The following is a 57,671-nucleotide window of genomic DNA, read 5'->3' on the forward strand; positions in this document are numbered from 1 at the left end:
AGTTCATCCAGCCCGGCCGCCCACGACTGGAGATCCTCAGACGTCACCACATCCGACACGAACGCGACTATAGATCACAAAACATGACTGTAGTACTAGTGCTACAGCCAGGCTTTGTGATCTATAGTCTGGCGGCATGTCGGACGAGTTAACCGCTGACGACCTCCGCGCGTGGTCGTCCGGGCTGGACGCGCTGTTCGGGCGGATGGCAGGCCGGTTCGGGCGGGTGGAGCCCCGAAAGCAGGCGCGGGCGTATGTGACGGGGCTGCTTGCTCCGGTCGAGCGTAAGAACGGCTGGCAGCTCGCGGAGGCGGCCCCGAGTGCCGCCGCGCACGCCTCGGCGGCGTACCCTTGCCCCCAGGCCTTCGGCAGGAACAGGTAACCGAGATCGGCCTTCCCCACAGCAGCCGGGCGACGGTGCCCGGCTGCTCTCCTGAGCAGGATCTGGCCGATCATCGCCCCGTCGAGCTCGACGACGAAACTCCCGGGCCATCGCTCGGGCACCTCGGGCATCTCACGCTCAAGCTCGTCACGCGGGCGGGGACCGCCGAGGTAGGTGTGCACCTCTGGCGAGGCGAGCAGCTCGATGAATGTCGCACGGTCCCACGCCTCCGGCTCACGGAGCACGAGCCGCTCGGTCCTGATCAGCTCAGGCGGCCAAGCCACATGTCCTAGATCTGACATGCGCGCAGGCTGACAACCCTGGAGGACGACGTTCAACGTGGGCATGAACGCGCGCCTGATACTCAATGCCGCATCGACGCAGTGGGTTCGTCGAAGACCATGGTGTGCCCGAGTGGCCAGCCGGGGTCGCCGGTGCGGGCGAAGCGCACCCAGGCGGCGTGCATCGCGTCGGCCACGGCCTGCGGCGCGCCTGGCCCTGCGGTGCGTTCGACGCCGGGCGCGTCGAGCACGTCGAAGACGAAGGGCAGGTCGAGGTTGTGCACCGCGCCCACCCGTCCTCCGCCGACCGGGCTCTCGACGGGCGACTCCCACCGGAACTCGTAGGCGTAGGCGGGCCTGGCCTCCCGGATCCAGCGCGTCTCGCGGGTGAACAGGTGCTGGGTGAAGGCGCGTCCGACGCGCTCGGCGGGTGTGAGGCCGGGTTCGTCGATCTGGACGCCGAGGTGGTCGAGCGCGGCCTGCGCGGCGGCCTCGTCGAGGTCGGCGGCGAGGCGGCGGACGAACACGTCGGCCTCCTGGGAGGTGCAGCCGACCAGCAGTGGAAGGTGCCCGCTCGCGCCCGCGCGCAGGGCGGCCAGCGGGACGGCCGGGATCAGGTCGCCGTCGACGACCGGCTTGACCGGCACCGACTCGTTCAGCCCGCCGGAGTCGCCGGTCAGCGGCGGCGGCTGTTCGGCGACGAGCGCCTCGGGGGACAGCCCGGCGAAGGAGGATCTGGTCGGGTCGATCCGCAGCCGGGCGGCGAGCGTCCTGGCGTAGTCGCGCGCCTCCTGCTCGGTGGCGACCAGGTTGGCCGAGCCGCTCATCACGATCGCGCGCCGGAACAGCCCTTCGGCGCGGGGCATCGTCAGCAGGGTGGCGACGGCGGCGGCGCCCGCCGACTGCCCGGCGATCGTCACGTTGCCGGGGTCGCCGCCGAAGGCCGCGATGTTGTCGCGTACCCATTCCAGCGCGGCCAGCCAGTCGAGGACACCCCGGTTGAGCGGGGCGTCCTCCAGGGCCAGGAAGCCCTCGAAGCCGAGCCGGTAGTTGATGGCCACGCAGACCACGCCGTCGCGGGCGAAGCGGGGGCCCTGGTGCCAGGCCGCCCCGTTGCCGCCGATGGAGAACCCGCCGCCGTGGATCCAGACCAGGACGGGCAGCCCGGCCCGGCCGGTCTCAGGGGTGCGCACGTCGAGGTTGAGGCAGTCCTCGCCCACCTCGAAGACGTCGGGCGCGTACAGGCCGATGTCCTCGCCGGCGGCCTGCGGGGCGGCAGGGCCCCGCGTGACGGCGGGCCGTACGCCGTCCCACGCGGGTGGCGGGACGGGCGCGCCGAAGCGGTGCTCGCCGAAGGGCGGGGCGGCGTACGGCACGCCGAGGAAGGCGAGCACGCCCTCCTCGGCCCTGCCCTCGACCAGCCCGCAAGTGGTTCGCACGATCATGCGCGGCGCCATCCGGCCGTCCCTTCGACGATTCTGATCGCCGCCCGGGTGAGCGGCTCGAGGCTGGCCTCGTGCACCTTGTCGAGGGTGTCGGCCGAGTCGAACAGGTACATGGGAGCCGACAGGAAGTGCACGAGCGGCACCTCTTCGGGGTGGAAGAAGGCCCCGTCGGTGGGCGGCATCGGGGAGAACACGTCCGGCGGCAGCACGAACGAGCGTCTCAGGTCCTCCGCGACGAGGGCCGCCGCCACCAGGCTCTCCAGCTCCGGCTTCCTGGTGGTGAACCACCAGCCGGGTTCGGGGTCGCCGGTGGGCACCAGTTCGCCGTCCACGACCACGCACCGCCGGGCGGCGTGCTCCAGGTGGAGCTGGAGTACCACGTCGCCCAGCAGCCCGCGGTTCTCCTCGATGAAGGCCCGGGTGCCCGCGGCGTGCGCCATGTGACCTGCGGTCAGCAGGAAGATCAGGTTGTGCGGCCGGTCCCGTTCGGGCACGCCCGCCCAGTACTGGGCGGCGGCCAGCACCAGCGCGATCCCCGAGGCGTCCTCGACGGCCGAGGCCCAGGGCGCGTCGTGGTGCGAACCGATGATCACCCACTGGCCGGAGCGGCCGGGGAGCGTGCCGATCACGTTGTGCGAGACGGCCGGGCCCGTCTCCGACTCGACGGTGAGCGTGCCCGTGCAGGGTCCCTCGTCGACCAGGTCGAGCACCCGCCGCGAGTCGCCGCCCGACAGCCAGACGGCCGGCAGGTCGCGGTGCACGGCGTCGTAAGGCACGTAGTAGTCGCGTGTCTCCCACGGCACCCCGGTCAGCGCCCCCGCGAAGGCGGCGGCGCCGCCGTCCATGACGCCCTGGATGACGTCGAGGTAGTCGAGCTGGAACGGCAGCGTCTGGACCAGCTCGTCGAAGACGCCCTCGGGGTCGTGCACGGCCGTCGCCTGGTCCCTGAGGTAGGACTGCGGCAGCTCGGTGAAGGTGTACTCGGGCACGACGATCGCGCCCGGCACGACCTCGCGGCTGACCGGCGCGCTCACGGTCGCCTTCGGCGTGGTGTACGGCAGGGCGGACGCCGCCACCCGCACGGCTCTCGACGGGTCGGCGTCCAGGCGCACCACCAGGTCCGCCGTCACCGGCCGCCAGACGGGCAGCTCGACCGGCGCCAGCCGTACGTCGCGGAGCCCGAACCCGGTGAAGAGCTCGGCGGCCCACGCGGCGGTCCAGTCGTCGGCCGGGTAGCCGGGACGCCTGATGCCCCGCGAGGTGACCGTCTCGATCCACTCCATCATCCGTGCGGTGTCCGGGATCATCGTTTCAGCCCTCCGAAGGTGAGCCCCGCCACGTAGTAACGCTGCAGCGCCACCATCAGGATGAACGGGGGCACGGCGGTGACCAGTGCCGCGGTGGTGGTCAGGTGATAGTTGAAGCCGGCCTCGCTCTGGAAGTTGGCCAGCCCCACCGGCAGCGGCCACAGCTCCTGCTCGTTGGCCACGATCAGCGGCCACAGCAGGTTGTCCCACTGCGCCAGGAAATGCACGAGGAACAGGGTGATGAGCGCGGGCTTGAGCAGCGGCACGGCGACGCGCGCGAAGATGCGGAACTCCCCCGCGCCGTCGACCCGCGCGGCCAGCAGCAGCTCCTTCGGGATGCCGAGGGCGAACTGCCGCACCAGGAAGACGCCGAACGCGCTGATCATGCCGGGCACCATCATGCCCTGGAAGGTGTTGACCCAGCCGAGCTCCTTCACGATGAGGAAGACGGGGATGACCAGGACCATCGGGGTGAGCGCCAGCGTGCCGACCACCAGCGCGAACAGGACGCGGCGGCCGGGGAAGGACAGCTGGGCCATCGCGTAGCCCGCGGCGGCCGAGAAGATCACGTCCAGGACGCCGGTGCCGACGCACAGGATGAGGCTGTTGCGCAGGTAGGTGGGCAGGTTGCCCTCGCCGAACAGCAGCCTGATGTTCTCGGGCAGGTGGAAGCCGTTGAAGACCAGCCCGCGCAGGTCGGTGTCGTCGGGCGCCGAGGCGACGACGAGCATGGCGTAGACCGGCAGCAGCATGAACCCGACCGCGGCGATCAGCCAGACGGTGCGCAGGATGGTTCCCGCTCTCATTCGTCGCCTCCCTTCAGGAACCCGAACTGCAGCGCCGAGACGATCACCATGGCGACGAGCAGCACCATGCCCATGGCGGCGGCGTAGCCCATGTGCTCGTAGGGGAAGGCGTTGGCCCAGATGTAGTACGGCAGCACCTGGGTGGCGTCGGCGGGCCCGCCGCCGGTGAGCAGGAAGGCGGGCACGAACGCCTGCATCGATCCGGCCACCGAGATGACCAGGACGAACAGCAGGGTCCTGCGCAGCAGCGGGAGCGTGATCCGGGTGAACGTGGTCACCGCCCCTGAGCCGTCGATGGCGGCGGCCTCGTACACCTCGCCGGGCAGCGCCTGCAGCCCGGCGGTCAGGATGATCACGAACAGCCCCATGCTCTTCCAGACGACCATCACGACCAGGGCCCAGATGGCCAGGCCGGAGCCGGTCAGCCAGGACTGCGGATCGATCCCGACCAGGCCGAGGAGGGTGTTGGCCAGGCCGCGGTCGGAGTAGATGATCACCCAGACCATGGACGTGGCGGCGAGCGGCATCACGGCCGGAATCATGACGAGCGCTCTGAGCCGGCGGTTGAGCCGTCCCGGCTTGCTCAGCGGCACGGCCACCAGCAGGGCCAGCACGATCGTCGGGACCACCGTGCAGACCGTGTAGACGACGGTGATCCACGCCGAGTTGAGGAAGCCGGGGTCGGCGAACATGCGCTCGTAGTTGGCGAGGCCGATCCAGTTGGGCGTCCCTGCCATCTCGTAGTCGGTGAAGCTGAGATAGATGGCGGCCAGGAACGGGACGAGCCAGAACACGACGAAGAAGACGGCCACCGGGAGGGTCAGCGCCACGCCCGCCGTGGCCTGGGGCCGGGCGCTGACCCTGCCGAGCACGCTCACAGGACCAGCCGCACGGTGGAGTCGAAGGTCGCCGCGGCCTGGGCGGGGGTCGACTTGCCGTGGGCGACGGAGTCGACGGCGCCGGCCGCGGCCTTCGCCAGTTCGAGGGTGCCGGGGATGATCGGGCCGAAGTCCACATGCGGGAGGCCGTCGGCGACGATCTTCATGATCTCGGACCTGCCGCGCGGCCCGGCGTCGCGCCAGCCCTTGGCCGGGATGATGATGCCGTTGTCGAGGTTGGCGGCCACCGACGGGGCGCCCTGCAGGTAGTTGATGAGGTGCCAGGCGGTGAACTGGTTGGGCGAGTCCTTGGCCACGCCCCAGCCCCAGGTGTAGGCGGGAACGACGGGCGGGCCGCCGGCCCAGGTGGGCATGGGCGCGACGCCGTACTGCTTGCCGAAGGTGAGCTTGTCCTTGCCCAGCTTCTCCAGCGCGGGGCCGAGGAAGGCGCCGCTGACGACCATGGCGGCCTCGCCGGAGTAGAACAGGCCGAGCGCGCCCAGCGGGTTGGAGAGCTTGGGGTTGCCGATCCCCGACATGTACGTCAGGGCGTTGAGGCCCTGCTCGGTGGACAGCGACGCCTTCGTGCCGCCCGCCGTGACGAGCTCGCCGCCCTTGCCCCTGACGAGGGCGGTCAGCGTCATGAGGGCCCACTGGGGGTCGCCGTAGAGCCACTGCAGGCCGACTCGCCTGCGGTCCTCGGAGGTGAGCTTGGCGCTGTACTCGGCGACCTCCTCCCAGGTCGCCGGGGGCCTGCCGGGGTCGAGTCCGGCCTCCTCGAACCGGTCCTTGCGGTAGTAGAGCATGCAGGGGTTGAAGTCGATGGGCACGCCGTAGGGCACGTCCTGGTAGGTGAGCGGGGTGGTCGTGCCCGGCTCGTAGTTCTGTAGCGAGAGCGCCCTGGTGTCGACGGGCGCGAGCCGCTTCTTCCTGGCGTGCGCGGGGAAGCTCCAGTGGCCGATCTTGAAGACGTCGGGCGGGGCGCCGCCGCTGAAGGCGGTCAGCAGTTTGGCGTCGAGCTGGCCCACGGGCAGGTGGAGCAGCTTCACGTCGACCTTGAACTCGGCGATGTAGCGGTGCACGAGCTCCTGGAACTGCCGGCCGGTGTCCTGCGAGCCGTGCAGCCAGACGGTGACCTCGCCGTGCGGCCTGCCGTCCGCGGCCTGCTGCCGAGGCTGGTCCTTGCCGCATCCGGCGAGCAGGGTGAGCGTGCCGGCGGCGAGTAGCCCACGCCGCGTCGGATCCGCCATGGTGGTTCTCCTAGGTGAGGTTCTTGAGGGCCTGGTTCTGCCAGGCGGTGTTGGTGGGGAGCTCGGCGGTGCCGCCGGCGAACGCCCCGCGGGCCTGGGTGTCGGCCTGGAGGCGGTACCTCAGCCAGGCGGTCACGTAGCCGAGGAAGGCGCCGCCGGTGTTCTGGATGTCGTTGTGCCCTGCGCCCTTGAGCAGCGCCCTGCCCGCTCCGGCGGTGGCCTGGTCGTAGTAGCCCTGCACGGTCGCGGCCGAGGAGATCAGCCAGTCGTTCGCGCCGCTGAGGAAGAGCACCGGGCAGGTCAGGTCGGCGACGGAGAACTCGTCTCCTGGGCCGGCCATCCACTGCGCGGGCACGGCGATCGGCACGACGGTCTTGATCAGCCCTGCGGAGTCGTTGGCCGCGTTGATGGATCCCCCCGCGCCCTGGGAGTGGCCGGCGGCGGCGACCTGGGCGGTGTTCAGCTTGCCGTGGAAGACGCTGGCGGGGTCGGTGTCGAGGCTGATGAGGTGCTGGGCGGCGGCGAGGATCTCGGCGCCGGTGCCCGTGGTCGTGTCGGTGGAGGCGACCACCGCGAAGCCCCACGAGGCGAGGTGGTTGAGCAGTCCCGGATAGTCGTCGGGGGTGGCCCACGAGCCGTTGCCCCATGTGACGATCGGGTGCGTGACGCCGCCCGAGCCCAGGGTGGAGGGGTAGTAGAGCCGGTGGCCGCCCGAGGTGCCGGTGGCGACCGGCCACGGACCCGCTGCCTTGTAGATCGTCTCGATGGTGGAGGCGGCGTTGGCCTCGGTGGTCCACGACAGGAATCCGGCCGGCATGAGGCCGAGTGCCCCTGCCCGTAACGCCTGCCGGCGGGTGAAGTTCTCCATGGTCACCTCGTAGGCTATTTGGAGACGTGAACGTCTCCTAAGAGAGGGAAGTACGATCGGGGAGCGATGTCAAGACACGAACAGAAGGAAGTTCCGGCGGGCCGGCCACTCCCCAGGGGGCGGCACGGACTGTCCCCCGACACGGTGCGCGACTCCCAGCGAAACCGCCTCGTGGAGGCCATGCTGAGGCTCGTCGCGAGGCGTGGATACGCCGCCACGAGCGTGCCGGACGTGATCGCCGCCGCGCGGGTCTCGCGCAACGCCTTCTACGCCCAGTTCGCCGACAAGGAGGCGTGCTTCCTCGCCGGATGCGAGCGCGACCTGCCCGATATGATCGACTCGATCTACACGGCCGCGTCGGGGGCGGGCGACCGCTGGCGCGAGGCGCTCCGGCTGGGGATGACCGCCTACCTGCGGTGGTGGCAGGAACGCCCGGAGTACGCGCAGGCGTACTTCGTGGAGTTGCCGAGGGCGGGTGAGCGGGCCGTCGAGCAGCGTGACGCCGCCTACCGGCCCTTCCTCGACATGCTCGGGGCGCTGGCCGCGCGGGCCAGGCTGGAGGATCCCTCGCTGCCGCCGCTGCGTGCCGCGGTGCCCCGCCTGATCGTCTACGGGACCACCGAGTTCATCGCCTCGGAGGTACGTGAGGGCCGTGTCGCCACTCTGACGTCGTCGGCCGGCGACCTCTACCACTACACGCTCACCCTGCTCGCTGGCCCCGATCACGGCATCGCGACCACTCCTTCCGCCTGAACCAGCCAGCCTTCGGGGAAGCACTCCTCCGCCGCCATGTGGGCCACGGCGGCCAGCAGGCCACCGTTGCCCGGCAGGTAGAGGGGCAGCAGTCCGGGCCACTGGTGGTTGTGGCCGCTGGCCAGGTAGGTGTTCTTCGGGGCGTCCATCAGCAGCGCGTCCACGGCGGTGTCAGGCTCGCCGAGCCTGGCCGCGCACATGGCGAGCATCGGGAAGTCCCAGCCCCAGGCGCTCTCCAGATCCCAGTCGGCGAGCACGTCGTGCAGGGTGGCCCGCATGGTCTCGGGGTCGATCAGCGGGGTGGGCGGCACGAACCCGAGCGCGCCGGTCATCGAGGGGTGGTCGGTCCTGATCGTGTACGGCTCCACGCCGATGGCCGCGTAGACGCCGTCGCGCACCAGTGGCCGGGCCAGGCCGTGCAGGACCCGCGCCCACTCCGGGTCGGGGGCGAGGCCGAGCAGGCCCCGCCACTGCTGGGCCGTCTCCAGCCCCCACCACCAGTAGGCCAGCTCGAACGCGGGATCGCGCACCAACCGCCTGGACTCGTAGTAGGACTCCTGCGCCGGGACCAGCGGCGGCCCCAGATGCCCGCCGCCCGCGAAGGAGGCCATGAACTCGGCCGTCTCGAACACCAGGTCCCGGTAGTCCTCCAGCGCCCCAGGGCGGATCCGGCGGAGCAGCTCGGCGAAGTAGATCAGGTGCGGCTGCTGCCAGATGATGAAGGCGCCGATCTCGCTCGGGCTCTCCCTGCCCTCCGGCCCCACCTGCTTGGGCCAGCGGGCGCCGCGGAAACCCTGCCGTCCGGCCGTGGCCCTGGCCCGCGGCAGGATCGAGCGGTACCACGGCAGGCTCCGCTCCAGCAGCTCGGGCCTGCCCCACAGGGCGAAGTGGGCGGCGTGCCACCAGTGCATCTCCAGGTGGAACTTGCCGCTCCAGGAGTTGACGGCCAGCCCGGTCTCCTGCGGCGGGGTGGAGCCCGCGCAGTTGACCGCGGTGAGGTACTGCGAGAGCACGACCCGGCGTTCGAGCTCGGGCGCTCGCGGGTCGGTGCTGCCGTCGAAGCTCACCGCTCCCCCGCTCGTCCAGAACCTCTCCCAGTGGTCGGCGGCAGCCGTACGGACCTGGGAGAAGGACGGGAGCGCGGCGCCGACGGGGTGGCGCGCGAACTCGACGACGAGCTCGAGCTCGTCGCCCTGGATCAGGTACACGTGACCGCCGGGCGACGTGAGCCGCGCCGACCCCGCCCACTCGGCGGCCACGTGGTACCGGTCCGCGTCCAGGACGCGGGTGAAGTCGCAGCGCGAGCCGTACGGCGTGTGCGTGAGCGCGTGCGTGGTGGTGTGCCTCTCGGGTTGGTCCCAGTCGGCGGTGGTGTGCCAGCCATCGCTGGCGTAGGGGAAGGCGATCCTGATCCCCGCGCCGCCCACGACGCGGACGGCCAGCAGGTCCCGCTCGGGGTGACAGACCGTCTCCACCTCGTACGGCAGGCCGCCCAGCTCGAAGGAGCTGGACAGCGTGCCGGTCCACAGGTCGAGGGTCTGCGCCGAGCGGCCGAGCAGGGCGGCCTCGTCGACGTCGAGGCCGATCCGGCCGAGATGCAGGCGGTGCGGGTTCACGTGCAGCCAGCCGCCCGCCTCGGTGGCCGGATACAGGTCCGGATAGCCGACGCCGTCGTAGTCGGTGAGCGCGTCCTCCAGCACGTGGCCCTCGGGGTTGGGCATCGTGTGCCAGCCCCACTGCGCCTGCGTGCCCAGCGGCGCGAAGGTCTGCAGCCCGGTGGCGTCGGCGGTGAAGGCGAACTCGCCGTTGCCGACGGTGAGCGGACACCCGGCGTCGGCGACGGTGTGCCGGCGCACGAGCCCTTTCCTGTCTATGCTCACGCGCACCCCGGCGTGCCGGAGGCGCGCTGCTGGCGCATGGCGGTCACGTCGCCCGCGACGGCCGACTGGGCCATCGGGCCGAGGTCGAGCACGACGTCGGTGAAGGCGAGGGCCGCCTTGCGCATCGCCGGCAGGTCGATCGCCTCGGTGCCGAACTGCGGCGAGAACAGCGTCTTGGGCGCGGCGATGGGCGCGATGACGGGCAGCAGGTGCTGGTTGTACGGCGTGCCCTCGCCACCGAAGCCGCAGTGGTGCGGCACCGTGGCGAGGTCGGCCGCCGACAGGCCCTTGAGGATCGCGGTGCGCCTCACGTCCCAGTACTCGATGTGGCCCTTGACCAGTTCGCGCAGCGGCGTGCTCTCGCTGACGGGGACCATCAGCAGTTCGGTGAGGGCGGGGTTGGCGACGAGCTGCTTGCCCGGCAGGCCGTTCGGCCTGGCGACCGCGTCGTAGCGCTTGGCGCCGAGGTGCTCGAGCACGACGACGGAGGAGACCCCGCCCTGGTCGTACTCGGCGTCGAGCTGGGCGGCGAGCTGACCCGCGCCGCCCTCGCGGACGTCGGGGCCGGTCAGGTGCTGGTAGAGGTGGCCGGTCACGAACGCGAACTGCACGGTGCGCGGACGGCACTCCACCGGTAGCGACGACAGGTAGCGGGCCATCTCGATCATGGCGAGCGGGCCGTTGTCCCACACCGGGCTCATGCCGTCGGTGTGGCTCTCCACGACGATCTTCTGGGCGCTCCCGCCGGGAAGCGTCGCGAGCAGGGTGCGGGTCGTCGTCGGCGTCCAGGCGGCGTTCACGGTCAGCGCGGCCTGGACCGGCTGCCCGGCGGCCAGCGCGTCCTTGATCTGCTTGCCCTGGTCGGCGCCGACGTACGCGCCTGGCACGCCGTACGGCAGGCCCTCGTAGGGCGCGTACTGGCCCTGGATCTGGGCATGCGGGAGCTGGCTGACCTCGATCACGCCCACCGCGCCCGCGGCGGCGGCCGCCTTGAGGTCGGCGTCGGCCGCGGCCGGGGCCTCCATCGACTCCGAGCCGAGCAGGTTGATCGTGAGGGCCGGGTCATACATGGAGTAGCCGAGGGCGGGCGGATAGAACAGCAGGTTGGGCATGTTGGTCCACGGCAGGTCCCGGACGACGATCTTCCCGGCGGCGTTGGCCGCGGTGATGTTCGTCCCTGCGGCCAGGTGGACGAGTGGCGCCGAGACGCCGCCCGCGCCGGTGGAGGAGGAGAACGGTACGGGGGCCGCGACCTGCACGGCCGTACCGCCGACGGTCAGGCCGGTGCCGAGGCTGTCCCAGCGGTCGATGGCGTAGGGCAGGGAGGAGAGCTGGAGGCCGGGGATGGCCGCCATCTCGTCCTCCAGCCAGTCGACGTAGTCGGCGTGCGCGGTGGAGCCGGTCGGCCTGGGGCCGAACGCCTCCTGCTGCTCGGCCAGGCTGCTCAGGCGGGCCTCGGCGGCGAACGCGGCGGGGTCGACCCTGACCGGGCAGGCCGGAGCGGCCGTCTGGGCGGAGGCCGATGGCGCGGGCGCGACCAGCGGGAGGAGAAGGGCGAGGAGAGCGAGTCGTCTCACGTGGGGGGTCCTTCCATCGAATCGTTTTAATTTTTGGTCCGCGACAGTCCCCCGACAGGCGGCCGGTGTTCAGCGGCGAGGCGGTCCTGTGGTTCCGCGGACGATCAGCGTGGGTGACACCGACGACGTCACCGATCGTGAGCGTCCCTCGATGCGTTCGACGAGCAGGCGCGCGGCGGTCGCCCCGATCACGTGCCCGTCCTGGTCGACGCTGGTGAGCGAGATGCGCTTGAGCGAGGCGATGCCGATGTTGTCGTATCCGGCGACGGAGAGGTCCTCCGGCACCGACAGGCCCGCCTCGTCGGCGGCGCGCAGCACGCCGAGCGCCGCGATGTCGGCCCCGGCGAAGATCGCGGTGGGCCGGTCGTCGCGCGCGAGCAGTTCCCGCGCGCCCTCGAAGCCGCCCTCCTCGGTGAAGGAGGTGGCCAGCACGTCGTCGGCGAGTCCGTGGGCGCGCATCGCCTGGCGGTAGCCTTCGGCGCGCACCGTGTGCGGCAGTCCCTGGGCGCGGGCCCGCTCCAGGTGGGTGATGTGCGCGATCCGGGTGTGCCCGAGCCCGACCAAGTGGTCGACCACGAGCCCCGCCCCCATCACGTCGTCGTCGACGACCGCGTCGTAGGCCGCGGCGCCGCCGTGCCTGCCCACCACGACGATCGGGATGGCCGTCGCGATGGCGGCGAGTTCGGCGTCCGACATGACCGGCGAGATCAGGATGAGCCCGTCCATGCTCCGGTCGATCATGGCGTCGGTCATCCTGGCCTGCGTCTTGGGCTCGATCCCGCCAGGTCCGAGCAGCACTTGGTACTCGGTGTCGCCCAGCCGTCCGGTGACGCCCTCGATGATGTCGGGGAAGAACGGGTTGCGGGTGTCCGAGAGCATGACGCCGAGGGTGTAGGTGCGTCCGCGCAGGGCGCGGGCCGCGGCGTGCGGGCGGTAGCCCAGCTCGTCGATGGCCTGCGTCACCTTGGCCTGCATCTCCGCGCTCACGCCGTAGGCCCCGCGCACCACCTTGGACACGGCGGCCGTGGAAACCCCGGCTCGCCTGGCCACATCGGCGATCGTCACCCGTCCGCTCGTCACACGCCGTCCTTCATAGAGCTTTCGTAGAACGCACTACACACTTTTCCGAAAGGTGAGGCTAGCCCGCCACCGGCACTCAGGTCTACCTCTTGACGGGCGATTCTCTCGTGCCCTAACAATGGAGAACGTTCTACACAGCTATCCCCAAAGTGAACAGGAGCACGGGCGTGAGAGCACCATCCCGTCTGCTCGGCGCGGCGATCGGCGCCGCCCTCGCCCTGTCCCTCTCCGGCTGCGGGTCGTCCGCCCCGGAGGGGACCGGTCAGGTGAAGCTGACCCTCTGGCACAACAGCGCGGACCCGGCGCCGCTGCTGGAGATGTACAGGAAGTTCGAGAAGCAGTCCGGCCACAAGATCGAGCTCGTGTCGATCCCGTCCGACGGCTTCGAGGAGACCACCCAGACCAAGTGGGCCACCGGCGACCGCCCGGACATCCTGGAGTACCACGCGACGGTGAGCGGCCTGCTCGCCCTCAACCCGGCCGAGAACCTGCGCGACCTGACAGGCGAGGCGTACATCGCCAGGTCCGGCGACCTCTACGAGGCCGCCGGGTCCGTCAACGGCAAGGTCTACGCCGCCATCACCGGCTTCCCCCAGGTCTTCGGCCTCTACTACAACAAGAAGGTCTTCACCGCGGCCGGGCTGACCCCGCCCTCGAACTTCGCCGAGCTCGCCGCCGCCTGCCCCAAGCTCAAGGCCGCCGGCGTCACGCCGGTCTTCGAGTCGGGCGGGTCGATCTGGCCGGTGCAGATCCTGCCCATCCTCTACCTGGCAGGCGCCAACCAGTCCAACGCGTACGGCAAGGCCATCGCGAGCCACAGCAGCACGCTGGCCGACGCGGGCTCGCCCTTCGTCGCCGGCCTGACCGCCTACGCCAAGCTGAAGGCCGACGGCTGCTTCAACAAGGACATCGTCACCGCCAAGTTCGAGGACTCCATGAAGGCCCTCGTGACCGGCAAGGCCGCCATGGTCGCCCAGCACTCCGACATGCTCCCGGCCCTCCTCGCAGCCGCGGACGGCGACCAGAAGACCGTCGACGAGTCCGTCGGCTTCGTCGGCCTGTCGAGCGCCAAGCCGCTCGCGACCTACGCGCCCGGCCCGATCGGCACGTTCTACCTGCCCAAGACCGGTGACGCGGCGCGGGAGAAGGCATCGCTCGACTTCGTGCGCTTCATGACCGGCCCTGCCTACGCCGAGTACATCACCGCGTCCAAGACCTTCCCCGTGTTCAAGGACGTGCCCGACCCGCAGGGCGTCTCGTCCGTGCTGCAGGACGTCAAGAAGGCGTACGACACCGGCGCGGTCATCTCCTTCAACTCCGACATCCCCGGCATGGGCGGGCTGGCCCAGCTCATGTCCGAGCTGATCGCCGGGCAGAAGGATCCGCAGAAGGCGGCGACCCAGCTACAGGGCCAGGTCGAGCAGGCGGCCAAGGCGGCAGGGCTGCCCGGATGGTGATGCGGAACAGGGTGGCCTGGCTGCCCTGGGCGCTGCCCGCGATCGTGCTGGTCACGGTCTTCTTCGTCGCCCCGTTCCTGCTCAACGTCCGGTTCGCGTTCTCCTCCTGGACGAGCTTCCGGGCCGAGATCACCTGGAACGGGCTGGAGAACGTCCGCACGCTGATCGAGCAGGACCTGCTGGCCAACGCGGTCACCGTGACCGTGCTGTACGCGATCCTGTGCATGGCGATCCAGAACACGGTCAGCCTCTCGCTGGCCCTGGCCCTCCAGCGGACCAGCCGGATCAACACCGTCTTCCGCTCGGCCTTCTTCCTGCCGACGCTCATCTCGCCGCTGGCCGCCGGATACATCTGGCGCGGGCTGCTCGCCCCCGACGGGGCGGTCAACTCCTTCCTCGGCATCGAATGGGCATGGCTGGGCGAACCGTCCACCGCGCTGGTGGTGGTCGCGTTCATCGACGCGTGGAAGTGGAGCGGGCTGATCACCCTCGTCTACATCGCGGGCCTCAACTCCATCCCGAAGTCGCTGCTGGAGTCGGCGACGGTCGACGGGGCCGGGTCGTGGACCCGGTTCCGGAGGGTGGTGTTCCCCATGCTCGCCCCGGCGCTGACCTTCAACGTGGCGGTCACGCTGGTGGGCGCGCTCAGCGCGTACGACGTGATCGCCGCCACCACCGGCGGCGGGCCCGGCGACCACACGCGGGCCCTGAACGTGGTGATGCGCCAGCAGTGGGGGCAGGGCTTCTTCGGCTCCGCCAGCGCGCTGGGGTTCACCGTGACGCTGCTGGTGATCGCCACCGCCGTGCCCCTCGTGTGGTGGCTGCGGCGCAGGGAGGTGACGGGATGAGAGCGGTCCTCAAGTACACGGCGCTGACGCTCTTCGCGATCCCGTGGGTCCTCGTGCCCGTCTGGCTCGTGGTCGTCAACTCGTTCAAACCCGCCGGCGAGGCCGCCGAGCTGGGCCTCGGCCTGCCCAGGACGTGGGCGATCGCCGAGAACTACGGCATCGTGCTCGACCGGGGCGGCTACCTGACGGGGCTGGTCAACAGCCTCAAGGTGACCGTGCCGATCGTGGTGGCCGTGGTGTTCCTCGGCGCGGCGGCGGCGTGGGCGTTCGGGCGCAGCCGGTCGCGGTGGCTTCAGGCGGCCTACTTCGTGATGGGGCTGTCGATCCTGCTGCCGCCGTCGATCATCCCGACCGTCTACCTGCTGCGTGCCCTGTCGCTGGACGACGGCTCGCTCGGCTATGTGCTGACCATGACCGGCTGCCGCCTGGGCATCGTGATCTTCCTGGCGACCGGATTCGTCCGGGCGTTCCCCCGCGACCTGGAGGACGCCGCCGCCATCGACGGCGCCTCCCGCCCGCAGGTCTTCGTCCGCATCCTGCTGCCCCTGCTGCGGCCGGTGCTGTTCGTCGGCAGCGTGATCCTGATCATCAACGTCTGGAACGACTTCTTCTTCGCCCTCTTCCTGCTGCAGGGCAGCGCGAACGCCACGCTGCCGCTGAGCCTGTTCCAGTTCGCCTCCGGCACCCTGCAGAGCCTGAACTGGAACCTCGTCTTCGCCCACGTCCTGCTCACCACACTGCCCCTCGTGGCGGTGTACGTCGTCGCGCAGAAGCGCGTCCTGGCCGGTCTTACGGAAGGTGCACTCAAGGGATGACCACTCACGACATCGCGCTCGACTGGGTCAGGCGCGAGATCAAGGAGGGGCGGCTGCCGTGCGCGGTGTTCGGCGCCGCCACCTCCGACGGGATCCAGGTGCTGGAGGCATTCGGCGCGCACGACGGCCGCGAGACCAGGACCGAGGACCACTTCGCGCTGTTCTCGGTGACCAAGCCGCTGATGGGGCTGGTCGCCCTGCGCCAGGTCGAGCGCGGGCTGCTGTCGCTGCGCCGCCCCCTGCGGGACGTACTGCCCAACTTCGCCCGGCCCGACGTGACACTCTGGCACCTGCTCACCCACACCAGCGGCATCGCCGAGCAGACGCTCACGCCTGACGACCTGCTGGAGCACCTCGTCACCGCGCCGTCGATGTTCGAGGCAGGCACGCTCAGCCAGTATTCCAACCTGGCCTTCGCCGGGATCGCGGAGATGGTCCGCGACGTCACAGGCCGCGACGTGGCCGACGTGATCGACTCCGACCTGAACACGCTGGTGCCGGGCGGCGGGCGGATCACGTTCGACCCGGCGTGCGACGCGGCCGAGGTCCACGGCATCGAGCTGCTCGGGCCTGGCTTCGACTTCGACACGTTCGTACGGCTCCGCCACCCGGCAGGGGCGCTGTTCTCCCGCGCCGAGGACCTCCTGGCGCTGGGCGGGGCGCTGCTGCGCGGCGACCGCGGGCTGATCCACCCGACCACCCTGGCCGCCATGACGACCCCGCAGACGACCGGCCTGGTCAAGCTGCAGCCCGACCCGGTCAACGCCGGGCAGGACTGGGGCCTCACCTGGAACCTGCGCCACTCGGCTCCCGGACTGCTCGACCGGCGGCTGTACGGGCACGGCGGCGCCTCGGGGTGCCAGTGGTGGATGTACCCGGAGCAGGACGCGTGCTTCGTGCTGCTGATCAACGTGATGGCGCCGAGCCTGTCCGGCGTCGACGTCGACGGTCTGCACAACGCCTTCACCACCGGGCTCGATGCGTGAACCGGGATTCGGGGGTGCTCGGAGTGCAGGTCTCCGGCGCGCAGGCGCCGTTCATCCGTTCGGCCCCGCCCGGTCCACGGGTGGGCCTGACGTGCGGTCTGGCGGATCCGGTGGGCGTGGACGAGCCGTCGCCCCGGCTGTCGTGGGACGCCCGGCTGATCCAGGAGGCCACCGTGGTGGTGTCCTCGGACGGGCGCGAGGTGTGGCGGTCGTCCGTGCCTGCCGGATCGTACGGCGTGGACGTGCCGGATGAGTGGCTGGCGCCGCTGACGCCGTACACGTGGAGTGTGGAAGGGCACGCGACCGGCGCGTTCACCACGGGCCTGCGGGCGCGCGGTGGGTGGGACGCCCCCTGGCTGGCGGGCGACCCCCGGGCGGCGGTGAGCCTGCGCGGGTCGTTCACCTGGCGTCACGCTCCCGGGCGCGCCTGGCTGGCCGCCACCGCGCTGGGCGTCTACCGGGCGCTGCTCAACGGGGTGCGGCTGGGCGAGGAGGAGCTGGCCCCCGGATGGACCGACTACGGTCGCCGGACGCGCTATCGGCTGCTGGAGCTCACGGAGTTGCTCGTACCCGGCGAGAACGAGCTGGAGCTGTGGCTCGCTCCCGGCTGGTACGCCGGTCACGTCGCCGGCGGCGGCCCGCGCCGCTACGGCGACCGGCCCGCTGCCAGCGCCCAGGTGCTCGTGCGGGACGACGACGGGGTCCGCCGCGTGTTCGCCACGGACGCGGCCTGGACCCGGCGGGATCTCGGCCGCCCGCGCGCCGACCTGGTGATGGGCGAGACCGTCCAGGCCCCATCCCGGCAGGTCGGACCCGCCGAGACGACGGCCGCCCCGGAGATCCTGGTGGAGGCCGACCCCGCTCCCCCGGTGCGGGTGACCGGCACGGTGCCCGCCGTGTCCGTGACCGAACCCGCGCCGGGCGTCCAGGTGGCCGACTTCGGGCGGAACGTCGTCGGGCGCGTACGGCTGCGCGTCGACGCGCCGGACCCCGTACGGATCGTGGTGCGGCACGGGGAGGAGCTGACCGCGACCGGGCGGCTCTACACCGACAACCTGCGCACCGCGGACCAGCGTGACGAGTTCGTCCTCGGCCCCGGCGCGCACGTCGTGGAGCCCGCCTTCACCCTGCACGGGTTCCGCTACGCGGAGGTCACCGGCTGGCCGGGCGCGCTGACGCCGGACGACCTGGAAGCGGTGCTGCTGTCCTCCGCGCTCGCCGTCACCGGCTCGCTGACCGTGAGCGATCCCGCCGTACGGCAGCTCGTCGCCAACATCGGCGCGTCGGCGGACGGCAACCTGGTGAGCGTGCCGACCGACTGCCCGCAGCGCGACGAGCGGACCGGCTGGACGGCCGACATCTCGGTGTTCGGCTCGACGCTCAGCTTCCTGCGGCACACGCAGGCGTTCCTGTCCGGCTGGGTGACGACGCTGATCGACGGGCAGCGGGCCGACGGCGCGGTCCCGCATGTCGCGCCGGTCCTGCCCGAGTACGGATACGACTCCCCCGTATGGTCCGACGCGCTGGTCGAGGTGCCGTGGCTGCTGTGGCGGCGCTACGGCGACGACCGCACGCTGCGCCGCGCCTACGACCCGATGCGGCGGTGGGCCGACTACTGCCTGGCCCAGGCAGAGGACGGCATCAGACCGGGCAGGGCCCTGGGCGACTGGCTGGCCCCCGGCACGGTCGAGACGCCCAAGAGCCTCATCGCCACCGCCGCCCTCGCCCGCAGCCTCCGCCTGGTCGCGCACGTGGCCGACGTGCTCGGCGAGCCGCACGCGCCGGAGTACGGCGAGGCGTTCACCCGCGTGTCGGGCGCCTTCCAGCGGGCCTTCCTCAGCGGGCCGAAGCTGCACACCGAGACGCAGACCGGCTACGCCGTCGCCCTCGCCTGGGACCTGGTCCCGCCCGAGGACCGGGCCGCGTCGGCGCAGGCGCTGGCCGAGCTGGTCCGCGCCGACGGGCACCGGCTCATGACGGGCTTCGTCGGCACCCCCCTGCTGCTGCCCGTGCTGTCCGAGACCGGCCACCACGACCTGGCGTGCCGGATCTTCAACCAGGAGGGCTATCCGTCCTGGCGCTACCAGCTCCGCGCCGGGGCGACGACCATGTGGGAGCGCTGGGACGCCTGGCACCACCGGCACGGCCTGCAGACGCCGGCCATGAACTCCTTCAACCACTACGCCTACGGCTGCGTGGGCGACTGGCTGTTCCGGCACGTGGCGGGCCTGGGCGACGACCCGCGCGGGACAGGTGGCGGCTTCGGCGAGCTGCTGCTGCGTCCCGGCCCCGTCCCGCTGCTGCGCCAGGCGCACGCCCGCTACGAGAGCGCGTCGGGGACGGTCGAGTCGGGCTGGCGGGCCGGGCCCGACGGGGTGCAGTTCACGTTCGCCGTCCCGGAGGGCGTGACCGCCCGCGCGGTGCTGCCCGTGCGCGGCGCATGGGACGGGATGAGCGTCAACGGCACCTTCCTCATGGGCCTCAGCGAGCAGCTGCCGACCACCAGGCTGGCCGACGGGGGCTGCGCCCTGAACCTGCCGCCGGGCCGCTGGTCGTTCACGGCCCCTGCGGCGGCCACGGCCCACCTGCTCCAGGAGTGGGACGACCTGGGCCGGTGAGCTGGTTGTGAGGCTTGCGGTCACCACTCGTGTCGCTTGTCGTCACTGAGTGGTGACGCCGCCTGACGGGTGAGGCGCCGCTCGGCCGTACAGGCAACTACAGTCAGCTGACGGAAGCCGGGCCCCACCGCGCGTCCGTAGCGTCGGCGGCATGCACGTTCCCACCTACTCTCTCGCCGAGCGAGACCGCCGCTGGGCGCTCGCCCGGCAGATCATGGAAGCCGAGGGCGTCCAAGCTCTCATCGCCTACGGCGAGCATGAATGCGCCGACCTGGCGCCCTTCGCGCCGGATGTGTACTTCACCAACGACCGTCCCGGTGCGATCGTCATCTTCTGCCGCGACGCCGACCCGATCCAGCTGACCTGGTCCACGCTTCCCGTCGCCGACCACATCCAGGCACGCAGACGCGGCGAGGAACTGTGGATCGCCCCGCGCGACATCCGCGTCGCCAAGCACGCGGCAGGCGTGGTCGAGGTCCTGCGCGAACACCGCCTGGAATCCGCGGCGGTCGGCGTGCTCGGACTGGACCCCTACCCGCCCTTCCACATCAACCCGATCATGCCGCACGGCTTGTGGAGCCAGGTACTCGCCGAGCTGCCCGAGGTGACCTTCACGCCGGTCGGGCTGAGCCACCTGTTCGCCACCATCTGCCAGTCGGAGGAGGAACTGGCGGTCGTCCGGCACTCAGCCGCCGCCGGTGACGCGATGGCCCGGGCCATGCTGAACGCGGCCAGGCCCGGCGTCAGCGAGGCCGAGGTGTACGCCGCGGGTATGGCGGCGGCCTTCCAGCGCGGCGTGGCCGCCCCCGACATGCTGCTGTCCTCCGGTCCCGGGTTCATCTCCTGGGGCCCGCCCGCCTGGTCCTACCGCCCGCAGGCGCCACGCGTCATCGACGACGGTGACGTCATCATGGCCGAGGTGTTCTGCCGGTTCGGCATGAGGGAGACCCAGCACCAGGTCGCCATTGCCGTCGGCGAGCCGCACCCCGACATCGAGCTGGGCGCCGAGGTCGCCCGCGCCAGCTACGAGGCCGGGCTGGCCGCGGCCCGGCCAGGCAACACCTTCGGCGACCTCGTCGAGGCCATGCAGGCCCCGTTGAAGATCGCCGATGCCTGGAACATCCACCCGCTCGTGCACACCCTCAACCCGATGGGGCCCGTCTGCGGCTTCGGCGCGGGACTGCGCCGCGTGCCCGAGGCCCAGGAGTACGGCCGGCTGTTCGAGGTGCCCACCATGGGCGGCGAACTCCCGCTGGCCCCCGGGATGACCTTCGCCTTCGAACCCAACGCCGTCATCGGCGACCACCTGGTCAATCTCGGCGGCACCGTCGTCATCGGCGAGGACGAACCCCACGAGCTCAACCCGTTCACCGCCCAACTGCTGAGGAGCAACTCATGATCACCGTCGACCACGTCGCCCGCTATCCCCAGCCGGTGGAGGCCGTCTTCGCCGTGCTGGCCGACCTGGGTGGATACCCGGCATGGCAGTCAGACGTGCTGGAAGCACACCTCGACGGTCCACTGCGGGAGGGCGCCGCCCTCAACCAGGTGCGCAAGGTGATGGGCCGCCGTACCGAGATCGCCCTCACCGTGACCGAATGCCTGCCCGGCGCGCGCATCTCGCTGCGGACCGCGCCGGGCACCCGACCCGGCGTCTCTCAGACGTACGGCGTGCTGCCTGCCGAGGGTGGGTGCGCGGTGGAGTTCCGTCTGGAGCTCGACGGCGTGCCGAAGATGGCAGAGCATCTCGTCAAAGCCCAGCTCGGCAAGCAGGTGCCGCTGATGTTCGAGCGTCTGGAGGCCCAGCTGTGACCACCCGCATCCCCGACCGTGAGATCGCCGAACGGCCCGCCGGATACGCCGGACCCAACCTCTCACCCGCAGGTTTGCGACTGCTCCCCCGCGAGTTGGCGCCCGGCGTCCACGCGCTGATGGCGAACCTGCCGCCGAAGGACAACAACGGGCTCGTCGTCGGCCACGACACCGCCCTGATCGTCGACGCGGGAATCACCCCCGAGGTGTCTCGGCAGATCCAGGACCTGGCCGCCGAGCTGACCGACCGGCCGGTGCGCTACCTCGCCAACACGACCTACCACGGCGACCACACCTTCGGAAACCTGGCCTTCCCCGAGGACACCGTCATCGTGTCGTCACGCCTCAACAAGGAGAACATGGCCGATCTGGACTACGAGAAGCAGGTCAGGTCGGGCAACATGTACGGCGACGAGGCGTCGCTCACCGCCGTGACCCGCTGGCGGCTCCCGGACATCACCTTCGACTCCTTCGCCGAGATCGACCTCGGCCGCCGAACAGTCCAGCTCTGGCACTTCGGCCCCGGCAACGGCCCCGGCGACACCGTCGTCTACGTCCCCGACACGCGCACCGCCTGGACCGGCAATTTCCTGGCGCACGCGGGCATCGCGCACATGCTGCTCCAGGGCGGTCCGCTGCCGTACCTGGAGTCACTGCGCCGGATGAGGCAGGCGCTGCCCGACCTGGAGACGATCGTGCCCGGCCACGGCCCGATGGGCGGCGGGCACGCCGCCATCGACACGCTCATCGCCTATCTGGAACGGCTGCACGAGGAGGTCCTCGCCGCTGTGCGGGCCGGCCGTCCCTTGGATGAGACGATGGCCGCCTGCACCAACCCGTGGGCCGAGCGACTCGATCCGGCGCTGTCAGCCGCGCTCGCCACCTACCAGGTCCCGCCGGACCTCGCCCGGCACGCCATGCTCGACCTGTGCAGGAACCTGCATCGGCTCAATATCCTGGCGACCTACCGGCTCTATGTGGGACGTTGAATCACATGCTGAAGGAAGTGGTCGCCCGTCCCATCGGTCACGTGATCGGCGGGCGGGAGGTGGTCTTCGACGACGATTGGGGGACGGTCTCCGCCGTCATCAGGTTGGACGCGGCGCAGTTCGGCCCTGACGCGCTGGCCGGCCTGGACGGTTTCTCGCACCTGGAGGTCATCTACTTCTTCGACCGGGTGCCGGCCGAGAAGATCGAGACCGGCGCCCGCCACCCCCGCGGCAACACCGACTGGCCGTTGGTCGGGATCTTCGCCCAGCGCGGCAAGAACCGCCCCAACCGGCTCGGGCTCTCTCGCTGCCGCCTGACCAAGGTCGATGGGCTGGAGGCGCACGTGCGGGGCCTGGACGCGGTGGACGGCACTCCCGTGCTGGACATCAAGCCGTACATGAGCGAGTTCGGCCCCGTCGGACCCACGACCCAGCCCCCGTGGGCCACCGAGATCATGCGCCACTACTACTGACGTACCGCGCCCGACCTGCCTCGTCACACCGGTCGGTAGGGTGGCGGGCGTGTTGAGGGGGCGGGCAGCCGAGGTCGCCGCGCTTGAGCGTGCCCTGTCGCGGGCGCGGGAAGGCCGTGGCGGTGCCGTGGTGATCCGCGGCGAGGCGGGCGCGGGCAAGACGACTCTGTTGGAGTCCGTGTCTTCCTCGGCCGGGGAGTCCAGGCTGCTGTGGGCCTGGGGCGTGGAGTCGGAAGCCGAGCTCCCCTACGCGGGATTGCAGGTGCTGTTCCGTGAGGTGCGTCATCTGGCCGATCGGCTGCCGGAGCAGCAGGCCCGCGCCCTGCGCGGGCTGATCGATCCGCCGTACGGCGCGGCGGGCGATCGTTTCCTGGTCGGTGCCGCCGCGCTGACCCTGCTCGGCGAGCTGGCCGAGGAGCAGCCGGTGGTGGTGTTGATCGACGACGCGCACTGGCTGGACCTGGAGTCGGCCGAGGCGCTGCTGTTCGCCGCCCGCAGGCTGGGCGCCGAGCGCGTGGCCATGATCTTCGCCGTGCGCGACGGCTCGCCGGTGTTCGACCGTCCGGGCGTGCCGGTCGTGGAGTTGGGGCCGCTCTCCGACGAGGCCGGGGCGGCCCTGCTCGCTGATCATGCGCCCGACCTGCATGTCTCGGCACGTCAGGGATTGCTGTCCCAGGCGCAGGGCAATCCCCTGGCGCTGGTGGAGCTGGTCGGCGCGCTCAGCCCTGCCCAGCGGGACGGCATTGAGCCGGTGGACGAGCACGAGATCGGTGTCATGCCGGTCTCCTGGCGGATCCAGCGGATCTTCGATGCGCGGATCGGTGCGCTACCCGCGCCTGCGCGCACGCTGCTGACGATCGCGGCGGCGGACGACACGGGCGACCCGGCCCTGATCGTACGCGCGGGGCAGCGGATGGGCGCATCGGTGGCCGATCTGGGGCCTGCGGCCGACGCCGGGCTGATCCGCGTCGCCGAGGGCCGCTTGAGGTTCCGCCATCCGCTGGCACGCGCCGCCGCCTATCAGAGCGCACCGCTGTCGCAGCGGATGGCCGCGCACCACGCACTTGCCGAGACGGTCGGGGATGGCGGACGCCGGGCCTGGCACCTGGCCGCGGCCACGGTGGGCCATGACGAGCAGGCGGCGACCGAACTGGAGCGCAACGCCGAGCTGTTCAGGTCGCGTGGCGGCCTCGCCGCGGTCGCCGCTGCCTACCGCCGCGCGGCGCAACTGACCGAAGATCGGGACACCCGGGGGCGCCGCCTTGCCGCAGCGGCCATGGCGGCGAGCGAAGCGGGGCAGATCGAGCACGCCGCCGCGCTGGCGGGCGAGGCGCTGCCGTACGTGCGCGACCCGGCGTGGATCGCCCGCCTGGCCTTGACGAGGGCCCGGTTGGAACATGCCAGGGGCCGGCCGGAGTCAGCGCGCACACTCCTGCTCGACGCGGCCACGAATGTTGCGCCGCTCGACCGCCAGGCGGGTGCCTTGATGACGTTCGAGGCGATGGCGGCGGCCTGGGACTCGCCCGCCCCTGAGGCAGCAGCCGGGGACACCGCTGCCCGGCTGTCCGGCCTGGACGTGCCCGATGCCTTTCTCCTCCGGGGCGCCGACGGGCTGCGCCTGCTCGCCACGGGCGACATCGCGTCCGGCGCTGCCGCGCTGCGGGATTTCGCGGCGCACGTCACCGCTACCCGTCACGATCGCGGCCTGTCCGAACAGTCGCGGCTGCAGGGCTGGGAGATGCTGCTCGGCGACCACCAGACCGTTCACGATGACGCGGTCGCCCTGGACCGGGAGTGCCGTGAGCAGGGCGCGCTCGGCGCGCTGCCCAGAGTGCTGCTGCGACTGGCGCACTGCCGGCTGTTCCTGGGCAGGCACCACGACGCGCACGCCACCGCGATCGAGGGGCTGGAGATCGCGCGTGACACGGGGCAGCGCCACTACGTGACGATGCTCGTCGGGGTGCTGGCCATACTGTCCGCGATCGACGGCGACAAGACGGGCTGCCGGCGGTCGGCCGGCGAGGACCTGCCGAGCCCCGCCTGGCACGCCTACGCGCTGGGCCTGCTCGATCTCGGCTTCGGACGGTATGAGGCGGCGGCGCACCGGCTCGCCGGCGTCACCGCGGGCCCCAACCGGCATGTCGTCGTCGCCGTGCTCAGCCTGCCCGAGCAGGTGGAGGCGGTAGCCAGGCTGGGCGGGGACGCGAGTGAGGCGTGCGAGCAGTTCGAACGATGGGCGACCGGGACGGGCACACCGTGGGCGCGGGCCATCGCGCTGCGCTGCCGGGCCCTGCTCACGCCGGACGAGCAGGCGGGCCCTGCCTTCGAGGCCGCGCTGGCCGCGCATGCCGGGGACGGGCGACCGTTCGAGCTGGCGCGTACACACCTGCTGTATGGCGAATGGCTACGGCGTGCCAAACGGCGTGGAGCCGCACGCCGGCACCTGGGATCGGCGCTGGAATCGTTCGAGCGGATGCGCGCCGCACCCTGGGCCGAGCGGGCCAGGAGCGAGCTGCGGGCAACCGGCGCCGATCCGCTGCCCACAGCGGGTGCGGGGGACCTCGTCGCGCGGCTGACCGCGCAGGAGTTGCAGGTGGTACGGCTCGCCGCGGCCGGCATGAGCAATCGCGAGATCGGCGCTCGGCTGTTCATCAGCCCACGCACCGCCGGCTATCACCTGTCCAACGCCTACCCCAAGCTGGGCGTGACCTCCCGCATCGGGCTGGCCAGGCTCGACCTGGCCGACAACCCGGTCATCTGACAGATCCGGGACTCCCCGCCCCACCAGTAGCGTCGCTCAACGACGCGAAAAGAAGGGTTCCCATGAGGGCTCTCGTGCTGGGCGCTGCTCCTCGACCGCGTCGTCGCCAACAGGACGAGCATGCGATCACGTTCGCCGACACCGCACCTGACGTGCATCGCTGGACCGGGCAGGGCCAGGCACTCACGGCCGCGGTGCGCGCCGCCGAGCTGATCGGCGGCCAGGTGGATCTGGCAGACATGGCCTTTGCGAAAGGAGGTCCGGCAATGGACAGGTTCAAGGCACGGTTCGAGGTGCTGGACGAGCGGTTCGGATTTGACGGCGGCGACGATTACGTGGAGGTGTTGCATCGCGGCAGCCGCAAGACCGAGGGGCCGGTCTACTTCCCGGCCGGGCGCTACCTGGTATGGAGCGACATCCCCAACGACCGGCTGCTGCGCTGGGATGAGACGACCGGTGCCGTCGGCGTGTTCAGGAGCCCGTCCGGTAACGCCAACGGCAACACGGTCGACCGCCAGGGCAGGCTGATCACCTGCGAGCAGGGGACTCGCCGGGTGACCAGGACCGAGCACGACGGCTCGATCACCGTGCTTGCCGACAGCTACCGGGGCAGGAGGCTCAACAGTCCGAACGACGTCGTCGTCCGCTCTGACGGCTCGATCTGGTTCACCGATCCACGCTACGGCATCACCGGCTACTACGAGGGCAGCCCGGCCGACAGCGAGATCGGCGCAGACCACGTGTACCGGCTCGATCCGGAGACCGGCGAACTGACGATCGTCGCCGACGACTTCGTCCGCCCCAACGGGCTGGCCTTCTCTCCGGACGAGAGCCAGGTGTACATCGTTGACACCCGCAAGCGGCACATGCGCGTCTTCGAGGTCCGCGACGACGGCACGCTGTCCGGTGGCAAGGTCTTCGCCGAGGCCTGGTTCGACGGTATCCGGCTCGACTGCTACGGCCGTGTCTGGGCCGCCGCCCTCGACGGCCTGCACTGTTATCACCCCGATGGCACCCTGCTGTGCAAGCTCCTGCTGCCCGAGTCGGCCTCGAACCTCACCTTCGGCGGCGCCAAGCGCAACAACCTGTTCATCACCAACTCGGCCGGTGACCTGTACTCGATCCGGCTCACCTTCGCCGGGATCGCGGCATAGAGACCGATGTTGTACGGGCGCGAGAACGAGCAGATGATCATCGACCGCCTGCTCCGCGACGCTCGCGACGGCCGGGCCGGAGCGCTGGTCGTGCGGGGCGAGGCGGGCATCGGCAAGTCGGCGTTGCTCGACCACGCCGCCACCACATCGCAGGCCCGCGTGCTGCGGGTGAGCGGGGTGGAGTCGGAGGCTACCCTGCCGTTCGCCGCCCTGCAGCTGTTGTTGCGCTCTGTCCTCGACCGCATCAAGGCGTTGCCGCGCAATCAGGCCGATGCGTTGCTGGGCGCGCTGGGTGCGGTCACAGCCGCGCCCGCGGAACGGTACCTGATCGGGCTGGCCACGTTGGGCCTGCTCACCGAGTTGTCGGCCGACGGGCCGCTGCTGTGCCTGGTGGACGACGCCCACTGGCTCGACCGGGAGTCGGCCGACGCCCTGCTGTTCGCCGCCCGCCGTCTGCACGCCGAGCCGGTCGCGGTCATCTTCGCGGCCAGGGACGAGGTGGGCGCGTTTCCGGCATCGGTGGTGCCGGAGCTGAGACTGGGCGGGCTGACCCTCGACGCGGCCAGGCAGTTGCTGGCCGGCAGTGATCGCGAGTTGGCGCTGGCCGTCCGTGAGCAGGTTGTCGCCGAAGCGCAGGGAAACCCGCTCGCGCTGCTGGAACTGCCCCGCACGGAGGTGTTCGCGCCGTTGGCGCTCTCCCTTGGCGGCGAGCCGGTCACTGGCCGCGTGGTGGCCGGATTCCGCGCGCGGCTCGGGGAGCTGCCCGCCGCGGCCCGGACGTCCGTGCTGGTGGCGGCGCTGGAAGACACCGGCGCTCTGGACACACTGACGCGGGCGCTGCGAGAGCTGGGCGGCAGTCTGACCGATTTCGCGCCGGCCGAGCGGGCCGGACTGATCACAGTGACGGAAGCGGGCCTGCGCTTCCGTCACCCACTGGTTCGTACGGCGGCGCGACTGTCCGCTGACGTCGCCCAGCGCATGGCAGCGCACCAGGCCTTGGCGAAGACCGTCGACGACGACCGCCGCGCCTGGCATCTGGCGGCGGTCACCACCGAACCCGACGAACAGGTGGCCGCGGCTCTGGAGACATCTGCCACTCGGGCCAGGCATCGTGGCGGCCAGGCGACCGCCGCCGCGGCGTACACGCGCGCCGCCGAGCTGTCGGCCGATCCCGCAGCCAAGGTACGCAGGTTGACGGCCGGCGCGACGGCGGCGTTGGACGCGGGGCTGTGGCAGCAGGCAGAGGGCTTGGCTCGCCGCGCCGACCGGCCGCAGGACGAGGAGGCGGCAGCGGAGCTGGCGCGGGTGCGGGCGACGCTCGCCTTCCAGGCGGGCCGGCCGCTGGAGGCGACCCGGCTGCTGCAGGAGGGCGCCGAGCTCATCGCCGCCGCCGACCCGGTGTCTGCGCTGAGCATGCTCGGCCTGGCGAGCGTGTACGTCTGGAGCAGCAGGACACATCCCGACCAGGTGCCGCTCGCCCGCCGGACCGAGGAGCTGACCCCCCGCCTGGACGGGCCGCTCGGCGCGGTGCACGCGCTCAACCACGGGATGCGCCGCCTGCTGGAGGGCGACCTCATGGCCGCGATCACGGGCCCAGGCCTTCGCAGTGAGGAATCGGTGCCGGTCGACCTGCGGTTGCTGGCCGCATACAGGGGATTCATGCGCGGCGACCAGCACGCCATGCTGCAAGACGCCACCCGGCTCGTCGCCGAGTGCCGTACCGCGGGGCGAGCCGGTCGCCTGCCGCAGGCCATGATGCTGCTGGCCCTGGCCCAGCTCACCAATGGACGACATCACGCCGCGCGCGAGAGCGCGGCCGACGGAATACACATCGCCGAGGACGTCGGCCAGCCGTACTGGCACGACTATCTCACCGGCCTGGCCGCCTGGCTCGCCGGCGTCGCCGGTGAGGAGGAGCGCTGCCGCGAACTGGCCGCCAGGGCGGACGACGTGGACGGGGCGTGGATGACCGGCCTGGGCTGGGGAACGTACGCGCTGATCGCCCTCGATCTCGCCGCTGGACGACACACCGCGGTGCTCGAGCGCATGGACCAGGCCCTGGCCGGACCGGCTCGACATGCCTTCCTGTGGTGGTACGCCTGCCCCGACTACGTCGAGTCCGCCGCCCGTGCCGGAACACCCGAGCGGGCCCGGCCGGCCTTCACCCGTTTCCGCGACTGGGCGAACGTCATCGACCAGCCCTGGGCGCATGCCGTACTCAAGCGGTGCGAAGCGCTGCTGAGCGGCGACGGCGACGGCTACGCGCGAGCACTCGCCCTCCACCGGCAGGCCGATCAGCCCTTCGAGCAAGCCCGCACCGAACTGCTGTACGGCGAGTGGCTGCGCCGCCACCAGCGGCGCGCCGAGGCCCGCACACACCTGCGCGCGGCGATGGAGGGCTTCGAACGGCTCGGCGCCGCTCCCTGGGCGAAACGCGCGGCGACCGAACTGCGGGCCGCCGGCGCCTCCCTGTCCGACCGCCGCCACGCCGAGGATCCGCTGGCCGCCCTCACCCCACAAGAGCTCCAGGTGGTACGGCTGGCAGCGACGGGCGCCTCGAACCGTGAGATCGGCGCCCACCTGTTCCTCAGCCCGCGCACGGTCGCCTACCACCTGTACAAGGCGTTCCCGAAACTGGGCATCACCTCGCGCGGCGAACTGGCCCAGTACGTCACCGTCATCTGACGGAGCCGCCCCATGAGCGCGCGCAGCTGCGTGCGCTCGGGGTCCCAGGCGTGGACATCAAGCGGGGCGACAAGGCCCTCAAGGGCACCGATCAGGTCGCCGGACCACCACCCACACGATCACGAACACCCGGCGCTGGTCAGACTGGTGCCGCCGTCACCAACGGACAGCCCTACACTGCCACTACCAGGGCAGACCTCACGTCCGCACGCCTGAGCGTCCCTGTGTCCGGGAAGCGGTGGGGCTGGGTTACGTCCAGAACGCCCACAGGGCCTTGCTTGCGTCAAGCAAGATGGCGGCTGTGGCCCCGAGGACGACGCCGTAGAGCATGTACCGCCGCTGGGTGCCTTGGCCGCGTTTCTCCACACGCTCTGCCACATCGTCGATCTTGCTCTGGAGTAGGAGGTCGAACGCCTTGGCCTCTTCCTGGCGCCGCTCCGCTACTTCACGACTCGTCTCGGCCTCACGCCTATTGGATTCTGCTTCGGCCGCGAGCCTGCGGGCCATGGCGGCGCGCGCCCGCATCGCATTCTCAAGCTCTTCCAGTTCTTGGAAAGTGTCCTCCAGCCGCTCGGCCAGATAGTGGAAGCGCTGATCGAGGTCGTCGTCTTCGGACGTGACCGACCTGCGGCGCAGCGTGGGGGATGCCTCTTTGATCAGGTTTTCGAGTTGTTCGAACCGCCAGGATAAGTGGGCCCGATCGCGAAGGACCGTGGTCCCCACAAGGGCCATGACGAGCAACGTGGCGCTCTCAGTGAGTCCAGGTGGCAGTTTATCGACGGTTGTGCCCAGCACGGCTACGATCACAGCAAGGGCAAGGGCGATCATGCCGTCGGCGTTCATGGCCGCCCAAGCGGCGAATCTCCGGATGATGTCAAGGCGCATCTGTCAGCTTTCCATCCCTCAGGCTCCGACGCGGTGGGGGCACGGTGCGGACAGTCTCGCAGGGAATGACAAGGGTCGAAATGGATCTCCTCTGACGACCTCACGGATGACTCGTCAGAATGTCAATTCTGTGAAGTAATTTCAGCACACGCTCCGCGAGGGCCTTGCCTCAGCCGCACGGGCTGCCCCGCTGAGAACTCGGGCGTTCCGCCCGGGGGCTGGACACCTGAGACCCTGAACCCTACTGGTTCGGGGAGATCGGGAGAGTGTCCCGTTGGGGATGATGAACTGTCCACCGCAGTTCAAGAAGGACGCGGGAGTCCAGGCCAGGAGCAACGAGCGCAGGGATCGCCACCGACTTGGGGGTCGGCCCCGAGACGTTCCGGAACTGGATCCGGTCCGCGCGCACGGAGCGGGTTGAGGCGAGCCGGCCGGGACGCAGGCCGAAGAGCGCCGGCACCGGGGCGAGGCGTCGCCGGAGGCGGTGGAGGCCGAGAACGCCGAGCTGCGCCGGCGGGTGCGTGAACTGGCCGGCGGGTGCGTGAACTGAAGGAGGAGCGGGACACCCTGTGCAAGACGGCTCGGTATTTCGCCGGGGAGACGGCGCGATCCCCGCCGTCGTCGGAGCTGTCGACCACCTGTACTGATGGGACTGCTCCGTGGGTGGTGACACACCAAGCTGCCCTCGATCGAGAACCTCGGCATCCCGCCTGTAGAGGGCCGGGAGTTACCCAATGTCGCCCCCGGAATTCCGGCCTTGTGAAATATCGGGCAAAATTCCGGCTCCGTGAATTCTCGACCATTGACCGCACCCGGTGACCCTCCAACGATCGAGCTACAGCCTTTCGTAGGTCGGGGAGTGGCGATGAGAGCCGTACGGCTTCACGAGTACAACAAGCGCCCGGTGGTCGAGGACGTCCCCGACCCCGAGATCAGCGGGCCGCTGGACGTGCTGGTCGAGATCGGCGGGACCGGGTTGTGCCGTACGGACCTGCACATCGTAGAAGGTCAGTGGGCGGAGAAGTCCGGCGTGGCCTTGCCGTACACGATCGGGCACGAGAACGCCGGCTGGGTGCGGGATGTCGGCTCGGCCGTGACGGGCGTGCAGCCCGGCGACGCGGTCATCCTGCACCCGCTCGTCACCTGCGGGCTGTGCCGCGCGTGCCGCGCCGGCGACGACGTGCACTGCGCCAACGCGAAGTTCCCCGGTATCGACACCGATGGCGGCATGGCCGAGTTCCTCCTCACCAACGCCAGGTCCGTGGTCAAGCTGGATCCTTCGATGGAGCCCGCGGACGTCGCCGCGCTGGCCGACGCGGGACTGACCGCCTACCACGCGGTACGAAAGGCGCTGCCGCTGCTCTACCCGGGCACGCAGATCGTGGTGATCGGCGCCGGCGGGCTGGGCCACATCGGCGTGCAGTGCCTGACCGCCATGGCGTCGGCCGAGATCATCGTCGTCGACCGGTCGCAGGCGGCACTCGAGCTCGCCAAGGGGTTGGGCGCCACGCACACCGTGCCGGCCGACGGCAGCCAGCTCAACGCGGTCACCGACCTCACCGGCGGGCGCGGCGCGCACGTCGTGCTCGACTTCGTCGGCGAGGGAGGCACCGAAGCCGAAGGCGTGGCGATGCTGCGCCGCGCGGGCTCCTACTTCGTGATCGGCTACGGGGGCCGTGTCGAGATCCCCACCATCGACATCATCTCCAACGAGATCAACGTGATCGGCAACCTCGTCGGTTCGTACAACGATCTGGACGAGCTGATGGCCCTGACCGCGCAGGGAAAAGTACATCTGCACACCAGGAAATATCCCCTCGAAGCCGTCAACGAGGCCATGGACGACCTGGACAGCGGCCGTCTGCAAGGCCGGGGAATTCTCGTACCCGCGAGGAGCTGAGATGTACGAAAAGGATGGCCGGCAGTATTTCGTCGTCGACGGGCACATCCATTTCTGGGACGCCAAGCCGTCGAATCAGGCGAACCGCTATGGCGAGGGTTTCATCAACTGCTTCTACGACTACCACCGCAACCTCTCGCCGGCGTCAGAGGTCTGGCCGCTGGAGGAGTTCTGGCAGCAGAGCGAGGAACGGATCCTGCACGACGTCTTCGAGGCCGGCTACGTGGACAAGGCCATCTTCCAGCCGACCTACCTCAACGACTTCTTCGTGGACGGCTTCAACACCACCGAGCAGGACGGGGTGCTCGCGGAGAAGTACCCGGACAAGTTCATCGTGAACGGGTCGTGGGATCCGCGCGACGGTGAGGCGGGGCTCGAAAGGCTCGAGGCGCTGGCGGAGCGCTGGAATCTCAAAGGGGTCAAGCTCTACACCGCCGAATGGAAGGGCGCTTCGAAGGGCTGGAAACTGACCGACCCGTGGTCCTACCGATACCTCGAGAAAAGCCAGGAACTCGGGATCCGCAACATTCACGTCCACAAGGGGCCGACGATCTACCCGCTCAACCGGGACGCGTTCGACGTGGCCGACGTGGACGAGGTCGCGAGCATGTTCCCTGAGCTGACGTTCATCGTCGAGCATTGTGGGCTACCCAGGCTGGAGGATTTCTGCTGGATCGCCACGCAGGAGCCGAACGTCTACGGCGGGCTCGCCGTCGTGATGCCGTTCATTCACACCAGGCCGCGCTACTTCGCCCAGGTGATCGGCGAACTGCTGTACTGGCTCGACGAGAACCGGATCACCTTCGCCAGCGACTACGCGATCTGGACGCCCAAGTGGCTCATCGAACGCTTCGTGGACTTCCAGATCCCCGAAGACATGCGCGGAGAGTACGGCGAGCTCACCCCTGAGGTGAAGAAGAAGATCCTGGGCCTCAACGCCGCCCGGCTCTACGACATCCCGGTACCGCCGGAGCTGGACATCGTGGAAGCCCACGCGGGCAGCGACGAGCCCGTCGGGTCCGGGCCGAAAGTGCCGGCATGAGCGTGCCGTCCCTCGACCGCGACGTTTGGGACGCGCTGGCGACCGTACGGGATCCCGAGCTGGACGAGCCGATCACCGAGCTCGGGTTCGTCAGCGAGGCCGAGGTCCACGAGGGGCGCGTTTCGGTACGGCTCCGCCTGCCGACGTACTTCTGCGCGCCGAACTTCGCCTACCTGATGGTTGCCGACGCCTGCCAAGCGGTACGAGCGGTACCCGGCGTGGTCGCGGTGGACGTCCGGCTGGAGGACCATTTCGCGGCCCACGAGATCAACGCGGCTGTCTCGGAAGGCGCGGGGTTCACCGGGTCCTTCCCCGGCGAGGCGTGCGGAGAGCCTGACGAGCTGCGCCTGACGTTCCGGCGCAAGGCCTACCTGGCGAGCCTCGACCGGTTGGGCACCCGGTTGACCGCCGAGGGCCTGCCGCCTGCGCGGCTGCGGCTGGGTGAGGTCCCGCCGTCCCCAGAGCTGGCGCGGCTGCTTCACCGCAGGGCCGAACTCGGGCTGGACTGCTCGCCGCAGTCGCCGCTGCTTCTCGACGAGCGCGGCGAGCCGATCCCCGACGAGGAGGCCGCGCTGCGGCTGCGTTTCGCCCGTGCCGTGCGAGTCAGCATCGAGGGCAACGCCGACTTCTGCCGCGGACTCCTCCACACGCGTTACCCCGAAGCGGCGGGGCGGGACTCCCCATCCTGTCCGCCCTGACCGCCGGCCGACACCACCTCCTGGCCTCCCGACCGCGGTATCGGACGCCGCCGTTCGTAGTGGCTGCGCACCCGCTGCGACGGCGTTCCACAGGCCGGGCAGGCGGCCTCCACGGTGCCGGTCCTGGCCCGGATCCTTACCGTGGTCCCCGGCCGGAAGACCTGATCAACGCACACGCCGACCAGATGAGGGAACAGGACGGCGACAAACTCCTTGATCAACACGCTGCGGATGCTCGTGATCAGGCTGGGCGACCGGCCGGAACACCCGAACCGTGATCTACTCAACGGGGCCTATCACGGAAAGTCAGAATTCGGCCGTCGTTGACAATATGTCCGTTCCTCTTCAACGGCACTGATCGGTGTCGTCGTGATCTGTAGCTGTTTGAGCCGCACGAATAGACCGCTTGGAACTACTTCCCGATTCTGAGCGTCTACTGGAGCATAACGAGGAAGGCAACAGCATGGACGCGACCCCCCCACGCAACCGGCGCAAGTCTCTCGCTTCTCTCTCACTCGACCGCATCGAAGACCGCATCATCACTGTCGTCTGCGTGATCGTTGTCGGCGCAAGCGTTCTGGGCGCCGTCTTCGACTGGCCGCCTGCCGCGTTCCTACCATTGATCTTCGTAGCGCTCTACGCGATTCTACGGTGTCTCCTCCCTCTACGCGGCATGGACCGGACCCTGGAGAAGCTCGCCAACCACCAGTGCACAGAATTCCGCCGCTACAAGAACAACGCCGAGTTCTACAGCGCTCTCCGCACAGCGATCCTCCGGGGCGCGGAGAACCAGCTCGACGTCTGGTACGTACGGCAAGCGCCGCCGAGCACCCTGGCCCAGAAGGAGGCCAAGCAGTACTTCGACGCCGTGCTTGACTGGGCCGGAGGCAACTCCTCTCGTTCCGTCCGCCGCCTGATCTGCGTGAACTCTGACGCGATGCGGAAGTGGGCAATGACCCATTTCGACCAGACTTGCGAAGTTCAGAATTATGAGGCCCACGTGGTGGAGTGGGACATCAAGGCGGACCTGCTGAACATGGCAATCGTCGACGAGCGCGTCGTCTTCCTGGCCTTCTCCGGTGGAACGGAGCAGGTAATCAGGGGAATGAGCATGGAAGACCCCGAGGCGGCCAAGTACTTCACCGACTACTTCAATCAGCACTGGCACAAGTCGGAAACCCTTCGCACATGGGTTGCGCGAACGACGAGTCAGGCGGCCACACCCACTCCCTGAGCGGGCTCTCAGCCGGGGTCTCGGCCGTGACGGTCTTCAAGCACTTCCCGCGCGAGGATGACCTCCGCCTGGACCGCGAGGTCGACGCCGTCGATCCTGCGCTCAGCGGTACGCGACCGCGCCCCGGACGCCGGAGTGCTCCAGTCCCTGCGCGACACGGCGTTCCGTCTCCTCAAGGAGCGGCACGCCCTGTCCGGCCACACGGACGGGTCCGTCCCCTTCTTCCGGACCGTAGCGGCCTCGCCCGCGCTGGTCGCCCGCGCCAGAGAGATCGCCTCCGACCTCCAACGGGCTCTCGCCGGCGAGCTCGAACACGACCCGGCCTTCGACGGCCCCTGCTCGCCGCCTTCTTCACCGCCGCGCTGGTGGAGAACGCCCGGCGCCTGATCGCCGGAGAAGCGGCCGGCACCATCGCAGACGACCACCGTGCCCGCCTGGAGCGTCTGTTCGACGCCCTCAGCAGCGGAGTCGTGCCCGGCCGTGAGGATCACCGCCGCACTGCGCGCAGTGGCGGGCGAGGCCGTCGCCGGCCTCGCCCGCATCTGCCAGGAAGTCGTGTGGAGGTTCGGTGAGGAGATCGCCTACGAGATCCGGCTGACCGGTACGAACCAGGCACCGATCGGCAGTCCGACCTGGGGCCACTCCCTTGGGCCAGTACCGCGGACCCCGGCCGCCTGCCGTCCCCGCACTAGCGGTCCGTGCAACACGCCCGACCTGTCAGCGGTCACGTGATGCGGTTCGCCTTTTCCGCCGCCCTGCGGAACTGCGTGCCGTCCCATCTGTAGGTTTGGCTGACGATCAGGTCAGGGCAGCATCTGGGGGCCTGGTCGCTGAGCGCCTCGCCGTGCAGGTGCACACGCCCGCCCCGGATCGCGACCTTCAGGGACTTGAAGTAGCGGTTCTTGCCGAGTTTTCCGAGCAAGCGCGGAGCCGAGGGCTTGGAGGCTCCGTCGTAGACAAAGGCGATCAAGGGATTGCTCGACGTCGTGCTCGGGCACGACGACACGACGACGGTCTCACGCCTGCCGTCACGGGTAAGGTCGCCGACGGCCGCCACGCGGGCGCGCACGACGTACCAGGTGGCGTGCGGCCCCGGTCTGGGGCAGTTCAGAGCCGGCTCCACTACGGACGCCCAGTCGACCCGGTCCAGCCGGCCGGCGGCATCCGCCGCGATGGCGGCGCCGGCCTGCGCCGCCGCGCCGTCCACGGGGGCCGCGTTGGCGGTACCTCCGCCGAGGACGACCGTCAGGCAGACGGCCAGGGCGGCGGCGTTGGTCCAGGCTTCGTATCGGCGGGCTCTTGGGTGGCTCGTGCGCTCGGTAAGTGAGGTCATAGTCAGTCGGACGCGGGAAACCTCGAAGATGTTGTGGGCTGTTTGTGCATGCCGGGAGACCAATGGCCGCTCCCATCGTGATGCTCGACCTCATCGGCCCTGCTTGGGGCGGGGTTCCGCGGGCTGAGCCGGGCTCGATGTCGCATCGCGGACAGGGGTGACGATCTCACCGGCGTCACGGCGAGGTCGCAACATGCTGCGACAGGCGGCCACCATGCCACACGTGAAAGAAGAGAGGCGCTGCCGGTTTCGGCGGCCAGGTGGTCGGCGGAGTCGGCACGTCCGAGCACGGGGTCGATCTCACCGATGATCTGGGCCAGCTTGACCATCCCGACGCGCGGCAGCGCGTGGAACGGAGCTTGGTCGTCACCGCCCGATCGGCCCGCTGGATGAAGGCGGACGGCACCGGTCCGGACGGCGCGACCAGCGGATGTCACCGGCATTTCGCCACCCCTACGGCCTGCCGCCATCAAGTCCGTAACCGCAGTTAATAGTCGACCGATTTGATCCGACTCGCCCATGCCCCATCACTGGTCCGCTCCTCAGGAGAAAATGTGCGACGTCGCCCTCTCATCCTTTTGGCCACCGCGGCGCTCATGCTGGTCGGTACCCCCGCCTTCGCCGCCGGCAAGGTTGCCTCGCCTCCGGGTGACCCCGCTCGCGCGACCCTGCTCGCCCGCGCCACACTGCCCGCCTACGCCCCGGCCCCCGGCCCACCCACCGGCGCCTTCAGCGACCCCAACAACGGCATGACGCCTCCTTACCCCAGCCAGTTGGTGCTCGGCATCTCGTCCATGCTTCCCGACGGCAAGGGCTCGTTCTGGGCCATGCCCGACAACGGTTTCGGGACCAAGGGCAACTCGGTGGACTTCCTGCTGCGGCTTTACCACTTCACGCCACAGTGGGAGACGGCCGGCGGCGGAGCCGGGACCATCGACGTGGGCCGGTTCCTCTCGCTCGCCGACCCGGACCACAAGATCCCCTTCCAGATCGTCAACGAGAACACCGCGGACCGGCTGCTCACCGGCGGCGACTTCGACCCGGAGTCGGTGACCCGGACCCCCGACGGGTCAATGTGGGTCGGCGACGAGTTCGGGCCGTTCCTTCTGCACTTCGACAGCACCGGCAAGCTGCTGCAGGCCCCGATCGCCCACCCCTCACTCAAATCCCCGAACAACCCGACGCCGGCGAACGGCGAGCCCACGACGGTACAGGGCAGCCGCGGCTTCGAAGCCCTCGCTTCCTCCCCCGACGGACGCTTCCTCTACCCCGCGGTGGAAGGCCGGCTGACCAACGACGCCAACCCGTTCCGGCGCTACATCTACGAGTTCGACACCCAGCAGAACCAATACACCGGTCGTTCCTGGCAGTACCGGACGGACGGCGAGGACTACCGCATCGCCGACATGCAAGCCCTCGACGCCAACCGGGCCATCCTGATCGAGCGTGAGGACGACGAGGGGCCCAAGGCCACCTTCAAGCGCGTCTACTTGATCGACCGGCGCAAGACCGACGCCGACGGCTACCTCGTCAAGACCGAGGTCGCCGACCTGCTGAACCTGCGCAACCCTGCCCACATCGGCTCGGACGACCCCGCCGGAGGTTACGGTCTCGGCGACCCCTTCAAGTTCCCCCTGCAGTCCGTGGAGGCCCTGCTCCCTCTGCCGGGCAACAGGATCGCCGTCATGCAGGACAACAACTTCCCGGACAGCGCCGGCCGCGTCCCGGGCAAGACGGACGCCACCGAGATGATCGTGATCGGATTCCCGAAGCGGTAGTAATGAGAGGCGCCGGAAGGGTCTGTCCCGAGCCCCGTCCGGCGCCGCCTCACGCCTTGGGCACCACGAAATCGGTGGCGCCCAGGCCGCCGCCGTTGATCTGCTGGGTCAGGTTGCCGGCCGGGTCGTACTCGGCCGGCTCCACCACGTCCGCCGGCGTGGCCGAGCCGTTCAGCTTGGCGCCGTCGGCGATCCTCTGCCGGAGCCGGTTGTCCATCCAGTAGGCGTAGGCGGTCTTGCGGCCCATCGCATCCACGGTGGAGGTAGCCGCGGGATCGAGCACCACGTCAGCGGCGGGCTGCGGGTCGGCCGGACCGCCGTCCACCCCTTCAGCGTGCGGGCGATGGGTTCGCCGCGCTTGCTGTCGCCCTGCTCGATGAAGGTGCCGCGCGGATCGGTCTGCCGCGCGTTTGCCAACGGTCGGACCGTTGCCTCACGAGGCCGTTCGGTTCTCCAGCTCGTCCAGGAATCGCGCCACGATGCCGGTATGCCGCACGTCCTCCTCCAATGGCTCGCCAATGATGCGGCCCGCCAGGTCGGTCGACAGACGGCCGATCTCCGTACGGAGTTGGGCGAACGCCGCCTGTCTGTCGGCCTCGATCTGGGCGTGCGCCGTCCCAATGAGGTGGCGAGCCTCGGCCTGCGCCTGCGCGCGGAGCTCAGCCCTGATCTGCGCGCCCTGCTCGCGGGCCTCCTCCCGCAGCAGCGCCGCGTCGCGCCGGGCCTCTTCCAGCTGCTTGCGGTATTGCCGCTCGAGCTTCCGGGCCTCGGCTTGGGCCTCCTCTGCCCGCATGATTCCGCCGTCGATCGCGTCAGCCCGCTCGGCCAGCGTCTTCTGTAAGCGCGGTACAAGCAGTTTACCGAGGACGAACAGAGTAACGAGGAACATGACGAGTCCGATAACGGGCTCGTAGAAGTTGTCCGGAGAGAGGGGGTTCACGAATGGACCTTTCGTCAGCGTGGTTGTCAGAGGACCCATAGGCAGCGAACTGCCGACGTACATCGACATCACGAACTAAACAAATATCCCGAAGGCGGTGAAGACAGCGTTACGATCACGCCGATTACATCCGTGCTGGAGCCGACAGGTATCCACACTGCTCGCTTCGAACAGCACACCCCCGGAGAAGTTCGGGCGAAGAGACAACGAGTGAAGGGGTTGGCCCACAGCCGCTCAATATTTGGCAGTAACGCGTCAGAGGTTGGCGGGTACCGGTTCCGTAACCCCGGACCCCGGTACAGGACGGGTGGAAGGACTCGCGGCCAAGTCGAGTGCCACTGGAGTACTAGACGTCCCAGACATTCTCGATCAAGATCAAGAGGTGCGGCTGGGTCGCGAACAAGACGAGCCTACAAGCGCTCATACACGTAGTAAACATGATAGATCTACCAGCGCGTACGTGGTACTGCGCCGCTGATCGTGGTACCGCCGCCCGGCGTGCCATTGATGCCGAAGGATCCGCCAACCGATTTCATCGCGGCCCGCATCACAGCGATCCCCGGACCAGGACGAAGCTTCTCGAACCCATACCCGTCGTCGCTGATCGTCAGCCTCAAGCCGGATGGACTGACCGTGATGACGACAGAGACGGTGCGAGACTGACTGTGCTTTTCGATATTGGACAAGGCCTCGGCGATGCAGGCGGAGATCGCCGCCATTACACGGATCGGTACGATCTCATCCGGGAGCGCCCATATCTCTACGTTGACTCCACTATCCCTGGACCATTGCGCCAAGTACCGAGAAAGAGACTCCCGGGAGAGTATTTCATCAGCCGGCCTCACCTTGGCCCGCTCGGCCATCAACCATCTCCATAGAGAACTCGACAGGCGTATCGGGTCGCACCTGCGGACCGACGCTCAAGCCCACGTGATCCGGCGTCCTTCTGACCAAGACATGCACATGATCCGGGCCGCGCTTACCGCTGTGCGCCGGCGCTGCTGCTGTTGCCCGCCATGCAGGTGGAACGCACAGGCGGCACCGCCGTCAGCGAGACGCCGGCCTCCAAGCTGGGCTCCAACACCTTCGGCCGGCGTACTGAGCAGATCGACGCCGAAGGCCGTACCACCACGACGACCTACGACCGGGCCGGGCGCCTCGCCAAGCAGACCTTCCCGACCTAGAGAGCCCCCGCTATCCCTCGTACAGGGAGGCGGCGGGGGCTCCATTGCACAAGCACCAAGATCCCGATTCGATCACGCGGCACGACCGTCCCAGACGAACGCGATGCAATGACATCATGAAGACCCGTAGCAGGTCAGCCAAGACCGCCCGCAAGTACCGGTATGCAATAGCCGTCGTCGCTTTCGTTGCACTTGTGATCGCCGTCGCAGAGCCTATGCCCGCGCTATGGCCCCGCAACTTCGGCGAGCTTCTCAGCACCGCCTTACGCTACGCAACCATGATCGCAGTCCTACTCGTGTTTTGGTGGGTCAACTGGGTCGATGAGCGGAAAACCAAGGAAGCTGCAGAGGACCCCGGAGAACGGCTGCGCCGCCGCATCGAGGCCGTCAACTCGGCCTTCGCAGAAGCGGCCGCACTGATGGAAGACCTCCAGCGCGATCTCGACGTCCAGCAAGCGATCCGCGACACACTCCTCGCTGACGCCGAGCACCAGCGGAAGCTCCTCGAACTCAACAAGGAGGAAGCCGAGAAGATTCGCCACATTCTCGTTGGCGAGACCGAAGCCACCATCCGCGCTGAACGACGCCAACAATGGATCTACATCGGCATCGGCGCCCTCGTCTCCATCCCCATCGGCGTCGCTATCAACCTGCTCGTCCCATGACGCAAAAACCAGCGGCAGCGGCGAGAAACGCAGATCGGCGAACGCCTCGTAGGAGTACTGGACAACCGTCTCGCTACTGGGCTCTTACTGTGCGGGTAGAGACGGCGGACTCCCACGAATCACAACTCTCAGTAATGAGCGGTGGAGCCCCCACGCCCACCCACGCCTTCCTGGTCGGCGCCCTCGTCGCCATCACCGCACCCAACGCCACGCCGGCATCCGCCGCACCTCAGACGCCGACCTACGCCCGCCCGCTCCTGGCCGATGCCGTCGCCACTCTCCCCAGGGGCACCGAATCGCGCGCGGGCTACCAGCGCAGCAGCTTCAGGCACTGGATCGACGCCGATCGTGACGGTTGCTCTACCAGGGTGGAGGTCCTCATCGAGGAAGCCTCGATGCCTCTCTCCAGATCGGCGATGGCTGCAGAACTGTCAGGCGGCCGCTGGTACTCCTACTACGACGATCAAGTCGTCACCGATCCCAGCGGGCTCGACGTCGACCACCTCGTATCTGCGCCTGCCACAGGAGGGCCGTTGACGAGGGTGCATCCTCCGTCGACGGCCGTGTTTTCGTTCGCAGCAGCGACATCAACACGAGATCGACTGGCTTGCGCGGGATCATGCAAGATCGAGCCATGGAGACCGACGCCCATAGACGCTTCGATGCCGGGGCGACAGCCGTGCGCCGCCACATCTGGAAGGGGAAGGTCTGGACAGCGGTCCCGTACCGTGTTCTCCAAGACACCGAGAAGTATCTGATGGTGGCCGGATGGCCAGGGCTTCGCGGCCTGGCGTCCACCACGTGGATCGACTCCACCCTGAACGGCGGCAGCCAGCGGGAACGAACGATCCGCGAGCTCGCCTCGGGCAGGTGGGAACTGGGATGGTGGACCTGGCAAGGCACCGCGGTGCGCAGCTGGTATGGCATCGACACCTATTTCACCGTCCGCCAGTTCTTCGACTCCGATCATCAACCGCTCGCCTGGTATGTCGACTTCGACATGCCGAAACAACGCACTCACCTGGGCGTAGACACCTTCGACCTCATGCTGGACCTCATTGTCGAACCTGATCTTTCTCAGTACAGATGGAAGGATGAAGACGAATATGAGCACGGCAGGCGGCTGGGGCTGATAGACGATCAAGTTCACCGTCGCGTTGCCGAAGCCCGTCTGGAGGTCATGGGGCTGATCGAGACTCGGCAAGGACCGTTCGCACACGAGTGGGCGCCACTTCGATATGAGGCGTGGCCGGCACCGACATTGCCCGAGGACGTCCAGGAGATCGTCACGAAATCCACTGCCCGCTAAGCGATCCCCAGGTGCCCATGGCACCCCTACTCGGCTTGCCGAAGGCCACGAGGGCGATCATGTCGGCTCGTATCGGTCGAGGCGTCGCCGCAGCTCAAGGTTTTCGCCCTGGGCCACGTCCAACGCTCTGCGCAACTCCGCCACCTCGTTCCGTCGAGCGCGCCGCTCCTCTTCAAGCTTGCGCGTGAGAACCCGCACGGCAGATGAGGCCGAGGAGCCGGGCTCGTCATCCGTGGCCGCATGGCGCGGTGAGCTGCGGAGTTTGCGGTGCCAGGCCAGCAGGGTGGCTGGGAATGTCGGGAAGCTCATTGGCTGCGGGATGCCACTCCCACAGCAGGTCTTTATTGCACAGTCTGTAAATATTCACCTTGGAGACCTTGCGGCGTAGCGGCGACGCCGGGATGATCCCGGTAGAGGCCCTTCACTGGGGACAACTTCCTCTGGAGTCTGTCAATAATGTGCTGCCACGTGCCGACCACCTGTGACGACACGCAGAGGTCACGTCACCTGAGCCTGCCCGGCGCCGTCTCCCACCCTGTGCGAGGTACAACCGGAATACCGTGTCCGAGCAGACGCGCAGCGTGCGCTCGTTATCGGGCCGTTGAACATGCCCTGAGGGCGAGACCACGAACTCTTCTTCGAAGCTGACCCAGGAGCGGCGAGCCGCACGCTTCGGTCGCCGTCGGCCGGCGCCCCCACACTGCCGCCCCGGCCCTGACTCGTGCCTTGCCGCCGCCGCGGCCTCTCACCTGGCAGCACTTCTCGTACACCCGCGACCGACCCCCTTGATCCCCAAGAAATCTCGCAGAAGGAATGCCCATGCGCTTCTTAGTCCCTCCGCTCGCCGTCGCCGTGGCCTTGACCGGACTGCTCGCCGCCACGAACACCACCGCGGCCTCCGCCGACCGCGGAAGCAAGCCGAGCTACCGGTTGGACTGCGACGGCAACGGCCCCGGCAGCACCTGCACAGTGGTCGCCACCGGCAAGGCCCGACCTCACCGCGTCGAGGAGTTCGTCACCACCGTCAGGAGCGGCGACCAGGTATGGGCGCGAGACACCTTGTACACGCGTGACGGGCAGGTGCGCAGCCGCCCCTTCGTGCTCCCCGACAAGGATGTGACGGTCGACGTCTCCCTCACCTCCCTGCCGGAGAAGCACGTGGGAACACCGCTCCGGCTGATGTCATGGAACCTCTTCGTCGGCGGCACCTACAACCGCCAGGAGAACACCGGCGAGAACCTCGCCCAGATGATCGACTACATGAACGAGGTCAACCCCGACATTCTTTTCGTGGTCGAGGGGTACGGCTCCGGCCAGAAGATCCTCGACGGGCTGAACGCCGGACGGGCGGAGGGCGACCGATTCGCCGGCGTGCAGCTCACCACGCCCGAGGACTACAGCGTCAACGGCGACAACCTGTGGCTCTACACCAAGCTCGACATCCAGAAGGTGTACCCGCGCTACGCCGACGCGGACATCAGTTCATTCAACCTGGGCGGCGCCCGGCTCGGCCTGCCCAACGGTAAGCATGTCCACGCCTTCAGCCTGTGGACCTGGCACGACGGCTGGGCCTACGGCGACACCCACGACGCGGCGGTGCAGAACACCCACGGCCTGCCCCGCACCAAGACCAACGAACAGATCCTGGAGGGCGACAACCTTCGCCGGGTCGCCATGGGCAAGGCCATCCTCGAGAAGGCGATCCCGTCCTTCATCGGCGACGACGATGCCCCGGTGCTCATGGGCGGCGACCTCAACGCGCAGTCGCACCTGGACTGGAGCGAGCAGTTCGCCGACGCCCCCGGCCACGGCGGCGTGGTCCTGCCCTGGCCGTACACCAAGCTGTACACCGACCACGGCTTCATGGATACCTTCCGCTACGCCAACCCCGACGCCGGACGCTACCCCGGCCGCACGTGGAGCCCTTACCACGGCATGGGCGCCATTCCAGGCCGCATCGACTACGTCTTCGCCCGCGGCGAGGACGTCCGCATCCTGGGGTCTCGCGCCGACATCGATCGCCTGCCCCGCCACCGGCAGAGCTGGCTCAACCAGCCCTACCCCTTCTACTCCGACCACGGCTCGGTCATCACCGACATCCTGATCCGCGGCAAGGGGACCGGACCCGACCGGGAGCCCGTCACCGAGGAGCCCGGCAAGGGACGCCACATCTGGCCGGCCGAGCCCGCCGGTCGCCGCATCCCGCCCGCCGAGCTCAAGGCCACCGCCAGCACCTTCAAGCCCGGCGTCGGCGACCCGCGCAATGCCATCGACGGCAAGCTGACCACCGACTTCCACTCCGACTACCCCGCGGTCCCGCCGCAGCCGCACACCATCACCGTCGACCTCGGCCGCGTCAGGGAGCTGTCGGCCGTACGGTTCCAGCCCAAGCTGCGCACGAACATGAACGGCACCATCCTCAAGGGCATGGTGCAGGTCAGCGACGACGGCATCACGTTCAGGGACGTCACACCCGTCGAGTGGCCCCGCATGACCGCGCCCAACGATGTCAGCCTCCAGGGGCTCTCGGCCCGGTACATCAGGCTGCGCTCCGACTACGGCATCGGCGGAGCCTCCGCCCTGGCCGAGATCATCCCCTACGAGAAGGCCTGACAACGACGGCCGGCCGAGCCAGGTGAACCCGGCTCGGCCGGCCTTCAAAAGGAGGGGGCGTCAAGAGATGCGCTGTGGAGCAGCGGGGTCGAGGATGGCCCCTTCCAGTGAGAAGAGCCGCTCGTCCACATCGTCCAGCGCCAGACAGGCTCCGCCCAGGGCGACGCATTCCTCACCGAGCGTCGACGGCCGGATGCCGGGAACGCGCAGGCAGTGGGGTTCGAGGGCCCGGTTGAGCGCGGGAAGCAGCACGTCGGCCGAGCGGGAGAAGCCACCGCCCAGAACGACCAGTTCAGGATCCAGGGTCAGCACCATGGCGGCGGTGCCGAGGGCGAGGTGGTGGGCGTAGGTATCGACGGCGGCCTGGGCTTCGGGGTCTCCGGCGCGGGCGGCGTCGAAGACGAGCCGGGCAGCCTCCTCAGGTGATGCGCCGGCGGCCGCGCGACAGACCTCCAGGTGGCCGGCCATGGTGCGCCACCCGGTGACCTCCATGAGGCCCACCTCGCCGGTGGCCCCGCTGAACCCGTGGTGAAGCCGTCCGTTGAGGATGAGCGCGGCACCGGGCCGGCGGCCGACGTGCAGGTAGACAAGGTCCTGAACGCCTGCCGCGACGCCGAGCCGCTGCTCGGCGAGAGCGGCTAGCTTGCTGTCGTTCTCGATGGTGATCGGGCAGGTCAGGCGCTGCCCGAGATGGCCGGCCAGATCGACTCCGGCCCAGTCGGGAAGATCGTGGACCCGGGTGACCAGCCCTTCCCGGTTGACGACGCCGGTGCTTCCTGCGGTGGCGCCCCACAGGTCGGAGGCTTCCCGGCCGGCGGCGACGAGTGCTGCGTCGACGGCTCTCCACACAGCCTCCAGCCGCTCATGCCGGGCGGTGTGCCGGTCGACGGCGACCCGGCCGCTGGCGATGGTCCGGCCCGCGAGGTCGGTGACCACGGCCAGGACCTTGTGGACTCCTATGTCGATGCCGAGCACGTGCCCGACGTCGGTGCGGAAGCGGTAGCGCTTGGCGGGCCGGCCCAAGGTGCCCGGTGCGGGTTCTACCTCGGCGATCCAGCCACGTTGCTGGAGCTCGGCGACGACGTCCCCCACGGAGGCTCGCGACAGCCCGGTCCGCGCGACCAGCTCTGTGAGCGTCAACGGCGCGCGCGCCTCACGCAGGGCGCGGAGGCTGTTCAGGGTGTTCTGCTGACGCAGCCGCTGAAGGTCTCCACCACTGACCTGCACGGGCGTGCTCCTCACTATCAACAGTGTCTGAATTATGTCGCGCTGGTCTACCTGGATCATCCGGCACCGGGGTCTTGACCGCAAGGCGAGATCCGTGAATATCTATGGAGCCTGTAATAAAGGGGGTCTTCGAATGACTTTGACCATAGCCGTCGTCGGGGCGGGCGCGCGCGGCCAGATCTACGCCAGGGCGGCGGCTGCCGACGGTCGGGCACGCATCGTGGCTGTGGCCGATCCCGACCCGGTGAGGCGGGCCGCGCTGGCCACCGAGCACGACGTGCCGGAGCAGTCCCGCTTCACGGGATGGGCTGACCTGGCCGCCGTGCCGAAGCTGGCGGACGCTGTGGTCATCGCGACGCAGGACCGGTTACACGTCGAGCCGGCGGTCGCCTTCGCCGAGCTGGGCTATGCGATCTTGCTGGAGAAGCCGCTGGCCCCCACCGAAGCGGAGGCCCGCCGCATCGTCGAGGCGGTCGAGCGCAGCGGCGTCGTCTTCGCGATCTGCCACGTGCTCCGCTACACCGCCTACACAAAAGCGTTCAAGGAGCTCCTGGGCAGCGGCAGGCTGGGCTCGATCTCCAGCGTCCAGCACCTGGAGCCGGTGGGCTGGTGGCACATGGCCCACTCCTTCGTGCGGGGCGCCTGGCGCAATGCGGCCGAATCAGGGCCGATGCTGCTGACCAAGTCCTGTCACGACATCGACTGGCTGCTCCATCTCGTCGGCGACGAACCGGTCGCCGTGTCGTCCTTCGGCTCGCTGACCCACTTCCGGCCGGAGAACCGGCCGGAGGGTGCGGACACGCGGTGCGTGAGCTGCCCTGTCGAGCCGACCTGCCCTTACTCGGCCACACGCCTCTATCTGGGCTGTCTCGGCGATCCGGCCCGGGAGTTCTGGCCGCTCGGCGCCGTCACCTCCGACGCCAGTACGGCAGGCGTCATGCGCGCGCTGGAGACCGGTCCCTACGGCCGCTGCGTCTACGACTGCGACAACGACGTGGTGGACCAGCAGGTCGTCACGCTGGAGTTCGCGCGGGGCGCGACCGCGTCGTTGACGATGACGGCGTTCACACCGCTGGAGCACCGCAAGACGCGGGTTTTCGGCACCCACGGCTTCGCCGAGGGGGATGGGCGCCACATCAGGATCGTCGACTTCGCGACCGGCGCCGAGGAAACCCTTGACACCGGGACGAACGCGGGGGCATCGCTTGCCGATGGCCATGGCGGTGGCGATGCGGGCCTCGTCAGGGCGTTCATCGACGCCGTGGCCGCCGGAGACCAGGCGCCGCTCGGCGCCGACCCGGCCGAAGCTCTGGCCGGGCACCTCGTCGTCTGGGCCGCCGAACGCGCCCGCGAGACCCGGACGGTGCAGGCACTGTGACCCTGATCCCGGCGCCTTCGCGCTGCGCACTCGGACAAGGGCTGTTCACCTTCACCGCCGCGACGCCGTTGACCGCCGACCCGGTGCTGGCCGGTGCCGCGACGTGGCTCCGCCAGGCGCTCACCTCGGCCACCGGCCTGCCACTGCTCGAAGGGCCCGGCGGGGTCGAGATCCGCCACGCCGTGGGCCTCGGGCCCGAGGAATATCGGCTCACCGCCACGACGGAGTCCGTGCTGATCGAGGCCTCGGCCCAGGCCGGTGCCTTCTACGGGGCGCAGACTCTTCGCCAGCTGCTCGACCCGGCCGCGTTCCGCGCCGGCCGTACCGGAGACAGAACCTGGAGCATCCCCGCGATCGAGATCGCCGACGCCCCCAGGTACGGCTGGCGCGGCTGCCTCATCGACGTCGCGCGGCACTTCCTGCCCAAGAACGACCTGCTGCGGTACATCGACCTGCTGGCCGCGCACAAGCTCAACGTCCTCCATCTGCACCTGACGGACGACCAGGGCTGGCGGCTGGAGATCAGGAAGTACCCGAAGCTCACGGAGATCGGCGCCTGGCGGCGCGAGTCCCCGCTGGGCGCCAAGCGGCATCGCCTGTTCGACGGGCGCCCGCACGGCGGCTTCTACAGCCAGGACGACATCAGGGAGATCGTCTCCTACGCCGCCGACCGCTCCGTCATGGTCGTCCCGGAGATCGACCTTCCCGGCCACACTCAGGCTGCCATCGCCGCTTACCCCGAGCTCGGCAACCTCGACCTCCCCCTGGAGGTGCGCACCGAGTGGGGCGTCGGCGAGAACGTGCTCAACGTCTCCGACGACACGATCGCCTTCTTCACCGATGTCCTCGACGAGGTCCTCGAGCTCTTCCCCGGCGAGTACGTCTGCGTCGGCGGCGACGAGACTCCCAAGACCCAGTGGAACGAGAGCCTCCCCGCCAAGGAGCGCATCCGCGAACTCGGCCTGCGCGATGCCGATGAGCTGCAGACCTGGCTCATGCGGCACTTCACCGACTACCTGCTGGCCCGCGGGCGCAAGCCGCTCGGCTGGGACGAGCTCCTGGAGGGCGGCCTGCCCCCGGGCGTCACCGTCGGGGCCTGGCGCGGCGACAGGTGTGCTGCGATGGCCGCGCGGGCCGGCCACGACGTGGTCGTCTCCCCGTTCGCCGAGACGTACCTGGATTTCCGCCAGGCGGAGGGCGACCAGGAACCGGTGCCGATCGGCAGCGTGACCTCCCTGCGCGCCGTCCACGCTTTCGACCCGGTCCCCCACGGCCTCACCGGGGAGGAGCGGAGCAGGATCCTCGGCGCGCAAGCGGCGCTGTGGACCGAGCACATCGACTCGCCCCGCCTCCTCGACTACATGGCCTTCCCGCGACTGGCCGCCTTCGCGGAGGCGATGTGGAGCGACGAGCGTGACTTCGAGGACTTTCGTGTACGGCTCGCCGTACACGAAAAGCGGCTCGACGCCCTGGGCGTGGAATATCGCCCGGCCACCGGTCCGCACCCCTGGCAACAACGCCCTGATGCCCCCGGCCACCCCCGGACCAGGGCCGAGATCGAGCGCGAGCTCGCCGACTGGACCTCCAGCCTGCGGCCCTGAACACCCCCCAACCATCTGGAGACAGCCATGCGTTTCCGTCTACCCCTCGTCTGCCTCACCGGCCTGGCCGTCATGACTGCCGGCTGCGGCTCGTCCAGCGAGCCGGAAGCCTCAGGAAAGGCCACGATCAGCTACGCCATCTGGGACAAGAACGACCAGACGAGCGCGGAGAAGATCATCGCAGCCTTCCAGCAGGCCAACCCGAACGTCACAGTGAAGCTCGAGATCACCCCGTGGGACCAGTACTGGACCAAGCTCCAGACGGCCGCCTCCGGCGGCGCCGCACCCGACGTGTTCTGGATGAACAGCCTCAACGTCCGCATGTACGCCAAGGGCGGGATCATCACCCCGCTCGAGGAGTCGAAGGCCCAGGGCCTTCCCCCGGCGGTCGTCGACGGCTACCGCTATGACGGCAAACTGTACGGCCTGCCGCACAACGTGAGCATCCCGGCACTCTGGTACGACAAGAAGCTCTTCGACGACGCCGGAGTGGCCTACCCCACCGCCGACTGGACCTGGGACGATGTCAAGGCCGCCGCCAAGAAGCTGACCGACCCGTCCAAGAAGCAGTTCGGCATCCTCGCCCACATGTGGGACCAGGGCGCCTTCTACCCCACCATGCTTCAGGCAGGCGGCCACGTGCTGTCGGAGGACGGCAAGAAGAGCGGCTTCGACGATCCCGCCTCGATCCAGGGCCTGGAGTACTGGACCGGCATGATCAAGGACCAGGTCGCCCCTGTCGCCGAGGTCTACGCCGACACCGACCCCATCACGCTCTTCCAGTCCGGCAAGTACGGCATGCTCTACGGTGGCGTCTGGTTCGCCTCCACCTTCTGGGCCAACCCCGAGATCCGCGAGCGGATCGACGTGGCCCCGCTGCCCAAGGGTCCGGCCAAGGACGCCGTCATCCTGCTGGGCCTTGCCAACGCCGTCTCGGCCAGGAGCGAGCATCCGAAAGAGTCGGCGGCCTTCGCCGAGTTCGTCGTCTCCGAGCAGGCTCAGAAGATCCTCAGCGACAGCGGCGGCGGCGCCCTCTCGCTCCGCGACGGCACGCAGGAGGGCTGGTTCAAGGCCTTCCCCACCTTCCATCTGAAGGAGACCTACGACGCTTCGATGCCGAACGGCGTGCCGTACCCGGTGTCGTTGAACACCGCGCAGTGGCAGGACGTGCAGAACAGGCTGCTCGCCGAGGCCTGGGCAGGCAAGCGGCCGGTGGCCGACGTCGCCAAGGAGATCGCGACGCAGATGAACGAGATCCTGGCCAAGGAGTAACCGATGCACTCCAAGCGCGAGTGGGCGTGGGGATACCTCCTCATCGCCCCGATGGCGCTGGGTCTGGCCGTCTTCTACCTGTGGCCCATCGTTCAGACCCTGTATCTCAGCATGACCGAGTCGGGCGTCTTCGGCGGCTACACCTGGGTGGGGACGGCCAACTTCGCCGAACTGTTCACCGACGAGGAGATGTACGGCGCGCTCGGCAACACCTTGCTCTACTCGGTGTTGGTACTGGCGGGCGTGCCGCTGTCCATCGTCGTCGCCGCGCTGCTGAACGTGCCGGGGCTGCGCGGGCTGAGCCTCTACCGGACCCTCTACTTCCTGCCCGTGGTCACGATGCCCGCCGCGGTGGGCTTGACCTGGAGGTACCTGTTCAACGGCGACTTAGGGGCGATCAACCACGTCCTGGGCACGGTGGGGATCGACGGGCCGTACTGGCTCGGCGACCCCGACTTCGCGATCTACGCCATCGCGGTCGTCGGGATCTGGAGCTCGGTCGGCTACAACGCCGTGTTGTTCCTGGCCGGGCTGCAGGGCATCCCGCGTCACTACTACGAGGCCGCCGAGATCGACGGGGCCGGGCGGCTGCGGCAGTTCGTCCGCATCACGCTGCCGTTGCTCACGCCCACCACGTTCTTCGTCGTGGTCATAACGATGATCAACGCGCTGCAGGTCTTCGACCTCGTCTATCTCATGATCGACCTGAAGAGCCCGGCCCTGGAGGGCAGTCGCACGATCGTCTACCTCTTCTACGAGACGGGCTTCGTGCAGAACCAGCGCGGGCTCGCCGCGGCGATCGCCGTCATCCTGCTCGGGCTGGTCCTGATGCTGACCGCGTTCCAGTTCAGGCTACAGAAGAAGTGGGTGCACTATGAGTAGGCCCAGGACCTGGCCGGCGCACTTGTTCCTGGCCGCCGGCGCGCTGGTCATGCTCGCGCCGTTCGCCTGGCAGCTCGTGGTCTCGCTGCAGACCCTGCCGGACTCGCTACGGGTGCCGCCGAAGTTCACGCCCTCCTGGCAGTGGTCGAACTTCGCCGATGTGTTCCGGTCGGTGCCGCTGGCCAGGCAGTTCCTCAACACGGTCGTGGTCACCGCCGCCGTCACCGCCGGGCAACTGCTGCTGTGCTCGCTGGCCGCGTTCGCCTTCGCCCGGCTCCGCTTCCCAGGCAGGGGCGCGCTGTTCCTGCTCTTCCTGGCCGTCCTGATGGTGCCCGGGGAACTGTTCCTCATCCCGCGCTACGAGATCATGATGGAGCTCGGCTGGCTGAACTCTCTGCAGGCGCTGATAGCGCCGGGCGTGTTCGGAGCGTTCGGCACCTTCATGCTCCGGCAGTTCTTCCTGTCGTTGCCCAGGGAACTGGACGAGGCGGCCTCGATCGACGGGGCGAACCCGCTGCAGATCTACTGGCACATCCTGCTCCCTCTGGTCAGACCCGGCCTGCTGGCGCTCGGCATGCTGACTGTCATGTGGTCGTGGAGCAGCCTGCTCTGGCCGCTGGTGGTCAACACCGATCCGGAGATGATGACGCTCTCGGCCGGCCTCGCCTCGCTGCGCGGTCAGTACCTGACCAACTTCCCCATCCTGTTCGCCGGGTCGGTCGTGGCCTCACTGCCCGTGATCGCTCTCTTCGTCGTCATGCAACGCCAGCTCATCGCCGGCATCGCCTTCACCGGCTCGAAGGGCTGATGTCATCAACCGGTCGGATCGCGGCCGGACCGGTGGTCGGCGTCGGCGTCGGCTTCCGTCGGTGCCGCGGACGCCCTCGACCCATACCTGGACGGCCCGCGTTGGACTGGCCCGGCTTTCGCACGATCACGCGCGGCGCCAGCCGGCCGTCCCTTCGACGATGCTGATCGTACTGATCACGCTGATCCCGAGGAGGTACGGCGAGCCACCCCGACGGCACACGCGGCCCCACCCACGAGCAGGACAGCGACCACGACGACGACCCGCACGAGCCCGTCGGCCGAGGAGGGCGCAGCGAAGTAGACGCTCCCGAGCCCGGCGACGGCGGTCACCCCGGCGAGCATGGGCCCGGTGGAGTTCAACGCCGAGATCGCTGACGCCAGCCGCGGCTCGACCAGCGCTGTGATCTGCGCGATCAGCGGGCTGTACCCGGCAGCGTGCCCGGCCCCCGCCAGGAGCAGCAACGGCATCGCCACGACCGGCTGCCACTGATCGCGGCAGAAGAGCACCAGCAGGCTCGCCCCGCCCGCGAAGGCGATCGGACCCGCGATCGGCAGGGCGCGCTGCAGCCGCTGCGGGAATCGGGTCCAGCTCAGGCTGAGCGCGCCGAACCCCAGGGCGTACGGGACGAACGCCAGCCCCGCGTGAAGCGGCGAGAAACCCAGCGCGGTCTGGAGGTGCAGGGTGAGGGTGAGCAGAAAGACGGTGTAGCACCCCATGACGGTCCAACAAGCCACCAGCCCCGGCTTCACCCCGCGCGGCCGTACCGATGCCGGGTCCAGCAGCGGATACCGCGCCCTGGTCTCATAGCGGACAAATCCCACCGTCAGCGCGGCACCACACACCAGCGAGATCCAGACCCAACCGGGCCAGCCGAGCTCGCGGCCGAAGATCAGCGGGACCGTGATAGCGGCCATGGCGGCGGTCAGGACCGCCACTCCACCCGGATCGAGGCGTGCCTGCCCGTCCATGCGGGAGGGCGGCAGCAGGCGCGGCCCCACGGCCAGCGCTGTCACGCCGATCGGGATATTGATCAGGAAGACGGGCCGCCAGGACAGGCCGAAGAGGTCGGCGCTGACGACCAGCCCTCCGACGACCTGCCCCAGCGCGACTCCCAGGGCGAGCACCATGCTGTAGAGGCCGATCGCTCTGCGGCGTGCCGTACCCTCCCAGTGCGTCTGGATGAGCGAGAAGATCTGCGGAGTGAGCAGTGCCGCCCCCATGGCCTGCGCGATGCGTGCGAGCACCAGCACGTTCACGTCGGGAGCCAGCCCGCACAGTAGCGATGCGCCGGTGAACCAGCCCAGCCCGAGCAGGAACGCGCGCCGCTGCCCGACGACGTCACCGATCCGCGCGCAGGTGACGAGGAGCACGCCGACGGTCAGCAGGTAGCCCGACACGATCAGCTGGATCGCCGCGCCACCGGCGTGAAGATCATCGCGAATGGTTTCCGCAGCCACTGACACGATCGAGCCGTCCATGGACGCCATGACCTGACCGGTGAGCAGTACGGCGAGCATCCGGCCGCGGCGCGCACCCGCCACCGGCGAAGGAGCAAGAGAGATCACGCAGCCAGCATGGGCTGTCCGTGCCTGCCCGGTCTTGAAGAAATTTGCGCACCGGGCCTGTCGCAGTCTTGAGGCTCCGCTCCCGGCACCGGACGCCGTTCCAGATCGGGCGGCGCCGGCGGAGCACGCAGGTACGGATGGGGGGCAAGGTGAGCGCCTCCGTGGACCTGCCGTGCGACCTGGCGAAAACGTCCCGCACGACGTCCTCGGCACTCCCTTGGTCACCGACCAGCAGCGCCGCCAGACGTACCAGGGCGAGCCAGTGCTCGCGGTACAGGCCGGCGAGCACCGCCTTCGGTGTCGGGCGGCGCGGACAGGCGCGGGAGGGTCGCACCGTTCATGCCAGGTGAACGCGCGCCGCCGATCTGCCGCGTCGGAAGTCTCTATCGCCGGGCCGTGGCAGTGGCTTACGTTCTCGAGATGGCCTACGACATCCTCGAGCTGATCGCGAACCCCGCGCTCGCCCTGACGCCGACCACGACCGTCCACTCCGGTGTCGTCCGGGTGGGCCACAACGCCCGCGTCCAGGTGTGGCGATCGAACGAACCGGCCACGGAGTTCGGCTTCTACCCGCCCGACGTGCCGCCGCTGGCCGAGGGTGTGCCGGCGCCGCCGATCTGGGCAGAGGCCCAGGTGATGTGGTTCGTGCCCGGTACGCAGTCGTCCGGGCACTTCCCGATCGGCGTGGAGCGGATCTCCGCCGCCTACACGCCCGATCCTCGTGGCGGTCCGGCGCGCTGGCTCCTGGTCAGCGGCGCGGCCCACGCGTCGGCCGGACTCCGGCTGGCCTACCGCATCACGGTCCAGGGGCAGTGAGCGGCCGGGGAGCGCGTCAATGCTCGATGACCTCCAGCCGGGTCAGGAACGTGAGCATGTCGTAGTGTCTGGAGGATCGAGTTCAGGGGTTCACGGCCGATGCGGTCTCCTTCAGCTCGTCCGAGGTCATGTCGGCGATACGGCCGGCGAAGAACCTGGAGTCGCCGAAAGGGCCCTCCAGCTCAACCCGCAAATCGCCGTGGGGCTGCGTCTCCCCTGGCCGGATGACATACGCTCCCGCGGCTGTGGCCTGCTCGGCGAATCCGGCGACGTCCGGCACGACGACCACCCAACCCGGCACACCGCATTACCAAGCGCTTGCTTGAGATAGCCGTACGGACTTACAGTCGAGGAGATGTCCATGCCTGAAGGTCCTGTGGCCGGAGTGCGGGTGCTGGAGCCGGCCGGGGTCGCGCCGAGCCCGTTCGCCGGGATGATGCTCGTCGACCACGGCGCCGAGATGCTGCGCGTCGACCGCGTCAAGACGGTCTCCGGCAAGCCTCGCGCCGACGTCATGGACCGCGGCAGGCACACCATCGGGCTGGACCTCACGACCCCCGACCGGGTGGCCGCCTTCAAGGAGCCGGCGAAGCAGGCCGACGTGCTCATTGAGGTGTTCAGGCCGGGCGTCACCGAACGGCTCGGCATCGGCCCGGACGACCTTCACGCGATCAACCCCAGGCTGATCTGCGGCCGGATGACCGGTTGGGGCCAGGACGGTCCGCCTGCGCCCACCGCCGGGCACGACATCGACCGCATCGCCGTCTCCGGCGTTCTGTCGATGCTCGGCCGCGAGGGCGACCCGGTCGGTTTCACCGTCGACGAGCCGTTGTGGAGGGAACAGCCATGAACCTCGGCGGCCAGGGAGTGCTCGTCACCGGCGGCGGCAGCGGCATCGGGCTGGGCATCGCCAAGCGCCTTGCCGCCTCGGGCGCCACCGTGACCATCTGCGGCCGCACCGAGGACCGGCTGGCCGCCGCCTGCGCGGAGATCGGCAAGGCGAGCTACGTGGTGGCCGACGTGGCCGACGAGAAGCAGATGGCGTCGGCCGTACGGCGGGCCTGGGAGCAGGCGGGTGGCCGCCTCGATGGGGTGGTCGCCTCGGCGGGCGGCTCCGGCTGGCTGGGCCCGATCACCCGGCTGCCGATCGAGGAGTGGCAGAAGGTCATCGCGACGAACCTGACCGGCACCATGCTGGCGCTCAAGCACTCCGCCGTGCTGATGGCCACGGCGGGCGGCGGCTCGTTCGTGGCGATCTCCTCGATCGCCGCCTCCAACACCCACCGCTGGTTCGGCCCGTACGGCGTGGCCAAGGCGGGCATCGACCACCTGTGCATGCTGGCCGCCGACGAGCTCGGCCCCAGCGGCGTCCGGGTGAACGCGATCCGTCCCGGTCTGATCCGCACCGAGATGGTGTCGATCATCACCGAAGCGGAGAACCCGGTCCTGGCCGACTACCAGGCCTGCACCCCGCTGCCGAGGGTGGGCGAGGTGGCCGACGTGGCCGCGCTGGCGGCCTTTCTCCTGTCGCCCGAGGCCTCGTGGATCACCGGCCAGGTCATCAACGTGGACGGCGGCCACTCGCTGCGCCGCGGCCCCGACTTCTCCCCCTGGCTCGAACCCGCCTACGGCCGTGACGGCCTGAGAGGGGTGACACCCACGCAGACCCCATCCTGATGTGTCCGGCGCCAGCGCTGGACACATCAGGACACTTCGGTATGACCGCCACATCGTCGGCGCGAGCGATGCGGCGGCTCCGTGACACTCCCCCACCGGAGCTGACCATGCACGATCTTGTCATTCGCGCCGCCACCGTCGTGGACGGGACTGGCGCCCAGCCGTACACCGCCGACGTCGCCGTCACGGACGGCCGCATCACCGAGGTGGCCCGCCAGAACGGCGCCGACCGGCCGGGGCGCGCCCGGCGCACCGTCGAGGCGGACGGGCTGCTGCTCACGCCCGGCTTCGTCGACCTGCACACGCACTATGACGGCCAGGCCACCTGGGACCCGCTGCTCGGTCCCTCGTGCTGGCACGGCGTCACCAGCGTGGTCATGGGCAACTGCGGCGTCGGCTTCGCCCCCGCCAGGCCCGACCGGCGCGAGTGGCTGATCGGCCTCATGGAGGGCGTCGAGGACATTCCGGGCACCGCCCTCTCCGAGGGGATCGCCTGGGAGTGGGAGAGCTTCCCCGAGTTCCTCGACGCGCTGGAGCGACACCCGCACGTCCTCGACATCGGCACTCAGGTGCCGCACGGCGCGCTGCGCGCGTACGTGATGGGCGAGCGCGGCGCGCGCAACGAGCCCGCCTCGCCCGACGATGTCGCCAGGATGAAGCAGCTGGTCAAGGAGGGGATCGAGGCCGGCGCGCTGGGGTTCTCGACGAGCAGGACGCTGGCGCACAAGGCGATCGACGGCGAGCCGGTGCCGGGCACGTTCGCGGCGGAGGACGAGCTGTTCGGCATCGGCGAGGCGCTGCGCGAGCTCGGCAGGGGCGTCTACGAGATCGCACCGGCCGGAGCCGCGGGCGAGGACGTCAACGCGCCGATGAAGGAGGTTTCCTGGATGAGCAGGCTGGCCGAGGCCGTCGACCGGCCGGTGACCTTCGCGCTGCTGCAGATCGACTCGGTGCCCGACCTGTGGCGTGAGCTGCTGAGCGAGTCGGCCAAGGTGGCGCGGCTGCACCCGCAGGTGGCCTGCCGGCCGTTCGGGATGCTGATCGGCCTCGAGGCGCTGCACGCCTTCGCCGATCACCCCTCATATCAGCAAATTTCCACCTTGCCGCGCCACGAACGTGTCCATCGCATGCGCGAACCCCAGGTCAAGCACCGCATCCTCCACGAGGTCCCGCAAGAGGAGGACGTGCTCGCGGCCCTCTGCCGCGGCTTCACCGACCGCCTCTATCCGCTGAATCCCGAAAATCCGGACTACGAGCCGCATCCCAGCACCTCCGTCAAGGCTCAAGCCGAGCGCCAGGGCCGAGAGCCGCTCGAGCTGCTGTACGACCTCATGCTGGAGGACGACGGCCAGGCGATCTTCCTTCTGCCGATACTCAACTACGCCAACGGCGACCTGGATCCCCAGCGCGAGATGCTGCTGCACCCGCAGGCCGTGCTCGGGCTCGGTGACGGCGGCGCGCACTGCGGCTTCATCTGCGACGCCTCCATGCCCACGACGATGCTCTCCCACTGGGCGCGCGACCGCTCGCGCGGTGCGCGGCTGCCGCTGGAGCACGTCGTCAAGCTGATGTCGCGCGACACCGCCCGGCTGTACGGCCTGCACGACCGCGGCACGATCTCCCCCGGCATGAAGGCCGACCTCAACCTCATCGACTTCGAGCGGGTCGGCAACCACCGCCCGCGGATGGTGTACGACCTGCCCGCGGGCGGACGCAGGCTCATCCAGCGGGCCGACGGCTACGTCGCCACCTTCGT

Annotated in this window: 49 protein-coding genes and 3 pseudogenes (1 of these 52 running past the window's edge); 33 read left to right on the forward strand and 19 right to left on the reverse strand. The window is 69.5% G+C overall.

What is annotated here, in order from left to right; genetic code table 11:
• Positions 1-136: 136 nt before the first annotated feature.
• Positions 137-328: pseudogene (locus ACWEVS_RS31980) on the forward strand (IS701 family transposase); the annotation flags it as partial.
• Positions 329-366: 38 nt separating this feature from the next.
• Here the strand turns inward: ACWEVS_RS31980 and ACWEVS_RS31985 are convergent.
• From ACWEVS_RS31985 to ACWEVS_RS32015, 7 genes and pseudogenes are all read right to left on the reverse strand, one after another.
• A pseudogene (locus ACWEVS_RS31985) lies at positions 367-729 on the reverse strand (GNAT family N-acetyltransferase); the annotation flags it as partial.
• Between the two features lie 17 nt (positions 730-746).
• Positions 747-2,108, reverse strand: a complete 1,362-nt coding sequence (locus ACWEVS_RS31990) for a carboxylesterase/lipase family protein (RefSeq protein ID WP_452554432.1) — start codon at positions 2,106-2,108, stop codon at positions 747-749.
• On the reverse strand, positions 2,105-3,415 hold the full coding sequence (locus ACWEVS_RS31995; RefSeq protein WP_452554433.1) for a M28 family peptidase: 1,311 nt from the start codon (positions 3,413-3,415) through the stop codon (positions 2,105-2,107). Before ACWEVS_RS31995 ends, ACWEVS_RS31990 begins: the two co-directional genes overlap by 4 nt.
• Positions 3,412-4,221 (reverse strand): carbohydrate ABC transporter permease, encoded by an 810-nt coding sequence (locus ACWEVS_RS32000; protein WP_452417775.1) that lies wholly within the window; start codon positions 4,219-4,221, stop codon positions 3,412-3,414. Before ACWEVS_RS32000 ends, ACWEVS_RS31995 begins: the two co-directional genes overlap by 4 nt.
• A complete protein-coding gene (locus tag ACWEVS_RS32005) occupies positions 4,218-5,099 on the reverse strand; it encodes a carbohydrate ABC transporter permease (RefSeq protein WP_452554434.1) in 882 nt (293 codons plus the stop codon). The genes ACWEVS_RS32000 and ACWEVS_RS32005 overlap by 4 nt, the downstream gene beginning before the upstream one ends.
• Entirely contained in the window at positions 5,096-6,349 is a 1,254-nt protein-coding gene (locus ACWEVS_RS32010; protein ID WP_452554435.1) for an ABC transporter substrate-binding protein, read from the reverse strand. The genes ACWEVS_RS32005 and ACWEVS_RS32010 overlap by 4 nt, the downstream gene beginning before the upstream one ends.
• 10 nt (positions 6,350-6,359) lie before the next feature.
• Positions 6,360-7,217 (reverse strand): poly(ethylene terephthalate) hydrolase family protein, encoded by an 858-nt coding sequence (locus ACWEVS_RS32015; RefSeq protein WP_449930202.1) that lies wholly within the window; start codon positions 7,215-7,217, stop codon positions 6,360-6,362.
• Positions 7,218-7,397: 180 nt separating this feature from the next.
• Between ACWEVS_RS32015 and ACWEVS_RS32020 the strand changes: the two genes are divergently transcribed.
• Positions 7,398-7,970 carry a TetR/AcrR family transcriptional regulator gene (locus ACWEVS_RS32020; RefSeq protein WP_452417770.1) on the forward strand — a complete coding sequence of 191 codons (573 nt, stop codon included), beginning with the start codon at positions 7,398-7,400 and terminating at the stop codon, positions 7,968-7,970.
• Here the strand turns inward: ACWEVS_RS32020 and ACWEVS_RS32025 are convergent.
• From ACWEVS_RS32025 to ACWEVS_RS32035, 3 genes are all read right to left on the reverse strand, one after another.
• A complete protein-coding gene (locus ACWEVS_RS32025) occupies positions 7,940-9,850 on the reverse strand; it encodes a hypothetical protein (protein WP_452554436.1) in 1,911 nt (636 codons plus the stop codon). The two genes, ACWEVS_RS32020 and ACWEVS_RS32025, sit on opposite strands and share 31 nt — an antisense overlap.
• Positions 9,847-11,427, reverse strand: coding sequence for a hypothetical protein (locus ACWEVS_RS32030; protein ID WP_452417767.1), 1,581 nt, complete (start codon positions 11,425-11,427; stop codon positions 9,847-9,849). Before ACWEVS_RS32030 ends, ACWEVS_RS32025 begins: the two co-directional genes overlap by 4 nt.
• A 69-nt stretch (positions 11,428-11,496) precedes the next feature.
• On the reverse strand, positions 11,497-12,507 hold the full coding sequence (locus tag ACWEVS_RS32035) for a LacI family DNA-binding transcriptional regulator (RefSeq protein WP_354922112.1): 1,011 nt from the start codon (positions 12,505-12,507) through the stop codon (positions 11,497-11,499).
• 167 nt (positions 12,508-12,674) lie between these two features.
• Between ACWEVS_RS32035 and ACWEVS_RS32040 the strand changes: the two genes are divergently transcribed.
• The 12 genes from ACWEVS_RS32040 (at position 12,675) to ACWEVS_RS32095 (ending at position 29,105) form a co-directional block, all read left to right on the forward strand.
• Positions 12,675-13,964 carry an ABC transporter substrate-binding protein gene (locus ACWEVS_RS32040; protein WP_449930209.1) on the forward strand — a complete coding sequence of 430 codons (1,290 nt, stop codon included), beginning with the start codon at positions 12,675-12,677 and terminating at the stop codon, positions 13,962-13,964.
• Positions 13,964-14,812, forward strand: a complete 849-nt coding sequence (locus ACWEVS_RS32045) for a carbohydrate ABC transporter permease (protein WP_449930211.1) — start codon at positions 13,964-13,966, stop codon at positions 14,810-14,812. The genes ACWEVS_RS32040 and ACWEVS_RS32045 overlap by 1 nt, the downstream gene beginning before the upstream one ends.
• Entirely contained in the window at positions 14,809-15,627 is an 819-nt protein-coding gene (locus ACWEVS_RS32050) for a carbohydrate ABC transporter permease (protein WP_449930213.1), read from the forward strand. Before ACWEVS_RS32045 ends, ACWEVS_RS32050 begins: the two co-directional genes overlap by 4 nt.
• Entirely contained in the window at positions 15,624-16,613 is a 990-nt protein-coding gene (locus tag ACWEVS_RS32055; protein WP_452554437.1) for a serine hydrolase domain-containing protein, read from the forward strand. Before ACWEVS_RS32050 ends, ACWEVS_RS32055 begins: the two co-directional genes overlap by 4 nt.
• A 14-nt stretch (positions 16,614-16,627) precedes the next feature.
• Positions 16,628-19,231 carry a family 78 glycoside hydrolase catalytic domain gene (locus ACWEVS_RS32060; RefSeq protein ID WP_452554438.1) on the forward strand — a complete coding sequence of 868 codons (2,604 nt, stop codon included), beginning with the start codon at positions 16,628-16,630 and terminating at the stop codon, positions 19,229-19,231.
• A 151-nt stretch (positions 19,232-19,382) separates the two neighbouring features.
• On the forward strand, positions 19,383-20,630 hold the full coding sequence (locus tag ACWEVS_RS32065; RefSeq protein ID WP_452554439.1) for a M24 family metallopeptidase: 1,248 nt from the start codon (positions 19,383-19,385) through the stop codon (positions 20,628-20,630).
• The gene (locus tag ACWEVS_RS32070) at positions 20,627-21,043 is read left to right on the forward strand and encodes an SRPBCC family protein (protein ID WP_449930221.1); all 417 of its coding nucleotides are present in this window, start codon (positions 20,627-20,629) and stop codon (positions 21,041-21,043) included. Before ACWEVS_RS32065 ends, ACWEVS_RS32070 begins: the two co-directional genes overlap by 4 nt.
• Entirely contained in the window at positions 21,040-22,032 is a 993-nt protein-coding gene (locus ACWEVS_RS32075; RefSeq protein WP_452554440.1) for an MBL fold metallo-hydrolase, read from the forward strand. The genes ACWEVS_RS32070 and ACWEVS_RS32075 overlap by 4 nt, the downstream gene beginning before the upstream one ends.
• A gap of 5 nt (positions 22,033-22,037) precedes the next feature.
• Complete coding sequence (locus ACWEVS_RS32080) at positions 22,038-22,505, forward strand: SAM-dependent methyltransferase (RefSeq protein WP_449930225.1); 468 nt, start codon at positions 22,038-22,040, stop codon at positions 22,503-22,505.
• Positions 22,506-22,554: 49 nt separating this feature from the next.
• Complete coding sequence (locus ACWEVS_RS32085) at positions 22,555-25,266, forward strand: helix-turn-helix transcriptional regulator (RefSeq protein ID WP_452554441.1); 2,712 nt, start codon at positions 22,555-22,557, stop codon at positions 25,264-25,266.
• 266 nt (positions 25,267-25,532) lie between these two features.
• Positions 25,533-26,420 carry an SMP-30/gluconolactonase/LRE family protein gene (locus ACWEVS_RS32090; RefSeq protein WP_452554442.1) on the forward strand — a complete coding sequence of 296 codons (888 nt, stop codon included), beginning with the start codon at positions 25,533-25,535 and terminating at the stop codon, positions 26,418-26,420.
• 6 nt (positions 26,421-26,426) lie between these two features.
• The gene (locus tag ACWEVS_RS32095) at positions 26,427-29,105 is read left to right on the forward strand and encodes a helix-turn-helix transcriptional regulator (protein ID WP_452554443.1); all 2,679 of its coding nucleotides are present in this window, start codon (positions 26,427-26,429) and stop codon (positions 29,103-29,105) included.
• 249 nt (positions 29,106-29,354) lie between these two features.
• Here ACWEVS_RS32095 and ACWEVS_RS32100 read toward each other — a convergent pair whose 3' ends face one another.
• The gene (locus tag ACWEVS_RS32100; RefSeq protein ID WP_452417756.1) at positions 29,355-29,990 is read right to left on the reverse strand and encodes a hypothetical protein; all 636 of its coding nucleotides are present in this window, start codon (positions 29,988-29,990) and stop codon (positions 29,355-29,357) included.
• A gap of 865 nt (positions 29,991-30,855) precedes the next feature.
• Here ACWEVS_RS32100 and ACWEVS_RS32105 point away from each other — a divergent pair.
• From ACWEVS_RS32105 to ACWEVS_RS32125, 5 genes are all read left to right on the forward strand, one after another.
• Complete coding sequence (locus tag ACWEVS_RS32105) at positions 30,856-31,890, forward strand: NAD(P)-dependent alcohol dehydrogenase (protein WP_452417755.1); 1,035 nt, start codon at positions 30,856-30,858, stop codon at positions 31,888-31,890.
• A gap of 1 nt (position 31,891) precedes the next feature.
• Positions 31,892-32,932, forward strand: coding sequence for an amidohydrolase family protein (locus ACWEVS_RS32110; RefSeq protein ID WP_452554444.1), 1,041 nt, complete (start codon positions 31,892-31,894; stop codon positions 32,930-32,932).
• A complete protein-coding gene (locus ACWEVS_RS32115) occupies positions 32,929-33,630 on the forward strand; it encodes an iron-sulfur cluster assembly protein (protein WP_452554445.1) in 702 nt (233 codons plus the stop codon). Before ACWEVS_RS32110 ends, ACWEVS_RS32115 begins: the two co-directional genes overlap by 4 nt.
• Positions 33,631-34,093: 463 nt before the next feature.
• Positions 34,094-34,864, forward strand: a complete 771-nt coding sequence (locus ACWEVS_RS32120) for a hypothetical protein (protein WP_452417752.1) — start codon at positions 34,094-34,096, stop codon at positions 34,862-34,864.
• 57 nt (positions 34,865-34,921) lie between these two features.
• Positions 34,922-35,251: a hypothetical protein gene (locus tag ACWEVS_RS32125; protein ID WP_452554446.1), complete on the forward strand. Its 330-nt coding sequence runs from the start codon at positions 34,922-34,924 to the stop codon at positions 35,249-35,251.
• 337 nt (positions 35,252-35,588) lie between these two features.
• On the opposite strand, the gene ACWEVS_RS32130 is transcribed toward ACWEVS_RS32125, so the two are convergent.
• Complete coding sequence (locus tag ACWEVS_RS32130; protein WP_452417750.1) at positions 35,589-36,071, reverse strand: hypothetical protein; 483 nt, start codon at positions 36,069-36,071, stop codon at positions 35,589-35,591.
• Positions 36,072-36,751: 680 nt separating this feature from the next.
• Between ACWEVS_RS32130 and ACWEVS_RS32135 the strand changes: the two genes are divergently transcribed.
• Positions 36,752-37,975 (forward strand): esterase-like activity of phytase family protein, encoded by a 1,224-nt coding sequence (locus tag ACWEVS_RS32135; protein WP_452554447.1) that lies wholly within the window; start codon positions 36,752-36,754, stop codon positions 37,973-37,975.
• Between the two features lie 49 nt (positions 37,976-38,024).
• Here the strand turns inward: ACWEVS_RS32135 and ACWEVS_RS32140 are convergent, their stop codons facing one another.
• From ACWEVS_RS32140 to ACWEVS_RS32150, 3 genes are all read right to left on the reverse strand, one after another.
• Complete coding sequence (locus tag ACWEVS_RS32140) at positions 38,025-38,300, reverse strand: hypothetical protein (protein ID WP_452554448.1); 276 nt, start codon at positions 38,298-38,300, stop codon at positions 38,025-38,027.
• Between the two features lie 108 nt (positions 38,301-38,408).
• Positions 38,409-38,915, reverse strand: coding sequence for a F0F1 ATP synthase subunit B (locus tag ACWEVS_RS32145; RefSeq protein WP_452554449.1), 507 nt, complete (start codon positions 38,913-38,915; stop codon positions 38,409-38,411).
• Positions 38,916-39,361: 446 nt separating this feature from the next.
• Complete coding sequence (locus tag ACWEVS_RS32150) at positions 39,362-39,778, reverse strand: sensor histidine kinase (RefSeq protein ID WP_452554450.1); 417 nt, start codon at positions 39,776-39,778, stop codon at positions 39,362-39,364.
• A 159-nt stretch (positions 39,779-39,937) separates the two neighbouring features.
• Between ACWEVS_RS32150 and ACWEVS_RS32155 the strand changes: the two genes are divergently transcribed.
• The 4 genes from ACWEVS_RS32155 (at position 39,938) to ACWEVS_RS32170 (ending at position 44,686) form a co-directional block, all read left to right on the forward strand.
• Entirely contained in the window at positions 39,938-40,099 is a 162-nt protein-coding gene (locus ACWEVS_RS32155) for an RHS repeat domain-containing protein (protein WP_452554451.1), read from the forward strand.
• Between the two features lie 116 nt (positions 40,100-40,215).
• The gene (locus tag ACWEVS_RS32160; RefSeq protein WP_449930248.1) at positions 40,216-40,764 is read left to right on the forward strand and encodes a hypothetical protein; all 549 of its coding nucleotides are present in this window, start codon (positions 40,216-40,218) and stop codon (positions 40,762-40,764) included.
• A gap of 634 nt (positions 40,765-41,398) precedes the next feature.
• Positions 41,399-42,073, forward strand: a complete 675-nt coding sequence (locus tag ACWEVS_RS32165; RefSeq protein WP_452554452.1) for a DUF402 domain-containing protein — start codon at positions 41,399-41,401, stop codon at positions 42,071-42,073.
• Between the two features lie 819 nt (positions 42,074-42,892).
• Complete coding sequence (locus ACWEVS_RS32170) at positions 42,893-44,686, forward strand: discoidin domain-containing protein (RefSeq protein WP_452554453.1); 1,794 nt, start codon at positions 42,893-42,895, stop codon at positions 44,684-44,686.
• A 60-nt stretch (positions 44,687-44,746) separates the two neighbouring features.
• On the opposite strand, the gene ACWEVS_RS32175 is transcribed toward ACWEVS_RS32170, so the two are convergent.
• Positions 44,747-45,973 (reverse strand): ROK family transcriptional regulator, encoded by a 1,227-nt coding sequence (locus ACWEVS_RS32175; protein WP_449930252.1) that lies wholly within the window; start codon positions 45,971-45,973, stop codon positions 44,747-44,749.
• A 73-nt stretch (positions 45,974-46,046) separates the two neighbouring features.
• On the opposite strand from ACWEVS_RS32175, the gene ACWEVS_RS32180 reads away from it, so the two are divergent.
• From ACWEVS_RS32180 to ACWEVS_RS32200, 5 genes are read left to right on the forward strand one after another with little or no spacing between them, the layout of a single operon-like run.
• Entirely contained in the window at positions 46,047-47,291 is a 1,245-nt protein-coding gene (locus tag ACWEVS_RS32180; RefSeq protein WP_452554454.1) for a Gfo/Idh/MocA family protein, read from the forward strand.
• Positions 47,288-48,892, forward strand: a complete 1,605-nt coding sequence (locus ACWEVS_RS32185) for a beta-N-acetylhexosaminidase (protein ID WP_452554455.1) — start codon at positions 47,288-47,290, stop codon at positions 48,890-48,892. Before ACWEVS_RS32180 ends, ACWEVS_RS32185 begins: the two co-directional genes overlap by 4 nt.
• 27 nt (positions 48,893-48,919) lie before the next feature.
• A complete protein-coding gene (locus tag ACWEVS_RS32190) occupies positions 48,920-50,164 on the forward strand; it encodes an ABC transporter substrate-binding protein (RefSeq protein ID WP_452417729.1) in 1,245 nt (414 codons plus the stop codon).
• Between the two features lie 3 nt (positions 50,165-50,167).
• Positions 50,168-51,046 carry a carbohydrate ABC transporter permease gene (locus tag ACWEVS_RS32195; protein WP_449930257.1) on the forward strand — a complete coding sequence of 293 codons (879 nt, stop codon included), beginning with the start codon at positions 50,168-50,170 and terminating at the stop codon, positions 51,044-51,046.
• Positions 51,039-51,854, forward strand: a complete 816-nt coding sequence (locus ACWEVS_RS32200; RefSeq protein WP_449930258.1) for a carbohydrate ABC transporter permease — start codon at positions 51,039-51,041, stop codon at positions 51,852-51,854. The genes ACWEVS_RS32195 and ACWEVS_RS32200 overlap by 8 nt, the downstream gene beginning before the upstream one ends.
• 176 nt (positions 51,855-52,030) lie before the next feature.
• Here ACWEVS_RS32200 and ACWEVS_RS32205 read toward each other — a convergent pair whose 3' ends face one another.
• Together ACWEVS_RS32205 and ACWEVS_RS32210 are read right to left on the reverse strand one after the other, a co-directional pair.
• Positions 52,031-53,422: an MFS transporter gene (locus ACWEVS_RS32205; protein WP_452554456.1), complete on the reverse strand. Its 1,392-nt coding sequence runs from the start codon at positions 53,420-53,422 to the stop codon at positions 52,031-52,033.
• Positions 53,423-53,591: 169 nt separating this feature from the next.
• Positions 53,592-53,756, reverse strand: a pseudogene (locus tag ACWEVS_RS32210) (SigE family RNA polymerase sigma factor); the annotation flags it as partial.
• A gap of 62 nt (positions 53,757-53,818) precedes the next feature.
• Between ACWEVS_RS32210 and ACWEVS_RS32215 the strand changes: the two are divergent.
• Positions 53,819-54,238: a hypothetical protein gene (locus ACWEVS_RS32215; protein ID WP_452554457.1), complete on the forward strand. Its 420-nt coding sequence runs from the start codon at positions 53,819-53,821 to the stop codon at positions 54,236-54,238.
• Positions 54,239-54,320: 82 nt separating this feature from the next.
• On the opposite strand, the gene ACWEVS_RS32220 is transcribed toward ACWEVS_RS32215, so the two are convergent.
• Positions 54,321-54,539 (reverse strand): hypothetical protein, encoded by a 219-nt coding sequence (locus ACWEVS_RS32220; protein WP_452554458.1) that lies wholly within the window; start codon positions 54,537-54,539, stop codon positions 54,321-54,323.
• A 60-nt stretch (positions 54,540-54,599) separates the two neighbouring features.
• Here ACWEVS_RS32220 and ACWEVS_RS32225 point away from each other — a divergent pair, with 60 nt between their 5' ends.
• From ACWEVS_RS32225 to ACWEVS_RS32235, 3 genes are all read left to right on the forward strand, one after another.
• The gene (locus ACWEVS_RS32225; protein WP_452417725.1) at positions 54,600-55,088 is read left to right on the forward strand and encodes a CoA transferase; all 489 of its coding nucleotides are present in this window, start codon (positions 54,600-54,602) and stop codon (positions 55,086-55,088) included.
• Positions 55,085-55,915, forward strand: a complete 831-nt coding sequence (locus tag ACWEVS_RS32230; RefSeq protein WP_449930264.1) for an SDR family oxidoreductase — start codon at positions 55,085-55,087, stop codon at positions 55,913-55,915. The genes ACWEVS_RS32225 and ACWEVS_RS32230 overlap by 4 nt, the downstream gene beginning before the upstream one ends.
• A 107-nt stretch (positions 55,916-56,022) precedes the next feature.
• Positions 56,023-57,671, forward strand: partial view of an N-acyl-D-amino-acid deacylase family protein gene (locus ACWEVS_RS32235; RefSeq protein ID WP_452554459.1) — the 5' portion only. Its footprint extends 76 nt past the window's final position; 1,649 of the gene's 1,725 nt are visible here — the first part of the coding sequence; the start codon lies at positions 56,023-56,025; the stop codon falls past the right edge of the window.

This window comes from Nonomuraea sp. NPDC003754 (assembly GCF_053605785.1).

What these genes read in the sequence shown, in the direction of transcription:
- ACWEVS_RS31990 (WP_452554432.1), bottom strand. Translation starts at nt 2,108, where the DNA reads ATGATCGTGCGAACCACTTGCGGGCTGGTCGAGGGCAGGGCCGAGGAG.
- ACWEVS_RS31995 (WP_452554433.1), bottom strand. Translation starts at nt 3,415, where the DNA reads ATGATCCCGGACACCGCACGGATGATGGAGTGGATCGAGACGGTCACC.
- ACWEVS_RS32000 (WP_452417775.1), bottom strand. Translation starts at nt 4,221, where the DNA reads ATGAGAGCGGGAACCATCCTGCGCACCGTCTGGCTGATCGCCGCGGTC.
- ACWEVS_RS32010 (WP_452554435.1), bottom strand. Translation starts at nt 6,349, where the DNA reads ATGGCGGATCCGACGCGGCGTGGGCTACTCGCCGCCGGCACGCTCACC.
- ACWEVS_RS32015 (WP_449930202.1), bottom strand. Translation starts at nt 7,217, where the DNA reads ATGGAGAACTTCACCCGCCGGCAGGCGTTACGGGCAGGGGCACTCGGC.
- ACWEVS_RS32020 (WP_452417770.1), top strand. Translation starts at nt 7,398, where the DNA reads ATGCTGAGGCTCGTCGCGAGGCGTGGATACGCCGCCACGAGCGTGCCG.
- ACWEVS_RS32045 (WP_449930211.1), top strand. Translation starts at nt 13,964, where the DNA reads ATGCGGAACAGGGTGGCCTGGCTGCCCTGGGCGCTGCCCGCGATCGTG.
- ACWEVS_RS32050 (WP_449930213.1), top strand. Translation starts at nt 14,809, where the DNA reads ATGAGAGCGGTCCTCAAGTACACGGCGCTGACGCTCTTCGCGATCCCG.
- ACWEVS_RS32055 (WP_452554437.1), top strand. Translation starts at nt 15,624, where the DNA reads ATGACCACTCACGACATCGCGCTCGACTGGGTCAGGCGCGAGATCAAG.
- ACWEVS_RS32065 (WP_452554439.1), top strand. Translation starts at nt 19,383, where the DNA reads ATGCACGTTCCCACCTACTCTCTCGCCGAGCGAGACCGCCGCTGGGCG.
- ACWEVS_RS32070 (WP_449930221.1), top strand. Translation starts at nt 20,627, where the DNA reads ATGATCACCGTCGACCACGTCGCCCGCTATCCCCAGCCGGTGGAGGCC.
- ACWEVS_RS32080 (WP_449930225.1), top strand. Translation starts at nt 22,038, where the DNA reads ATGCTGAAGGAAGTGGTCGCCCGTCCCATCGGTCACGTGATCGGCGGG.
- ACWEVS_RS32090 (WP_452554442.1), top strand. Translation starts at nt 25,533, where the DNA reads ATGGACAGGTTCAAGGCACGGTTCGAGGTGCTGGACGAGCGGTTCGGA.
- ACWEVS_RS32095 (WP_452554443.1), top strand. Translation starts at nt 26,427, where the DNA reads ATGTTGTACGGGCGCGAGAACGAGCAGATGATCATCGACCGCCTGCTC.
- ACWEVS_RS32100 (WP_452417756.1), bottom strand. Translation starts at nt 29,990, where the DNA reads ATGCGCCTTGACATCATCCGGAGATTCGCCGCTTGGGCGGCCATGAAC.
- ACWEVS_RS32105 (WP_452417755.1), top strand. Translation starts at nt 30,856, where the DNA reads ATGAGAGCCGTACGGCTTCACGAGTACAACAAGCGCCCGGTGGTCGAG.
- ACWEVS_RS32110 (WP_452554444.1), top strand. Translation starts at nt 31,892, where the DNA reads ATGTACGAAAAGGATGGCCGGCAGTATTTCGTCGTCGACGGGCACATC.
- ACWEVS_RS32115 (WP_452554445.1), top strand. Translation starts at nt 32,929, where the DNA reads ATGAGCGTGCCGTCCCTCGACCGCGACGTTTGGGACGCGCTGGCGACC.
- ACWEVS_RS32120 (WP_452417752.1), top strand. Translation starts at nt 34,094, where the DNA reads ATGGACGCGACCCCCCCACGCAACCGGCGCAAGTCTCTCGCTTCTCTC.
- ACWEVS_RS32125 (WP_452554446.1), top strand. Translation starts at nt 34,922, where the DNA reads ATGACCTCCGCCTGGACCGCGAGGTCGACGCCGTCGATCCTGCGCTCA.
- ACWEVS_RS32150 (WP_452554450.1), bottom strand. Translation starts at nt 39,778, where the DNA reads ATGGCCGAGCGGGCCAAGGTGAGGCCGGCTGATGAAATACTCTCCCGG.
- ACWEVS_RS32160 (WP_449930248.1), top strand. Translation starts at nt 40,216, where the DNA reads ATGAAGACCCGTAGCAGGTCAGCCAAGACCGCCCGCAAGTACCGGTAT.
- ACWEVS_RS32165 (WP_452554452.1), top strand. Translation starts at nt 41,399, where the DNA reads ATGGAGACCGACGCCCATAGACGCTTCGATGCCGGGGCGACAGCCGTG.
- ACWEVS_RS32170 (WP_452554453.1), top strand. Translation starts at nt 42,893, where the DNA reads ATGCGCTTCTTAGTCCCTCCGCTCGCCGTCGCCGTGGCCTTGACCGGA.
- ACWEVS_RS32175 (WP_449930252.1), bottom strand. Translation starts at nt 45,973, where the DNA reads ATGATCCAGGTAGACCAGCGCGACATAATTCAGACACTGTTGATAGTG.
- ACWEVS_RS32180 (WP_452554454.1), top strand. Translation starts at nt 46,047, where the DNA reads ATGACTTTGACCATAGCCGTCGTCGGGGCGGGCGCGCGCGGCCAGATC.
- ACWEVS_RS32190 (WP_452417729.1), top strand. Translation starts at nt 48,920, where the DNA reads ATGCGTTTCCGTCTACCCCTCGTCTGCCTCACCGGCCTGGCCGTCATG.
- ACWEVS_RS32195 (WP_449930257.1), top strand. Translation starts at nt 50,168, where the DNA reads ATGCACTCCAAGCGCGAGTGGGCGTGGGGATACCTCCTCATCGCCCCG.
- ACWEVS_RS32200 (WP_449930258.1), top strand. Translation starts at nt 51,039, where the DNA reads ATGAGTAGGCCCAGGACCTGGCCGGCGCACTTGTTCCTGGCCGCCGGC.
- ACWEVS_RS32225 (WP_452417725.1), top strand. Translation starts at nt 54,600, where the DNA reads ATGCCTGAAGGTCCTGTGGCCGGAGTGCGGGTGCTGGAGCCGGCCGGG.
- ACWEVS_RS32230 (WP_449930264.1), top strand. Translation starts at nt 55,085, where the DNA reads ATGAACCTCGGCGGCCAGGGAGTGCTCGTCACCGGCGGCGGCAGCGGC.